Here is a 55,382-nt window from a genome sequence, read left to right as displayed (position 1 = left end):
TCGGTGATCGGGGTCGAGACCTCGGCGGAGGCCATCGCCGCGCACTACGGACCGCGCAGCGGCAACGGGCTTCTCGACGGCTGGTTGATCGCCGACGGCGACGACGCGGCGGTCGAGGGGATCTCGATCGGGTCGGCGCCGCTGCTGATGAGCGATCCGATCACGACCGCACACATGGTGCGGGCGGCGTGCGCGCTGGTCGGCGTCGACACCCCGGCGGTGCGCGGATGACGCCACGCGACCACCGGGCGGGCGGGGCCATCTCGATCCGGCCGGTCACCGGTCTGCCCGAGTTCGGCCCGCACTCCGACCTCGCCGCCGAAATCCTGGCTGCCGCACCATGGTTGGCGGGCGGTGATGTCGTCGTGGTGACGAGCAAGGTGTTCTCCAAGATCGAGGGACGGATGGTGGTGGCACCCACCGACCCCGAGGAGCGGGATGCGTTGCGCCGCCGTCTCGTCGAACAGGAATCGGTCCGGGTGATCGCGCGCAAGAACCGCACCCTGATCACCGAGAACCGACTCGGCCTGATTCAGGCGGCCTCGGGCATCGACGGATCGAACGTGCCGACCGATTCCCTGGCACTGCTGCCGGAGGACCCCGATGCCAGTGCCCGGCGATTGCGGGAGGCGTTGGGCGCCCGCGGGTTCGACGTCGCGGTGATCGTCACCGACACCATGGGGCGGGCGTGGCGTACCGGGCAGACCGACGTCGCGATCGGGTCGTCGGGTATCGCGGTCAGCCATCCGTACGAGGGCGGCGTCGACGCCTACGGCAACCCTCTCCTGGTGACCGACATCGCGGTTGCCGACGAGATCGCCGCGGCCGCCGATCTGGTCAAGGGCAAACTCGCGGGTGTTCCGGTGGCGGTGGTGCGCGGCCTGAGCGTCACCGACGACGGGTCACGGGCCACCGACCTGATCCGGCCGATCGCCGAGGATCTCTTCCACCTCGGCACCGCCGAGGCCATCGAGCGGGGACGTCGTGAGGCACTGCTGACCCGGCGGTCGGTGCGGTCGTTCGACACGCGCGCGGTGTCACCCGAGGACATCCGTGCCGCCTGTGCCGACGCGCTGACCGCGCCGGCGCCGCACCACACCCATCCGGTGCGGTTCGTGTGGTTGCGCGATCCGGCACGGCGCACCGCCCTGTTGGAGGCGATGACGCGGCGGTGGCGGTCGGATCTGACCGCCGATGACAAGACCCCCGATTCCATCGAGGCCCGACTCCGGCGCGGCCGGATCCTCTACGACGCGCCAGAACTGGTGATCCCGTTCCTCGTCGCCGACGGCGCGCACGAGTATCCCGACCCGCGTCGCAACGAGTGCGAGCACACCATGTTCACCGTCGCCGCCGGAGGTGCGGTCAACGCCTTGCTGGTGGCGTTGTCGGTGCGCGGCCTCGGCAGTTGCTGGGTCGGTTCGACCATCTTCGCCGCCGACGTCGTGCGCGATGCCCTCGATCTCGGGTCGTCGTGGGAACCGTTGGGCGCCATCGCGATCGGCCATCCCACCGAGGAACTGTCGGTGCGCTCACCCGCGCCGGTCGACGAGTGGCTGGTGGAACTGTGAGTGCCGCGTCGTTGCATGCGTCGGCGGTGGAATTGCTGAGCGGATGGTCGGCCCCCGACGCCGCGCAGGATGCCCTGCGGCACACCTATCTGGCTTTCCTGGCCGCCACCGACGACGCCTGTCTGCGGGCCTGCGCGGCCGGTCATCTGACGGCGTCGGCGATCGTCTTCGACGCCGCGCGTGAGCACGTGCTGCTGACACTGCATCCGCGCGTGGGGAAATGGGTTCAGCTCGGCGGTCATTGCGAACCCGACGACGAGTCCATCACCGCGGCGGCCCGGCGCGAGGCGCGCGAGGAGTCCGGGATCGGCGACCTGGAGATCACCGGTGGGCTCGTCGCGCTGCACACTCACCCGATCACCTGCTCGCTCGGCGTGCCGACCCGCCACCTCGACATGCAGTTCGCGGTCGTCACCGCGCCGACCGCGACGGGCGCCCCGCCGCCGATCGAGTGCAGTTCCGAGTCGGTCGACCTGCGCTGGTGGCCGGTCGACGCGCTGCCCGACGCCGTCGACCACGTAACCGTGCCGGCACTGATCGGCGCTGCGCTGAGGCACTGAACCGCTGCGCCCGGACGCGCCTAGACGCGGATGTTCTTGCCGACGGTGACGACTCCCCCGGCGCTGACCGCATACTTCGCGCGATCGGCCTCGAGGTCGACGCCGAGTTGTTCACCCTCACCCACGACGACGTTCTTGTCGAGGATCGCGTGACGCACGACCGCCCCCTTGCCGATCCGCACGCCCGGCATCAACACGCTGCCCTCCACGACCGCGCCGTCCTCGATCATGACGTTGGCCGAGAGCACCGACGTGGACACCGACGCCGCCGAGACGATGCATCCGGCCCCGACCACCGAGTCCTGGGCGTGGCCGCCCTGAACGAACTTGGCGGGCGGTAGGTGCAGGGTCTCACCGCGGATCGGCCAGCGCCGGTTGTAGAGGTTGAACACGGGGTGGACCGACACCAGATCCATGTGGGCGTCGTAGAAGGCATCGAGGGTACCGACGTCACGCCAGTAGCCCTTGTCACGTTCGGTGGCGCCGGGGACCTCGTTGTCGGCGAAGTCGTACACGTAGGCGCTGCCCTGCGAGACGAAGGCGGGGATGATGTCGCCGCCCATGTCGTGATCGGAGTCGGAGTCTGCGGCATCGGCACGGATGGCCTCGACGAGCGCTTCGGTGGTGAACACGTAGTTGCCCATCGACGCGAAGGTGACCTCCGGATCGTCGGGCGTTCCGGGAGGATCCGAGGGCTTCTCGAGGAATCGGGTGATCAACCCCGAATCGTCGGAATCGATGCAGCCGAAGGCGGTGGCCTCCGCACGCGGAACGCGGATGCCGGCGACGGTCACGTCGGCACCGGAATCGATGTGGGCCTCGACCATCTGCGACGGATCCATCCGGTACACGTGGTCGGCGCCGAAGACCACGATGTACTCGGGCTGCTCGTCGTGGATGAGGTTCATCGACTGGAAGATCGCATCGGCGCTGCCGGTGTACCAGCGCGGGCCGAGCCGCTGCTGGGCGGGGACCGGCGTGATGTACTCCCCGTGAAATCCCGATGACCACCAGGTCTGACTGATGTGACGGTCGAGTGAATGCGACTTGTATTGCGTCAGAACGCAAATGCGTTCGTATCCGGCGTTGACCAGATTGGACAGGACGAAGTCGATCAACCGGTACGCGCCGCCGAACGGAACCGCCGGTTTCGCGCGGTCCATCGTCAGGGGGTACAGGCGTTTTCCCTCACCGCCAGCGAGGACGATTCCGAGCACATGCGGCTGTGATCTCACACTCACAAACTTAACCGTCAACACCCGCCCCGGCCAGGTGAACACACCACCTCGTCGGTGTGAGCTTGCAGGCGCGCCGACGACTTGACGCACTTCGATGGCGAAGAGCCGTCGCGGGCACTAGCGTCTCTAGCCATGCGGGTGGCGATGATGACACGGGAATATCCGCCCGAGGTCTACGGTGGGGCCGGTGTCCATGTAACCGAGTTGGTCAGGCATCTACGCGATCTCGTCGACGTGGACGTGCACTGCATGGGCGCCCCCCGCGATACCGCCGAGGTCTACTCCCCCGACCCCGGACTGGCCGGCGCGAACGCCGCGATCACCACGTTGTCGGCGGATCTGCGGATGACCGTCGGGGCCGCCGGAGCCGACCTGGTGCACTCCCACACCTGGTACACCGGGCTCGCCGGGCACCTGGCCGGTGCGCTCTACGACGTGCCACATGTGTTGACCGCACACTCACTGGAGCCGATGCGGCCGTGGAAGGCCGAACAACTCGGCGGCGGATACCGGGTGTCGAGTTGGGTCGAACGCAACGCCGTCGAATACGCCGATGCGGTGATCGCCGTCAGCACCGGCATGGCGGGCGATGTCTGCGCCACCTATCCGCGCCTCGATCCGGAACGAGTTCACGTGGTGCGCAACGGAATCGACACGACGCAGTGGTATCCGGTGGATGACCCCTTCGGTCCCGAGTCCACCTTGACCGCACTCGGTGTCGACCCGAACCGTCCGATCGTGGCCTTCGTCGGGCGCATCACCCGGCAAAAGGGTGTCGCCCACCTCGTCGCCGCCGCCCATCATTTCGATCCCGAGATCCAGTTGATCCTGTGTGCCGGCGCGCCGGACACCCCGGAGATCGGTGCCGAGGTCGAGGCCGCGGTGTCGGCGTTGTCGGGGTCACGCGACGGCGTGTACTGGATCCGGGAGATGCTGCCCCATCCGCGTATCCGCGAAATACTGACCGCAGCAACGGTTTTCGTATGCCCATCGGTGTACGAGCCACTGGGAATCGTCAATCTCGAGGCAATGGCGTGCTCGACGGCGGTGGTGGCGTCGGCGGTCGGCGGCATCCCCGAGGTGGTCGTCGACGCCGTGACCGGGGTGCTGGTCCCCTATGACCCGGCGGACCCGGTCGCCTTCGAGCGCGGACTGGCCGACGGCGTCAACACCGTGAGCGCAGATCCGGCGTCGGCGGCTGCCATGGGCCGTGCCGGGCGGGAACGTGCGGCCACCGAATTCTCCTGGGCGACGATCGCCGAGCAGACGCTGGGGGTCTATCGGGCCGCCGCGCGGTAGCCGTCGAATTCTCCGGACCACCATCGCCGTCATCACCGGCCGGCGGTCCGCGGCCGGCACACGGTGATCGTGACCGCGCACGTCACCTCGATCGGCCCACCGGCCTGCGCCACCCACTGTGCCGCGAGTTCGTCGATGTGCGCGCGTGGGTGATGAAACGCCGACGGCCCCATCGCCACCAGATCGGCGATGACGGGTGCGTCGACGACGACGGCCGATCGCACCGACCGACGCCCGAGGATCTCGAAATCCGGTTCCATCGCCGCCTCGATCCGGGTGTCCTTGTCCGGCGCGACATTCAGCATGCCCATCGGCGCGATGAGTTCGTGCAGGTGGTCGGCCTGCGGGGAGACGATCACCAGGTGACCGTCGGGTGTGAGCACCCGTGCGGTCGCCGTCGCATTGCGGGGCGCGAACACCGACAGGGCCAGTGTCGCGGTGGCATCGCCCATCGGGATCGACCGCCACACGTCGGCGACGACGGCGACTGCGGCGGGGCGCTCCCGCATGACCGCGCGGGCACAGTATTTCGACAGATCGAACACCACTCCGCGCGCGTCCGGGAGCCTGCGCAGACACGCCCGCAGATACACCCCCGGCCCGCCTCCGAGATCGACGAGGACCGGCGAGGGTTCCGGCCCGACGAGGTCAGCGACCACGTCGGCGGTGGCCGCGACGACGGCGTCGAGGACACCGGCCTCATGCACGCGCAGTCGTGCGGCGACCATGTCGGCGGTGTCGGCACGGAGAGCGCCGGATTTCCCATCCAGCAGAGAGACGTAACCCTGACGGGCGATGTCGAAAGAATGACGCCGATCGCAGCGCAGTGCGCTGCGATCGGCCATCAGTTCCAGCGGCCCGGTACACACCGGGCATCGGAAGGACGCAACCATCTCGGCCAGGGCCGAGATGCGGTCGGGCCCGGTCAGCCGGTGACCCCGCGCAACTCCTCACCGAGTGCGGCGGCCTCGTCGGCGGTCAGTTCGACCACCAGACGTCCACCACCCTCGATCGGAATGCGAACGACGATCCCACGTCCTTCCTTGGCCGCCTCGAGGGGCCCATCCCCAGTCCGTGGCTTCATCGCCGCCATTCTCAAACTCCCTTCAGAGTTCTGTGTCGCCGAGTGCATCCGGCAACCACGACGATCGACTCTCGGCCGGTCATGGTGGCTGCCGCCACAGTCATGATACGTGGCCGCGTGGGCCGGACCGCGCGGAGGCGGCCCGTGTGTCAGGGTTCGGGCACGTCATCGGCGTCGGGGGTGATCGTGTCGGCGTCGGTCGGCGCCGCGGCGGGGCCGGTGACCGGCTGCACCGGAGCGCTGTCGGTGGCGGCAGGTGCGGCGTCATCGGCCTCGTGCCGCCCGAGAATCCCCGCCGAGGGGTACCCGACCGAGACCGTGTCACGCGCATCCTGCAGCTGTTGAACCAACGCACGCAGATCGTCGATCTCGTCGGCCAGCCGCGCCAGCGCCCAGTCGACCTCACTCTGCTTGTAGCCACGCACGGTGAGCGCGAAGGTGAGCGCACGAACGTCGTATCCGTGGATCCCGTTGCGTGGCAGACGCGTCAGCGTGGCCGAGTCGTCGATCGGCGGCAGATCTTCGCCGCGGCCGAAGACGAACCAGACCACGGCGAAGATGACGGCCACCACGACAGCCATGATCAGCAGGTACAGCAAGAGGGTCTGCATCAGACCATCGTGTCAGACCGGCGGGTGGGAGCCGCCCCGCGACCGGCGGATCAGGAGGCGATCTCCTCGCCGTCGGAGTCGATGTCGACCGCGCGCAGCGTCTTCATCGGCGGACGGTCCTCGAGGTACACCTCGGTGGTGTGCGGGGTGAAGGTGCCGTCGGGTTCGGCGGTGAACTGTGTGAGTCCGACCCCGGAGTCCTCGATGCCGCATCGTCGCATCAGCGTGCCGACGATCTGCCGGCTCATCACGCCGAGTTCGATGAGCGGACGATTCCGGTGTGTGCGGACCCCGAGATTGACCTGACCGATCCCGTTGAGTCCGTATCGATCGTAGGTGTCGATCAGCAGGCCGATCTCCACGCCGTAGCCCGGTGCGAACGGTACCGACGACAGCATTTCGCGGGTGCCGGCGTACTCGCCGCCCAGCGGCTGCAGGACGGCGGTCAGCTCGGGCTTCTGCGAGGCCAGCAGCGGACGGGCGACGAGTTCGGTGACGCGGCCGCCACCGTTGGCGTCTTGGGTTCCACCGGTTCGCAGCGGGCGCCGGTAGTACCCCTTGACCAGCTGGATGTCGGGGTTGACCAGCAGCGGTCCGAGCATCTTCGGCACGAACATCGGGTCCGGGTCGATGAGGTCGGAATCGACGAAGGCGATGATGTCGCCGGTGGCCACGGCGATCGAGCGCCACAGCACCTCACCCTTGCCCCGGACGGGTTCGAGTTCGGGCACCGCCTCCTCGCGGCTGATCACCTGCGCGCCGGCCATCGTGGCGCGTTCGGCGGTGGCATCGGTGGACCCGGAGTCCAGCACGATCAGTTCGTCGACCAGCGTGCCCACCAGCGGGCGGATGGTCGCGATGACGTCGGCGACCGTCTCCTCCTCGTTCAGTGCGGGCAGCACCACCGACACGGTGCGACCGTCCTTGGCCTCGACGAGTTCCTCGACGGTCCAGTCCGGTTTCTCCCACGTGTGCGTGGTCGACCACCCGCTCCGGGCGTCGGAGGTGTCGGCGGACGCGGGCCACATCGCCGCCTTGTCGCGGCCGGTGGAACCGGACGTGGTGCGTCCGGCGATCGTTCGACGATTCTGGGTTCGACGTACCTTCTTGGTCATGCGAGTCCCCTGACTGCTCTGGCTGGAGGCCGTGTGCCCGCTATCGCGGCGACCATGTCGACCACACGTCGGGTGGCGGCGACCTCGTGGACGCGGAAGATCCGTGCGCCGTGTTCGGCGCTCAGAGCCGTGGCCGCGAGTGTGCCCTCCACCCGATGTGCGAGATCCACACCCAGAGTCTCCCCCACGAAATCCTTGTTGCTCAGTGCCATCAGCACTGGCCAGCCGCTCTTAACAAGATCTTTTACGTGGCGTAACAAGGCCAGACCGTGGTGAGTGTTTTTGCCAAAATCGTGTGTCGGGTCGATCACGATCGAGTCTCGGGCCACCCCGGCGGCCTCGGCGCGGCGTGCCGCGGAGGTCACCGCGTCGAGCACGTCGGCCACCACCGCGTCCACCGAATCGCCGTATCCGACCCGGTGCGGGCGGGTACGGACCACCGCGCCACCGGTGTGCGAGCAGACGATGCCCGCGCCGCGGGCCGCGGCGACCGACACCAGATCGGGATCGGCTCCGGCCCACGTGTCGTTGATGAGGTCGGCTCCCACCGCGCATGCGGCGTCGGCGACCTCCGAACGCCAGGTGTCGACGCTGATCAGCAGATCCGGATACCGGCCGCGGATCCAGTCGATCATCGGCACCACGCGAGCCGCCTCGGTGACGGCATCGACCTCCTCGCCCGGTCCGGCCTTCACCCCACCGATGTCGACGATGTCGGCACCCTCGGCGACCACCTGGTCGATCCGCGCCTGCGCCGCCGCGTCGGAGAAGCTCGCGCCGCGGTCGTAGAAGGAGTCCGGTGTGCGGTTGACGATGGCCATCACCAGCGCACGGTCAACGGCGACCGGGCGCCCGCACAAGGTCTGTCCATACATGCCGACAGCCTACGGAGAGCGCAGTTGCGCGCGGTCGCCGCGTCGCGTTCGCCTCAGCGCCCCTCGCGCGTCGCGTCAGCCCTTGGGTGCCTTGGCCGCGGCGACATCGTCCGGGTAGGACTCGTAGAACTCGACATAGCCCTTGTCCCGGCCGGCGAGTACGTAGAGCGGGTCGTCACCCGGCTTGGAGTACCCCTCCTCACGCAGCTCCACCTTGCGGTTCTTGAAGGTGGAGGTCGCCTCCAGCGCGCCGACGATCCGGACGAACAGCGGCATCGCGTAGCTCGGCAGGGCGTCGTAGAGGTGTTTGGCCAGCTGGGCGCCGTCGAAGCTCTCGCCCTCGCGGATCGTGATCGCCGCCATCCCCGCCTTGCCGTCGGTACCCGGGACCTCGACCCCGAAGACCACCGACTGTGCCACCATCGGGCTTCCGTCGAGGCCGGCCTCGACCTCGGTGGTGGCGACGTTCTCGCCCTTCCAGCGGAAGGTGTCGCCGAGGCGATCGACGAAGGCGATGTGACTGAAGCCCTGATCGCGGACGAGATCGCCGGAGTTGAACCACGCATCGCCTTCCTTGAAGGCATCGCGGACGATCTTCTTCTCGGTCTCGGCCGGATCGGTGTAGCCGTCGATCGGGACCCGGTCGTTGATGCCGGACAGCAGCAGGCCGGTGCCGCCGCGCCCGACCTTGGTCAGCCGTCCCTTGTCGTTGCGTTTGGGCTTGCCGTCCTCGTCGTAGTCGACGATCGCGTAGGGCAGCGGGCAGAAACCGGCCGTGCGGCTCGCGCTGAAGGCGTTGACGAAGACCAGGTTGAGTTCGCTGGCGCCGTAGAACTCGACGATCCGGTCGATGCCGAAACGGTCCCGGAACTCGTCCCAGATGTCCGGTCGCATGCCGTTGCCGACGACCAGACGCACACTGTGGGTACGGTCGGTGGGCTTCTCCGGTTGTGCCAGCAGATAGCGGCACAGTTCGCCGATGTAGCAGAACGCGGTGGCACGGTTGAGGATGACGTCGTCCCAGAACTTCGACGCCGAGAACTGCTTGCCGATCGCGATGCAGGCCCCCGCCGCGAGCACCGAGGACAGCGACACCGACAGGGCGTTGTTGTGGTACAGCGGCAGCGGCACGTACATCGTGTCGCTGGCGCGCAGTCGTACCGCGAGTCCACCGATCCCCGACAGGCTCGCCAACCAGCGATTGTGGCTCATCACGCTGGCCTTGGGCATCCCGGTGGTGCCGGAGGTGAAGATGTAGAACGCCTCGGTGGAGGCGGGCAGCGTGGCGGTGACCTCGGGGTCGGTCTCCGGCTTGCCCGTCGCCTCCTCGTCGAGGTCGGCGAAGGTCAGGACATGGTCGGGCAGCGCCGAGTCCGGGATCGACTCGAAGGCCTCGGCGCAGTCGGGATCGTGGATGAGCACCCGCGCCCCGAGCAGGTTCATGCTGTGTTCGAGGACCGAGCCACGCTGGTTGTAGTTCAGCATCCCGGCGATGGCGCCGAGTTTGACGGTGGCGAGCATGATCAGCAGGTCGGTGGCCGAGTTCTTGGCCAGGATGGCGACCACGTCACCGGTCTGCACACCCTTGTCGGTGAGCACCGCGGCGTAGCGGTTGACCGTGCGGTTGGCCTCACCGTAGGTGGTGGTCTTGCCGCCGAAGCGGACGAACGGCCGGTCGGGGTGGCTGCTCGCATGATTCTGGAAGATCGACCCGATCGTGCGTTTGGCATCCGGGGGCCGCCGGATCAGTCCGGGCGCGTGCTTGATCATCTGATGGGCCTGCGGCGCCATCTTGAGGACGCCTTTGACCAGATCTGAGATTCCGACGACCGATGGGGTGTCGTGGGACGACATTCGAGGTTCTCGCTCTCCGTGGACGACGACGGTGTTTCGCGGGTGCGTGCGGCTATCTTACCGGGCAGTAGCAAGTGCCAGGGCGTCGTCCACCGAATCGGTCACCCGCAGGCGATCCAGCGAACTCTGTGCGACGAACCCCTGACCCACCAGATCACCGAGCCACGACAGCAGGGGCGCGTAGAAGTCGACCGGATCGAGCATCACGACGGGTTTGTCGTGCATCCCGAGGAATCCCGCGGTCCATGTCTCGAACAGTTCCTCGAGGGTGCCGACGCCGCCGGGCAGGGTGATGAATCCGTCGGCGCGGTCGTCCATCATCTTCTTGCGCTCGCGCATGGTCTCGGTGATGACCAACTCGTCGGCGTCGAGATCGGCGACCTCTCGTGCCATCAGCGCCCGCGGGATGATGCCGACGGTGTGACCGCCCGCGGCGCGGGTCGCGGTGGCCACCGCACCCATCATCGACACGTTGCCACCGCCGGACACCAGGGTGTGTCCGGCCGCGCCGATCGCGGTTCCCAGATCGGCGGCGAGGTCCAGAAACGGTTGCGCCACATGCCGGCCCGACGCGCAATACACACAGATCACACTCATTGCCCACCCCCTGTCTCACGTGCGGCATCGCGCTGCGCGGCCGCCGCGGCGATGATCGCGACCACCTCCGCCGGCTCGTCGACCACATGCAGCAGGTCGAGGTCGTCGGCGGAGACCATCTTCTTGGCCACCAGCACCTCACGCATCCACTGCAGCAGTCCGGACCAGTGCTCGCGGCCGACGAGCACGATCGGAAACCGGACGACCTTCTTGGTCTGCACGAGGGTCAGCGCCTCGAAGAGTTCATCGAGCGTGCCGAATCCGCCGGGCAGACACACGAATGCCTGCGCGTACTTCACGAACATCGTCTTGCGGACGAAAAAGTAACGGAAGTTCATGCCCACGTCGACCCAGGGATTGAGGTGCTGCTCGAAGGGCAGTTCGATGTTGAGCCCGATGGACTTCGCCGACGCCTCACACGCACCCCGGTTGGCGGCCTCCATCGCGCCCGGACCGCCGCCGGTGATGACGGCATACCCGGCCTCGCCGAGCGCCCGGCCGACCTCAACCGCGAGCGCGTATTCCGCGGAGTCGGGCGCCGAGCGGGCCGAACCGAATACGGTGACCGCCTCGGCCACCTCACTGAGCGCGTCGAAACCGGCCACGAATTCCGATTGGATGCGCAGCACCCGCCAGGAGTCGCGCATCGTGCGATCCGCGCGCAGGGCGGCATCGCGCGGATCGACCCACTCGAGGAACCGGCGGTCGGTGGTCTTCTCCGGGGCCTCGCCCTGACGGATCCGCATCGGACCCACGTAGCGGGTGCCCTCCTGGTCGTCGTCGACGCGGAGTTCTCGTGTGGTCTCGTCGTCACCTGGGTTCGTCATGACCGCAACGGTATCCGCCCGATCAGGACAGATAGGCCCGCAACAGATCGGTGACCTCCCGGATCTGGGCCACCGGCACCCGTTCGTCGACGCGGTGCGCGAGGCTCGGGTCCCCCGGGCCGAGGTTGACCGCCGGGATGCCGAGGGCAGAGAACCGTGACACGTCGGTCCAGCCGTACTTCGCGCGGAAGCGGCCCGACGCCGCCGCGACCAGTGCCGCGGCGGCCGGATGGGACAGCCCCGGAAGGGCCCCGGAGGCGGAGTCGGTCAGTTCCATGGTGACCGCACCGGTCGAGAGCGGACCGGCGAACACCGCACGCACATGTTCCAGCGCGGTCTCGATGCTGCGATCGGGGGCGAAGCGGAAGTTGACGTCGACGAAGGCCGCATCGGGGACCACGTTGCCGGCCACCCCACCGCCGATCCCGACCGCCGAGAGCCCCTCCCGATACTCGCAGCCGTCGATGTCCACCCACCGGGGCCGGTAGTCGGCGAGCGTCGTCAACACATCGCCGAGTTTGTGAATCGCGTTGTCGCCCATCCATGCTCGCGCCGAGTGCGCACGGGTGCCGGTGGCGCTCAACCGGACCCGCAGGGTGCCCTGACAGCCCGCCTCGATCTGACCGGCGGTGGGTTCGCCGAGGATCGCGACGTCACCGGCGAGCCACTGCGGCAACTCGCGCTCGATGGTCCCGAGACCGTTGAACTCCGCCGCGATCTCCTCGCAGTCGTAGAAGATCAGCGTCAGATCGTGGGCCGGGTTCTCCAGCGTCGCGGCCAGATGCAGGAAGACCGCGTCACCGGATTTCATGTCGACGGTGCCGCAGCCGTGCAGCACATCGCCCTCGGCGTCGTCGACGGTGCGCCGGTGCGGCAGGTTCCCGGCGACCGGGACGGTGTCGAGGTGTCCCGCGAGGATCACCCGACTGCCCAGGCCACGGTCGGTCCGCGCGAGCACCCGGTTACCCTGCCGGACGATCTCGAATCCCGTTGTCTGGGTGCGCAGGGCGGCTTCCACGGCGTCGGCGATGAGTGACTCGTCGCGCGATTCGCTCGGGATGTCGACGAGGGCGGCGGTCAGTTCGACGGGATCGGCATGCAGGTCCAGCGCGGGGATGTCGGTCACCGGTCCACGGTAGCCTGGCCGGATCGGCCGTCGGCGACGACCGGTTCAGACCGTGTGCAACTCCGCGGCACCGAAGGACACGCTGAACTGCACACACCACAACACCACCGCCGGATAGGTGGCCAGATCGGTCCCCGCCGGGATCTCGTACACCTGATCGCCGCGATTGCCCTTGATCGGCCCCAGATCGACGTACGCCGCGTCGCCCGCGGTGCGCCATCCGGAGAACCCGGGGATCACCTCGCCGGCCGACAACCACACATGCACATCCGGACCGGTGGTGGTGTTCAGGTTCTCGATCGCGAGAACCCTTGAGCCATCCGGCTTCTCGATGACCGACACCGATCCGGTGGTATCGTGTTCGTGGCTGATGAACTCTCCCCCGGAGAGAACAACCGGCGAACCGGTCGGCGCGTCCCCGCCCGGCGCGGCGCTGACCGCAACCGGGATCTCGTCGGCGACCTCGGTGTTGACGAAGATCAGCCAGGGTTTGAAGATCACCGCGCCGATGACCATTCCGACGATGACGACGATCCCCACTCCCCCGAGGATCCACGGCCATCGACGACGCCGTCGGGCCGGTGCGGTACCGGCCTGTGTCACACGCGATTCGGGGGGCCTCATGCCCGTCGACCCTACGGCCGCGGTCCGCCGCCGACCAGGAACTTCCACCGTTCGGATGATCTGATCAATCCGGACCAATCGGCCACGGGTCGGCGCCGAAGTCGTAGACTGGAAGTGAAGCGGGTGATCCACTACAAGGAGATGATCATCATGTCCGCTCATCATGACACCCATGGCCAACATCCGGCCGGAGTCGGTGCCTTCGTCCTGATGCTCGTCGCGTTCGCGGCACTGGCGATCACGCTGGTGGCGTTCGCCGGTGGGCACACCGTGCTCGGAATCATTGCCGCCGTGGTGACGGTGGTGGGCTTCGGCGTCACCGCCGTGATGATGACGACGATGGGACGCAAGCTCCATCACAGCGCGCTGGTCCCGGATTACACCGACACCGAGAAGCGGCACTATCAGCGGGACTACCGCAGCTAGAGCCGACCGGAGGATCGCGACCGCGCCCGGCACCGTCAAGCCCGGGCGCGGCTGACCGGTAAGCTCAATCCCCGTGACGAACAATGGTGCACACGCAGTAGGAATCGCCACCGTGACCAACGGGGGCTCCGGTGATCCCGGCGTCGTTCTCGACGTCTGGTTCCCCGAGCCGGCACTGGGAGCCGAGGGTCAGAGCGGTACCGAGATCCTCTCCGAGTCCGCGATCCCGGCCACCCTCGCCCCGCTCGTCGGCGAGGACGCCGTCCGCCGCGTGAAGACCGTTGCCGTCTCGACCGTCATCGCCGATCTCGACGCCGAACCGATCGACACCTCCGACGTCTACCTGCGCCTGCATCTGCTGTCGCATCGGCTCGTCGCACCACACGGCGCGAACCTCGACGGGATCTTCGGCAAACTCGCCAACGTCGTCTGGACCAATCACGGTCCGTGCGCGGTCGACGGTTTCGAAACCGTGCGTGCCGGCCTGAAGGCACGCGGCGCGGTCACCGTGTACAGCATCGACAAGTTCCCCCGCATGGTCGACTACGTCGCACCCGGCGGCGTGCGGATCGGCGACGCCGACCGGGTCCGTCTCGGCGCCCACCTGGCACCCGGTACCACGGTCATGCACGAGGGCTTCGTCAACTTCAACGCCGGCACCCTCGGCGAATCGATGGTCGAGGGCCGCATCTCGGCGGGCGTGGTGGTCGGCGACGGCTCCGACATCGGCGGCGGCGCGTCGACGATGGGCACCCTGTCCGGCGGCGGCAAGGAACGCATCGTCCTGGGCAAGCGCTGCCTGCTCGGCGCGAACTCCGGCTGCGGCATCCCGCTCGGCGACGACTGCGTCATCGAGGCCGGCCTGTACGTCACCGCCGGCACCAAGGTCACCGGCCCGGACGGCACCACCGTGAAGGCACGTGACCTCGCCGGCCAGTCGAACCTGCTGTTCCGTCGCAACAGCCTCACCGGTGCGGTCGAGGTGGTGGCGTGGAAGGGCGACGGCATCGCCCTCAACGCGGCACTGCACAAGAACTGACAGAACTACCGGTGGCGGGTCACTCCGCCAGCCGCGCCACCGCGGCCGCGATCCGTTCGTCGGTCGCGGTGAGCGCGATCCGCACATGGTCGACACCGGCGGGCCCGTAGAAGTCGCCGGGCGCCGCGAGAATCCCGCGTTCTGCCAGCCACCGCACGGTGTCACGACCGTTGCGACCACGCGTTGCCCAGAGATACAGCCCGGCCTCGGAGTGATCGATGGTGAAGCCCGCGGCACGCACTGCCGCCGCGAGTTCCGCACGTCGCGTCTCGTACCGCTTGCGCTGTGCGTCGACGTGCCCGTCGTCGGTCAGCGCCGCGGTCATCGCAACCTGGATCGGATAGGGCACCATCAGTCCGGCGTGTTTGCGCACCGCCAGCAACTCGGCGACGAGGTCGCGGTCACCCGCGAAAAAGCCCGCGCGGTAGGACGCGAGGTTGGAGATCTTCGACAGGGAGTGCACCGCGAGCAATCCGCGGTGATCACCGTCACTGACCCGCGGATCGAGGATGGAGACCGCCTCGGCATCCCACGACAGCCCGAGGTAGCACTCGTCGGAGATGACGACGGTGTCACGTTCGCGCGCCCACTCGACCACCTTGCGCAGGTGATCGACGCCGAGCACCTTGCCGGTCGGGTTCGACGGCGAGTTGAGGAACAGCACGGCCGGACGAATCGGGCCGAGCGCCACGGTCGAATCGGCGCGCACCGGCGTGGCGCCGGCCAGCAGCGCACCCACCTCGTAGGTGGGATAGGCCACCTCGGGGATCACCACGGTGTCACCGGCGGTGACCCCGAGCAGCGAGACGACCCCGGCGATGGCCTCCTTGGTACCGATGACCGGCAGGATCGACGACTCGTCGAGCCCGGTGGCGCCGTAACGGCGGGTCAGGGCCGCGGCGGCGGCCTCCCGCAGGGCGGGCGTCCCGACGGTCGTCGGATACCCGGGAAACTCCGAGGCACCGGACAGCGCCTCCCGGATCAGCGGATCGACCGGATCCACCGGGGTACCCACGGACAGATCGACGATCCCGTCGGGATGCGAGTTCGCCAACGCCTTCGCGTCGGCGAGGGTGTCCCACGGGAAGTCGGGCAGCGCGGCGCTGACGCGGCGACGGCTCACTGTGCGAACTCAGTCCTCGTCGGTGTTCATCGGGGGCAGTTCCTTGATGAACGGCGGATCGTAATCGGTCTTGCCGACCTTGCTGGCACCGCCGGGCGATCCCAGGTCGTCGAAGAAGTCGGCATTGGCGCTCAGATACGGCTCCCACTCATCCGGGATGTCGTCCTCGTAGAAGATCGCCTCCACCGGACACACCGGCTCGCAGGCACCACAGTCCACACACTCATCCGGCTGGATGTAGAGACTGCGACCACCTTCGTAGATGCAATCGACCGGGCATTCCTCCACACATGCCTTGTCCATCACGTCCACGCAGGGCTCCGCGATGATGTAGGTCACCAGACACTCCTTCGCTGCAAACGCTCTCGGGTCGGCACGTCACCTCGTCAACGGCCGATCGACGGTGCGAGGGCTGGTCGCACCCGACGCGGGTGGTGGCACGGCAGCTCACGCCACGCACACGTGTCGTCCTACAGTATCGCCCCCGGCACCGTCGCTTTCGACACCCGCCCCTGGTCACCGCCCGCACCTGAGGTGTAAATCACACCACCTGCCCGTTGCGCTCACCATGACGACAACCCTCGCGCAAACATCTGCGTGCATTCACCCTGGTCGACGTGAGCACTCCATCGCTTTGGTGTCGCCGGCGCTGTCGAATGTCCCGCCCTGCGACCACCAACCCGTAGAACCCAGGAGACCTCATGACCGCAACCCTGCCCTCCCGCCGAGCCATCGCCAGCCGAGACCACGGCACCAGCACCGGCACCGGCACCCATGCCGGCGCCGGACGCTCCCGCCCGACGGCGAACCTCCCGACACGCCTGCGCCCCGCCGACCTGCTCCGCATCACCGATCAGGGCGTCGCCGACGTCATCGACGGCCGATACGACCACCTGCTCCCCGAGTCCTGGGACCCGGTGGAACGCTGGTCGACGCGCCTGGAGTCCGACGACGACCTGGACCTGTGGCTGATCAGCTGGACCCCGGACCGCTCCACCGATCTGCACGACCACGCCGGTTCCCTGGGTGCGTTGACGGTTCTGTCCGGCGACCTGCGGGAGTACCGCTGGACCGGACACGACCTGGCCCTGCGCATCCTGACCGCCGGTGACCAGGCGGCCTTCCCGCTGGGCTGGGTGCACGACGTGCAGCATCACGACAGCACACCACCACGTCGGGACCTGCTCGACGCCGACAGCCGCGGCGACGACACCGCGATCGACGTGCATCCCGGTCCCACCCTGAGCGTGCACGCATATGCGCCGCCGTTGACGGCGATGTCGTTCTACGAGGTCACCGAGAGCGGCTCGCTGCGCCGCACCAGGACCGAACTGACCAATGAACCGGAGTAGCGTCGGCGGGCATGGCGATGACGATCGATGACATGCTGCTGCGGGCCCGTGACGGTCTGGTCCGGCTGCCCGCCGAGGACCTCGCCGCCGAACTCGAGGCGGGCGCCGTCCTCGTCGACATCCGTCCGGCGGCCCAACGTGCCGCCGAGGGCGAGGTACCCGCAGCGCTCGTCATCGAACGCAATGTCCTGGAATGGCGATGCGATCCGGCCAGCGACGCCCGCATCCCACAGGCGGTCGACCATGACGTGCGCTGGATCATCCTGTGCTCGGCGGGTTACACCTCGAGCCTGGCGGCCGCGTCGCTGCAGCAACTCGGACTTCATCGGGCCACCGACGTGATCGGCGGATTCCAGGCACTCGCGCAGATCGCGGACTGACGCCTCGACCTCGACGCTCCTGGCCCGCTCAGGCGACCGCCGGCCACGGAAGCGGCACCGGGCACACGTCCGCCGCCAGACCACTGTTCGGATCACTCAGTGCCGCAACGTGTTCGGCCAGTGAGGCATCGATCCAGGTGGCGCCGTCACGGATATAGCGCGGTTGTGCGGTGAGTCGTTCGGTGAGCCGGAACCCGCATGCCGCGGTGATCTCGGCGAGAGCGTCCAGATTCGGCCACGGCCGTTCGGGATTCACGTGATCGGGGGTCAGCGGTGACACCCCGCCCCAGTCGTCGACGCCGGAGGCGATCAGCGCCTCGCATTCGGCGGCCGACACCAGATTCGGTGGTGCCTGGATGCGCATGTGCGGTCCGAGGACCACTCGCGCGGTGGCGACCGCGGCGAGGAATTCGGTCATCTCGGCGTCCGGTGTGCCGCGCATGGCGGTATCGGGTTTCGCCCGGAAGTTCTGCACGATGACCTCCTGGATGTGGCCGCCCGCCCGGTGGATGTCGGCCATCTCCAGGAGGGATCGCGCACGCTCGATGAGGCTTTCGCCGATGCCCACCAGGATGCCGGTGGTGAACGGAATCCGCACCGCACCGGCGTCGCGCAACACCTGCAGGCGGACCAGCGGGTCCTTGTCCGGACTGCCGTGATGCGGTTGCCCCTTCTCGGTGAACAGTCGGCGATCGGTGGTCTCGAGCATCATCCCCATCGACGGGGCCACCGGACGCAGCGCCTGCATTTCCTCGGCACTCATCACGCCGGGATTCAGGTGCGGCAGCAGGCCGGTCTCGGTCAGCACCGCGACCGCGGCGGCGGCGACATAGTCCAGCGTGGAGGCATACCCCCGCTCGGCAAGCCATTCCGCGGCCTGCGGCCACCGGTCCTCGGGACGGTCACCGAGGGTGAACAATGCTTCCTTGCAACCGAGTTCGGCACCCTTGCGGGCGATGTCGACGACCTCGTCGAGGTCGAGGTACATGCCCTGACCGGCGCGGGTGAGCTTGCCGGGGATCGTCACGAAGGTGCAGTAATGGCAGCGGTCCCGGCACAGTCGGGTCAGCGGGATGAACACCTTGCGTGAGTAGGTGACCTGGGCGCCGCGGCCGTCGGCGGCCAGACCCTCGTCGCGGAGCCGGCCGGCGATCCGCTGCAGGGACTGCAGATCGTCACCGGCACAGGACAAGAGCGCGGCGACGGCGTCGACGTCGAGGTCGGTCCGGGTGCGCGCCTGCTCGAGTGCGGCGGCGATGTCGGGTGCGGGCATGCTCAGGTGTCACTCCTCTGCGTCGGTGGGCGACGATTCCGGGTGGCCGGGGTGGCGGAAGGGCGCCGGGTCGAAAGTGCCGTTGCGTTCCCGGAAGGACGCCGCGGTTCCCGGCCACAGCAGCGTCAGGCGACCACTGTCGGGGTCGACATACCAACTGTCACAACCGGTCAGCCAGACGGTGTCGGCGGCGCGCGCGTCGATCTCGCGGGTGTAGGACCGCTCGGCGGCGGCGGTCACCTCCAGCGGCGTGGGGTCGGCGGCCAGGTGATCGAGCGCCCCGAGGAGGTAATCGAGTTGCGTTTCGATCATGTAGATCGCCGAGTTGTGGCCGAGTGCGGCGTTCGGGCCGTCGAGGACGAACATGTTGGGGAACCCACTGACGACCGTCGACGCGTAGGACACCATCCCGTGGGCCCAGTGGTCGGCGAGCAGATGCCCGCCGCGGCCGGTGATCCGGGTGGCGACCGGCGGTCGGGCCGCCTCGAAACCCGTTGCCATGACCAGGATGTCGAGGTCGTGACTGCGTCCGCTGGCGGCCCTCGCCTTCGATTCCGACACCGATTCGAGGGCGCTGGCCTCGAAGACGACGTGCTCGCGCAACAGTGTCGGATAGAAGTCGTCGCTCAACAGGATGCGCTTGCAGCCGATCTCGTAGTCGGGGGTGAGATCGGCCTGCAGCACCGGATCGGTGATCTGCGATGCCAGGTGATCCAGTGCGCGGGAGCGGATCTCGTCGATGTCCGGATGCAGTCGCAGGCGTTGGGCGAACGCCGCGTCGGCGGTGGCCAACAATTCGTCGCGATACTGTGCGGCGGCCCGCGGATCCCGCAGCCGGGCACGCTCGTCGGCGTCGAGTTCCCGGTCGTCACGGGGCACCACATAGGGTGGCGTCCGGCTGAAGACCACCAGCTCGTCGGCGACGTCGGCCAGGTGCGGAATGACCTGCACCGCCGACGCCCCGGTCCCCACGACGCCGATCCGCATGCCGGACAGGTCGAGGGCGTGATCCCATGCGGCGGTGTGCATCACCGGTCCGTCGAAGGTGGCCAACCCGTCGATGTCAGGGATGACGGGCTCGGACAATCTACCGACCGCCAACGTCAGCACACGGGCGTGCAACCGGCCCGCACCGCTGGGACCCGCCGTCGTCAACCGCCACAGACGTTCTACGGAATCCCAACGCGCCGAGGTCAATTCGGTGTTCAGACGAATACTCGCCGAGAGCCCCTCGTCGCCGACGGTCCGTTCGAGATACGCGCGGACCTCGGCGCCGCTGGGATAGACCGACGTCCAGTCGACGGGCGGGAGAAACGAGAAGGAGTACAGATGCGCCGGGATGTCGCAGGCGATTCCCGGGTAGACGTTGTCGCGCCACGTTCCGCCGACTGCGTCGGCGCGTTCGAGGACGACGAAGGATTCGGTGCCGCGCCGGGCCAGGTGGGTCGCCAGCCCGATCCCGGCGAAGCCGGCTCCGACGATGGCGACGTCGACGGTGGTGACGTCGACGGCGGTGTCGGTCACCGAACGGCCCCGTCGAGTCGCAGCAGGCGCTCGGGCGCGGGGTCGGTGTAGGCGGTGGTCCGCTGCCGCAGAATCCGCCCGCCGCGGTCCGCGAACCCGGTGAGGGCCTCGACGTCGAGGACGCGGCCTGCCTCGGCACCGGCCTGCGGCAAGAGGACGCCGTCGAGCAGCACTCCCCCGATGTCGTCGACGCCGCCGGCGAGCACCGCATCGACGGTGTCGGCGTCGAGTTTGGTCCAGGCGACCTGCAGGTGATCGAAACACCCGAGGGTCATCAACCTGGCGACGGCGTGCAGCGCACGGGTCTCCCGTGTCGACGCCGTCGCCACCGCCTCGGCACGCAGATGCGCCGGGGTGTTCTGCGCCACCATCGGCATCAGGATCAACTCGCTGAATCCCTTTGTCCGCGTGGCGATGTCGCAGAGCAGTCGAAGGTGGTCCACCTGGTGGGCGGGCGTCTCGAGATGCCCGTAGAGCAGTGTCGCGGTGGAGAACAGCCCCACCTGGTGCGCCGCTTCGATGACCTCGGTCCACTCGATGACCGCGCTGGGGACGCCGGGCGGGGCCAGCGCGGCTCGCACCTCGTCGTCGAGGATCTGCGCGGCGGTACCCGGTACCGAACCGAGCCCGGCATCGCGAGCACTGTGCAGGAAGTCGTCGATGCCGATACCCATCCGGCGTGCACCGTCGCGGATCTCCGGCGGCCGCAACGCGTGCAGATGCACCGGCGCCGCCGCGGTGATCCGCTCGATCAGACGGAGATATCCGTCGGCCGGGGCATCTTCCGGCAAGGGGCCCTGCATGCAGATCTCGGTTGCGCCGCCGTCGACCGCCTCGAGCACGAGGTCCTCCAGCGACGGCCCCCGCGTCGGAAGGGTCGCGGCCACCGCGGTGTCGAGATTCCGGTTGACGACGAAGGTCAGCGTGTCGGGATCGGTGACCCGGCGGCGGGCGGTATCGGCGAGTGCACACAGGTGCTCCAGCGCCGTGCCGTCGGCACCGAGCAGCGCGACCCACTGTTCGTCCGATACGTCGGCCGGGTCGGCGGTCACCGCGGCCAACGCCGCCGTCACCTGCTCGACGGGGGCGAGACGATCGGTCGCCCACGCGCGCAAAACCATGTCCACACTGTAACCGTCGTGAACCCACCCACTGTTCTCGCCGGTCCCATCCGGCGGCGTCGCCCGGCGCCCGTGCTACTCGATGTCCGGTTCCGGCAGGCGGCCCGACCAGACGAGCGCCATCGGCAGTCCCAGGCCGAACACCATCAGAATGAGTGTGGCGGCCACGGTGGTCCCGCCGAGGTAGAGCGCGGCGTCGCCGCCGGGTCCGCCGAACGCGGCGACGAGCACCACGATCAGCCACGCCACCAGCGGCCCGAACCGTAGCGGCCCGTCGGTGTGACGAGCGGCCAGCCAGAGCAGGATGACGTTGAGTATCCCGGCCGCGACGGCGACCACGGGAATCGGCTGACCCCAGAACCGCAGGTAACAGAATCCGACCGAGAGGAGACCGACGACCAGACCGTCGAGGATCAGCAGCCCCAGCAGGATCCGGTCGGCCGGACGCATCAGCGCGCCACCCCGCCGAACAGGTCGGCGCCGCGTGTCCCGGTGGGCTGCGCCGCGTCGCGCCGGATGAAGTGTTCGTGGGTGAAGACGGGCTGCAGGATGTTGTTGGACAGGGCGTATTCGGTACCCGAGGCCGCCACCGTCACCTGGGTGGCGTGCGCCGCGAGCGCTGCCGCCTTGCGGTCGAGCACGGAGGTGACGTCGATCTCGGTGGTGATCTGATCATCGGGGTAATCGGGCAACTCGCCGTCGGCAGGCATCCGCCAGCCGTGCGGGACCCGGTCGGCGGCGACGGCCAGACCCACCGCCAGGGCCGTTCGTTCGGTCACCGACTCATACACCGCGGGTTGTCGTCCGGTGCGCTCCGCGGCGATCGGCAGGGCCGCCACCGAGGCCTCGTGCACGGTCTTGTGGTCCGGATGTCCGTAGGTGCCCGCGGCGTCATAGGTGACCACGACCTGCGGGTCGAATTCCACGATCTCGTCGACCAGCGCCGCCACCACCTCCTCGAAGGGTGCCTGGGCCAGGGCGCGGGGATGCTCGGCCGACGGGGTGCCCGCCATTCCGGAATCGCGCCAGCGTCCGGCGCCGCCGAGAAACCGCGGGCGCAGCGGCTCCCGACCCTCGGGGGTCAGTTCGGCCAGGGCGCGGGTGAGTTCGTGGATGCGGTAACCGCCGAGCTGATCGGCACCGCCGTCGGCGACGAGCCGGGCCCACTCGTCACCGATCACCTCACCCTCCTCACCGAGGGTGAAGGTGAGTACCCGCACGTCGACGCCCTGCGCCAGATGGCGGGCGATGGTGCCGCCGGTCATGATCGACTCGTCGTCGGGATGAGCGTGCAGGAGCAACAGGCGTCGTGACGGGGTCATCGCACATCCCAGGTGGCCGCGGTCCCGTAGACGGAGACCTGGATGGGTCCGGACAGCGGCACGCCGGTGACCGCGGGTGTCAACGCGACCACCATGCTGTCCTGGTAGAGCGGCAGATAGATCGCCGCGTCCGCCAGCAGTGGCTCCGCGTCATTGAGCAGGTCGGTGGGGTCCTCGGCCGAGAGTGCCGCTCGCGCAAGGTCGATCAGCGCCGGATCGCACACGCCCGAGATGTTGCTGGCGTAGACGCTGTCGGCACCGGAGGCATCCTGACTCGGCGCGACACTCGTCGGGGTCGGCGGCGTCGACAGGGAGGGTTCGGTTCCCGGCTTCGGCTGATCGCAATCGACCTGGGAGGCGAGGGCCGCGGCCGGCGGCACCCCCAGTCCGGTCCAGCCGACGACGAGATCGACCCGGGACTCGGTGAGCGCGACACCGTAGAGGTCGCTGTTGGGCAGCGGTACCACCACCGCGCGGACCCCGTCGGTGCGGAGTTGATCGACGATGTTGGACGCCGCCGACGTCGAGCGCGGATCACCGCTGATCGAGCCCACCCGCACCACCAGGTCCTGGCCGTCGCGCTGATACGGAGCAATTCCTTCGGGAACCGCCGGGATCGTGGTGGTCGACGACGGCTCCGACGACTCCGGGGCGGACTCGCCGGCCGGGGACGACGGGGCGGTGGTACTCGCCGACCCGGAGGTGGGGGCCGAGGTGGCCGTGCCGCTCGCCGGTGTGCTCGATGCAGTGCTCGGCTGAGTGCCCGACGCCGCTGCCGCTCCCCGCCGGTATCCGGCCGCCGCGAGCAGACCGTCGATGGCCTCGGGGCCCGGACGGGTCCGGGTGACCGGGAAATATCCCGGATCGGTCGGCGCGTACACGGTGTTCGCGTACTGCGCCACCACCCGGTCGCCGGCGCCGGCCAGGGTCGCGAGGTTGGTGTCGATCATGCCGAGGATCGCGCGGCGGACCTCCACCCGGCTCATCACCGGGGTCCGGGCGTTGACGCTGATCGTCAGGGCCCGCGACGTCGGGCTGCGCTGGTCGGTCACGCCGGGTACCGCCGCCAGTTCGGCGGAGGTGGCCGGACCGGCACCGACCGTGGCCATCGCCGAACCGCCGGAGCGGATCGAATCGATCATCTGCGAGTCGGTACCCGCGCGCCGCAACACGATCTGATCCAGCGTCGACGGCGTCATCCAGTAGCGGTCGTTGCGGATCAACCGCACCTCGTCGCGGGTGGTGTCGATGGAGAACACCTGAAAAGGACCGGCCGACACCGGTTTCCCGGAGTCCATGCCCGTCTGGAAACCGGCCGGTGCGCCGCGCAGGACGTGGCTGGGCAGCAGATCGGTGAACAACTCACGCCACCGCGGATAGGGCTGGGCGAACCGGACCTCGACGACCTTGCTGCCAGAACTCGACGTCACCGAATCGATCAGCCGGTACCCGGCGGGGGCCACCACATTGGGTTGCCGCGACATCTGCTGCCACAGGTAGTTGAAGTCGTCCCCGGTGACGGGGAGCCCGTCGGACCACTGCGCGTTCGTCTGGATCCGGTAGGTCACGGTGAACGGGCTCGTCGAGGTCACCTCCGCCGAGGTGACCACCGCGTCGTTGCGCTGCCACACCACCCCATCGGGCGTCTGGATGGGCAGGAAGGCGCTCGGCAGGGTCATCGCGGCGATGGCCGTGGTCACCGGGCTCTGATCGGCACCGAGATGCGGGTTGAATCCCGCACCGATCGATTCGGTGGCGACGTAGATGGTCTTCTCGTTCGGGTACTCGGCCGGGGTCTGCGGGGTGGCGGTGTCGCGCACGGGCGGTGGCGGGTCGGCGGTACACCCGGCCATCGCGAGGACCGAGACGACGGCCGCCATCATCAGCGACCACCGACGCCACCTCGAACTCACCCGTCGGTGCACCCGTGCCTGCTCCTCCACCAACCGTTCACCCCCACACCTGCATGACCCCCGACTTCAACGCCTCGTACGGATCAGCCCGCGGCGGCGTCGCGCGTCTTGGCGCGCGACCGTTCCCGGGCGCGGGTCGTGGCATCCAGGTGCACCTTACGCACCCGCACCACCTCGGGGGTCGCCTCGACGCACTCGTCGCCGGCGCAGAACTCCATCGCCCCCTCCAGATCCAGCTGCATCGGCTTGGCCAGGGTTTCCATCACGTCCGCCGACGACTGACGCATGTTGGTCAGCTTCTTCTCGCGGGTCACGTTGATGTCGAGATCCTCCGCACGTGGGTTGATGCCGACGACATGACCCTCGTAGGTGTCGTCGCCGGGATCGACGAAGAAGGTTCCGCGGTCGGCGAGCTGGATCATCGCGAACGGGGTGACGGTGCCCGCCCGGTCACTGACCAGCGAGCCGGTGTGCCGCGCCCGGATCTCGCCGGCCCACGGGCCGTAGCTGTCGAAGACGGCGTTGGCGATGCCGGTGCCGCGCGTCTCGGTGAGGAAGTCGGTCCGGAAACCGATCAGGCCGCGCGAGGGCACGGTGAACTCCATCCGGACCCATCCGGTGCCGTGATTGTTCATCTGGTCCATCCGGCCCTTGCGTGCCGCCAGGAGCTGGGTCACCGCACCGAGATACTCCTCGGGGACATCGATGGTCAGGTGCTCGAAGGGTTCGTGCACCTTGCCGTCGACCTTGCGGGTGACCACCTGCGGCTTGCCGACGGTGAGCTCGAAACCCTCCCGGCGCATCTGCTCGACGAGGATCGCCAGGGCGAGCTCGCCACGGCCCTGCACCTCCCACGCGTCGGGGCGGCCGATGTCGAGCACGCGCAGCGACACGTTGCCGATCAACTCCGAATCCAGCCGGTCCTTGACCATGCGGGCGGTCAGCTTGTGGCCCTTGACGCGGCCGGCGAGCGGGGAGGTGTTGGTCCCGATGAACACCGAGATGGCCGGCTCGTCGACGGTGATGCGCGGCAACGGAACCGGGTTCTCGGCGTCGGCGAGGGTGTCGCCGATCATGATCTCGGACATGCCCGCGACGGCGACGATGTCGCCGGCGACCGCGGACTCGGCGGGTGCCCGGTCGACGCCGATCGTGGCCAGCAGTTCGGTGATCTTGGCCCTCTCCACGACGGGCTCGCCGTCGACTTCGCGGCACCATCCGATGGTCTGGCCCTTCTTCAGGGTGCCGTTGTGGATGCGGACGAGCCCGAGACGCCCGAGGAAGGGCGACGCGTCGAGGTTGGTCACGTGGGCCTGCAGCGGGGCGTCCGGATCCCCCTTGGGCGCCGGGACGTGCTCGAGCAGAACGTCGAAGAACGGGTCGAGGTTCTCTCCCTCGGGCACCTGACCGTTCTCCGGTTCGACGGTGCTCGCGATGCCGGCCCGGCCCGAGGCGTACAGCACGGGCAGATCGAGCACCAGCTCGGCGGCCGCGGCGGCCTCCTCGTCGAGATCGGAGGCGAGATCGAGCAGGAGGTCGTGGGTTTCCTCGACGACCTCGGAGATGCGGGCGTCGGGGCGATCGGTCTTGTTGACCACCAGGATCACCGGCAACGACGCCGAGAGTGCCTTGCGCAGCACGAAGCGGGTCTGCGGCAGCGGCCCCTCGGAGGCGTCGACGAGCAGCACCACACCGTCGACCATCGACAGACCACGCTCGACCTCGCCGCCGAAGTCGGCGTGACCCGGGGTGTCGATGACGTTGATGACGACCTCGGTGCCGTCGGGCTGACGACGGTGCACCGCGGTGTTCTTGGCGAGAATGGTGATGCCCTTCTCGCGTTCGAGGTCGCCGGAGTCCATGACGCGGTCGACGAGCTCGGCGCGCTCACCGAACACCCCGGACTGCCGGAGCATCGCATCGACCAGCGTGGTCTTGCCGTGATCGACGTGCGCGACGATCGCGACGTTGCGGAAGTTGGGAGCAGCGCTCACTGAGATCTCTTTCGTGTGCTTGGGGTGGGCCGACGATCAGGCCATGGGACTGACGACAGCTGACAGGGTATCGGGTCCATCCGGGAGACCGCGATCACAGCAGGTCGACCGGCACCGGCAGGGCCGATGCTACGGTCATGGGCATGGGCAAGCCCAACCCGGCGAAGGTACGCGATCTGACGCCCAAGAAGAAGTGCTGCAGGTCGAAGACCCGCTGCGTCCGCTGCCCCGTCGTCATCCACCGGATGGCGAAACTCGACATCGCGGGCATGAGCAAGAAGGACCTGAACAAGGCGCTCAAGAAGGCTCGCGCGGCCTGAGGCGCCGGCGGCACTCACCTACCCACGGACAGCGCTCAGCTCCGCACTGACAGCGCCCTCTCCTGCGTTGACAGCGCTCACCTCCTCACTGACAGCGCTCCCCGCACCGTTGACAGCGCTTCGTACTTCACTGACAGCGCTCTCGATGTCGTTGACAGCGCCCGGCCTGACGTTGACAGCGCCCTCACCCGCAGCGATCAGCCGATCGCAGCCTCGACGACGCCGACGAGGAGTTCGCGCACATCGAGGTCGATGATGTCGGCGACCGGGTCGAGTGCGCGGGTGGAGGCCAGCACCGCGATGCCGTGGATCGACGTCCACAACGTCACGGCGCGACGCCACCGACGCCCCTCCGACATGGGGGCCTCTCGCTTTCCCGACGGTGCGGTGTCGATCGCCGCGTCGAGCACCCGACGGAGTTCGGTCAGCAAGGGCACCGACAGGCTGCGCAGGTCACCTCCGGCACCGTCGAGGATGTCGTGCCGAAACATCAACGCGAACATGGCGCGTCGCCGGACCGCGAAATCGACATACGCGGAAGCGGCATCGAAGAGCCGTGTCCGCGGGTCGCAATCGCTGCCGAGGATCGGCCCCAGCTCACCCGCCAGGTCCTCGAGACCCGACCGGGCCATCGACGCCAGCAGGGATCGGTGCGTCGGGAAATATCGGCGCGGCGCCCCGTGCGACACCCCTGCCCGTCGTGCGATCGCCCGCAGGCCCACGCCGTCGATGCCCTCGGACTCCAGCAGCTCGATCCCGGCGGCGACGATCCGGCCGGACGTGGAATCCGCCGGCGTTGCACTCGTCGAACTCGTCATGTAGACATTGTCTACCAGTTGCGGCGTAGACATTGTCTACGGTGACCGATGAGGGGGAACCATGTGGTACGCGCTCGCCAAGTACGCGGCGATCGGACCGATCCTGCGCATCGTGACCCGCCCGCAGGTCGTCGGACGCGAACACCTGCCGCGTAACGGTCCGGTCATCCTGGCCGCGAACCATCACGCGTTCATCGACTCCCTGCTGCTCTGCCTGATCTCCCGACGACGGGTCACCTTCGTCGCCAAGAGCGAGTACTTCGAACGTCCGGGTGCGATCGGCGCCGCCACCCGATGGTTCTTCTCGGCCATGGGCCAGATCCCGATCGATCGGCGCGGCGGCGCACACTCGGATTCCGCGCTCGGTGCGGCCATCGACACGTTGACCCGCGGTGAGGTCTGGGCGATCCACCCCGAGGGCACGCGCACGCCGGGTGACGCGGTCTATCAGGGCCACACCGGTGTCGTCCGGGTGGCCCAGGCCACCGGTGCGCCGATCATCCCGATCGGCCTGCGGGGCAGCGCACGGGTGAACCCACCACACACCCGGATCTGGCGTCCGCACCGCGTCGCCGTCGTCATCGGACGCCCCGTCGAATGCGAAGACATCGCGAACTCCGACCCCCGGGCCGCCACCGACAGGATCATGCGCGAGGTGGCCGTCCTGGCCGGGCAACCCTACGTCGATACGTATGCCTCGCGACCATGAGCCTCATCGCCGCGACATTCAGCGGAGGCGCCGTCAGTGAAAAGCCGGACGCCGTCAACGAATCAAGAGCGCTGTCAACGGAGAACTGAGCGCTGTCAACGGAGAACTGAGCGCTGTCAACGGGATTGAGAGCGCTGTCATCGAAAAACCGAGCGCTGTCAGCGTCGAGGAGGGCGCTGTCAACGACGGTGGGCAGCGGAGTTCGCCGGCCGGCAATCAGCTCGGGGGTGGCGTCGCCCGGCCGTCTCCGGTGACGGCACCATCGGTCTCGGCACCGTCGGCGTCGTTCACGGCGCCGGACGGCCGGACCGCCTGGACGACGATCGCCGCGGCCACCGCCGCGATACCCACGATCTCGACGGCGGGCGGGATCTGCCGCAGCACGATCACTCCCACGACCGCGGCGGTCACCGGCAGCAGGGCGAGCAGGATGGCGAACTGCGCGCGCCCGACGCTGCGCAGGATCACCTGGTCCAGTGCATACGGCAGTGCCGTGGACAGGATGCCCAGCAGCACACCGAGACCCAGCAGCCGAAGGGTCGGGGCGTCGGGATCGAACGCGTCGGTCAGGCCCCAGGCCAGCGGCGAGGTCAGGACCGCGGCGACGACGAAACCCGTTGCGAGATCCTCGATCCCCGAACCGCGCAGCGCCACCCGTTTGCCCAACACGATGTATCCGGCCCAGCACGCGGCGGCGATGAGCGCGAACGCCAGCCCGGCCGGCGTCGCCGACCACTGCACGTCGACGATCAACGCGACACCCACGACGGCCAGCAGCAGGGCGGCGATGTCGCGCCGCGTCCGGGAGCCGAACGCGGCCACGGCCACCGGACCCAGGAACTCCAGTGCCACCGTGGTTCCCAGTGGTAGTCGGTCGAGCGCCTCGTAGAAGGCGATGTTCATCGCGGCGGTGATCAGGCCGAACACCCCGGCAAGCACGAGTCGGTCCCGACGCCAGGCCGCCACCGGCGGACGCACCCACACCACCAGGGCGACGGCGGCACCGGCGATCCGCAACCACGCCACCGCGGCGGGCTCGAGACGATCGAACAGGCCCACCGCGATCGCGGCCCCGAGGTACATCGACGTACCGCCGACGAGCATCAATCCCGGCGCCGTCAGCGTCTGTGCGAGCCGACGACTCATCGCGAGCGCTCCCCCAGCGTCGCCACCAGTTGTGGCAGCCACGCCGTGTCCGCGGGCACCATCTGTGCCGCGGCGGCCAGTGCCGTCAACTCCTCGGCATCGACCCACCGTACGGCGCGATGCTCGAGCGCCACCGGCTCGCCGTCGACGACCCGCGCCCACATCGCCACCAGGACGAGGTCGCCGCTCAGCGAAACATGTTCGCGCAGAGCCTCACCCACGCTGACGTCGACGCCGAGCTCTTCGGCCAGTTCCCGGCGCAGTGCCGCCGCGTCGGACTCCCCCGGCTCCGCCTTGCCGCCGGGCAGCTCCCAGAGCCCGGCAACCTCGGGCGGTCGGTCACGTTGCGCGAGAAGAAGTTTGCGGCCCGAGGGATCGATGATCGCCCCGGCCAGGACATGTCGGGGCGTCATGACCCGATCACCGCCACCCGTTCGGGCACCAGGCGCAAGGTGACGACGTCGCCCACGCCGACCGACGCCGGCCCGACCGCGTCGTACTCGCCGGACTCGGTGCGCACCCGTAGTCGCGGTCCGGACGGCAGGTCGGCGACGACGAGGACCGAGCCCCGGATCGCCGATCCTTCTGCCGACGATCCCTTTGCGGTCGCACCGACCGGCGTCGCCCGGACCGACTCGGCCCGCAGGCCGAGTTCCACGGAGTCCGCGGCGACATCGAGGTCGATGTGCCCGAGGCCGGTGTCGAACCGGCGCGGACCGGCGTCAGAGCCGGGGCGGGCGTCGGCGGTCGCCGTCGCCGGGATCACCGAGGTGCATCCCAGAAACCGTGCGGCCCAGGCATCGACGGGCGTGCTCCATAGTTGCGCCGGGGTGGCCGACTGGACGATCGCACCGTCGCGCATGACCGCGATCGAGTCACCCATCAGGGCCGCCTCGGCATGGTCGTGGGTCACCACGATCGTCGGGGTTCCGGCCTCCCGCACGATCTCGGCGATCTCGGTCGCGAGGCTGTCCCGCAAGCGCCGATCGAGTGCGGCGAGGGGTTCGTCGAGCAACAACAGACGCGGCCGCGGGGCCAGCGCCCGCGCGAGCGCCACGCGCTGCGCCTGCCCGCCGGACAGCGCCTCCACCCGGCGATTCCCGGTACCGGGCAACCGGACGAGGTCGAGCATCTGCGCCACCCGCTCGGCGATGGCGGCCCGTGACCACCTGCGCATCCGCAGACCGTAGGCGACGTTGGCGGCGACGCTGCGTCCGGTGAAGAGTTGACCGTCCTGGAAGACCACGCCGAAATCGCGTCGATGCGCGGGGATCCCGGCGAGATCCACGCCGTCGAAGCGGATCGTCCCGGCATCGGGTCGCTGCAGTCCGGCGACCGCCCGGATCACGGTGGATTTGCCGCAACCGGACGGCCCGAGCAAGGCGGTCACCAGCGAATCAGGGCCGCCCACAATCCAATTGAGATCGTCGATGATGGTCTCCGAACCGTAGGAGACGCGCAGACCGCTCAGCTCCAACATCAGATCAGTGTCCCCGTTCGCGGCCGGAGGAACTCCACGAGGAGCACCGCACCGGTGGTGACGAGCACCAGCACCATCGAGGCCGCCATCGCGGTGGCCAGTTCGGTCGCTCCCGGTCGATTGAGTGCCGACCCGATCATCACCGGCAGCGTCGTGGTGTCGGCGCGTGCGAGGAAGCTGGTTGCGCCGAACTCGCCGAGCGCCATCACGAAGGCGAATCCGCCTGCCGCACCGACAGATCGGCCGATGAGAGGCAGATCCACGGTGGCGAACACCCGCAGCGGCGAGGCACCGAGTACCGCGGCCGCCTCACGCAACCGCTGCGGCACCGCCTCCAGTGCCGGGATGACGATGCGGACGACGACGGGTATGGCGATCAGTGCCTGCACGCATGGGATGACCAGCGGCGAGGCCGCGACCTCCGGCGGGAGCGCGGCGAGCACGATGAGGTAGCCGAAACCCAGTGTCACCGCACTGATTCCGAGCGGGATCATCGCGAGTCCGTTGCCGATCACCCCGGCCACCCCCCGCGAGCGATGCAACGCGAGACCGGCGAGCAGACCCACCACCACCGCGATGACCATCGCCAGCAGTGCGGTCGTCAACGAATACCGCAGTGTGGCAAGGGGCGTCACACCGTTGACGGGCACCGACATGGCCCGGTACCCGTCGAGTGTCCACTGCCCACCGACGCTCGGACGCACCGAACGGATGGCGAGCACCAGGATCGGCCCGACCAGCAGCACCAGGGTCCATGCCCATGCGCCGATGACCGCGAGCCAGGTGAGGCCGCCGATCGGCGGCGGGCGACGGCCGGCCCGGGCCGAACCCGACGACGAGCCGGTGTCGCTGAACACCCTGCTACACACCAGGACCGCGACCACGACCACGATCTGCAGCATCGACAACAGGACCGCCTCGGGGATGCGGAAGTAGCCGACCGCCTGGGTGTAGATCTCGGTCTCCAGGGTGCGCAGCGCCCCACCGCCGAGGATGATGATCACCCCGAAACTGGTGGAGCAGAACAGGAACACCAGGGTGGCCGCCCCGCCCAGCGCCGGCAGCAGCCTCGGCGCCACCACCGTCCACCAGGCGCGCGAACGTGAGGCCCCCAGGGTGCGCGCGGCCTCCTCGGCGCGGGTGTCCAGCGATCGCCACGCCGCCCCGACGACCCGCACCACCACCGCCACATTCAGGAAGGCGTGTGCGGCGAGGACGGCGTTCCACCCGTCACCCACGCCCAACCCACCGAGCGGACCACTGAGCAGCGCCCGAAACGCCACGCCCACAACCACGGTCGGCAACACGAATGGCACCGTGACGATCACCGTGAGTACCACCGACCCCGCGCCGGGCATCCGGGCGTAGAGCCAGACGATCGGGAACGCGACGACGAGCGCGAGCAGCGTCGACGCGCCCGCCTGGGCGAGCGTGACTCCCAAGAGGTGCCAGGCGTGGGTCCGATCGATGAGTGCGCCGATCGAATCATCGGGGTTGCGCACGGTGATCGCGCGCCGGACCAGTGCCGCCACCGGCCACAGGAAGAAGATCGCCAGAAACGCCACCGGGATCACCCGGAGCGCGACTGCCCCACTGGCGGTAGCCGCCCGGCCGGGAGTTGCGACCATCAGCGACCGACCGCGGCCCGCCACTGCTCGAGCCACGAGTCCCGGTTCGCGGTGACGTACTCCGGCGGCAGGGTCACCGTCCACTGGGGTAGCGGGGCACGTTGCGCCCAGCCGTCGGGCAGCGGCGTGTTCTTCTGCACGGGATAGACATACATCGACGACGGCAGTGCGCGCTGCACCGTCGGACTGAGCATGAAGTCGACGACCTTGCGTGCCCCGGTGGCGTTGCGGGTGCCCTTGAGGATGCCGACGTATTCGACCTGACGGAAGCACCCGTCGAGCAGAGCGCTCGTGCCGGGTGTGGCGGCCGGCGACGAGGCGTAGGACAGCACGATCGGCTTGTCCCCGTGACCCTCACCCGCACTGAACAGTTGGTTGTAGGCGATCTCCCACCCGGAGACGATGGCCGCACCGCCGCCGCTGACGTCCTTCCAGAAGGACTGCCAGTTGCTCCCGAACATTCCGACCGTGGTGAGCAGGAACGCCATTCCCGGCGACGACGTCCCCGGGTCGAGCAGCGCGGCCTGCGCGGCGAACGTCGGCTGGGTCAGGTCACGGATGCTCTTCGGCGGTTGCTGACCGCGGCTGGAGTACCAGGTGTCGTCGATGTTGAGGCACACGTCGCCGCGGTCGACCGCCGTCAACTGATCCTCGGCACCGGCGACCGCGAACTCCGAGGCACCGTTGGCGGCCGCGGGTGGGGCGTAGGCCTCCAGCGCCCCGGCGTCGATGGGGCGGGAGGCGAAGGTGTTGTCGATGCCGTAGACGACGTCGGCCTTGGGCGATCCGGGGGTCAGCGACACCGTCGAGGCGAGTTGGCCCGCATCGCCGCTCTTGATCACCTTGAGCGTCAGTCCGGTCTCGTTGCGGAAGGTGTCGAGGACCTCCTGGGGCAGGCTGAACGAGTCGTGGGTGAGCATCGTGACCTCGGCGCCGGACTGTGCGTCGTCACCACAGGCGGTGATCGTGGCCGCCCCGACGATCATCGAGATCAGTGCGACACCGACACGCACGAGTCGTGCGGGCGCCGGCGATCCGGCCTGTCGGACACGGCGATATGGGTTGCTCACGGGACTCCCTGTACGGGTGATGCTGGACGGTGATGCGGTGAACGATGGAGCGGTGAAGACGGCGCGCCCACGGGAGCACACCCGCTCGATCTAACCAGGTCGTCGACCGTGACACGACACCACCAACGACACACCATCAGTAACAATTGCATCAATAGTCACATCAGCAACAGGACGGGCGCGATAGGCTGCCTGGACACCGCCCCTCCCACGGGGCTTAGACTGATCCGCGACCTCGTGGGCCCGCTCCGATGTCGGCCCACACCGACTCCTGTGAGGACACCAGTCTCGTGCGACACCCTGCATCGATGCGACGACCCCATCGCCTGATCGCGGCCACCACCGCCGCCCTCGCGATGTCGTTGGCCATCCCTGCCGTCGTCTCCGCAGCACCGACGACACCCGCCGCCCCGTCCACATCGGCGGCGCCGACGACCCCGACCCCCCAGCCGGATCAGCGAACCCTCGACTCGCTCGGCGCGTTCGCACCCGCGATCATCGGCTCGGTGACCACGCCGGGTCCCGACGGGCAGATCAATCCCGATCTGATCCGCCAGGCGCAGGCCATGGCCGACAATCGGCAGCTGCCCGCCCAGGTCCGCGAGATCTGGCAGCAGATCGTCGATTTCCTCGGCGAGCCGGGTGAACGTCAACTCGCCGCCGCACAGGTCGCCGAGCGCCGGGTGGCCAAGCCGGGCGAGCCGGAGATCCCGCAGGGCCCGGGCGCACCGAAGATCCAGCAGTTCCTCTACCCGACATTGGGCTTCGGCTGCATGCCCGGCAGTGGTAACTCCCTCGGGGGCAACTCCCTGGGCCGCGCCCTGGTGACCGCCGGCCCGCAGGCCGCACCGGCACCCGGCCCGAAGCGCGGTCAGGCCGGATACGTCTACACCAGCCTCGGAACGGGTCCGGCGATCAACAGCCCGTCCCGGAAGCTGTGGGCCAGCTGGATCAACATCGACAACGGTCGTACCGGGCAGACGCAGCTCAAGCGCAACGACAAGATCAACGCGACCAGCGGACCCGGAACGTTCACCGGCATCGCGAGCACCGGCAAGGGCCGCATCATCTCGACGATCTACGGCGACGTGACCACCAGGACCAAGGGACGCGTCATCTCCTGCACGATCGCGCCGACCATCGGCCTCGCGATCATCTGAGCACACCCCCGACGCCAGCGCCCCGGCCGACCGGCCGGGGCGCTGCTGCGTTCCGCAGCATCTCCCTGCGACACATCTCCCGGTGACCATCTCCCACTGATCGCGGCCACGTCACAACTCGGCTTCTCAGCTTGTTCATATCGCATCATTCGTGTTCTCTTTTAACTTGAGCATCATCTGTCACATCCGTCCCATCTACGCGGTGGGGCGTTTTGCCGTTGAGGAGAACCATGAGCAGCGTCATCCGTACCCGACCCCGCCGCCTGATGACCACCGTCACCGGCCTCGCCGTCGCGGTCACCGTCGCAACCGGCGGCGCAGGGCTCGCGCATGCCGCCCCGGCCACCACGCCGACAGCACCGGCGTCCCCGGCCGCCCCCTCGACGGCGACACCCTCGACTCCGAACGGTCTGCTGCCCGACGAGATGGAACTCGGCGCCGTGCCCCTCGACAGCGCACTGGCCCAGGCCGTGCGCACACTGAAGGATGCCGGCGCCGATCAGATCGCCCTCAAGGCCGCCGAGACCATCAAGAACAGCGTGGGCCAGATCTCCCCGGATCAGATCACCGCATTGCTCGGACAGTTGCCGCTCGATGGCCTGAGCGGCGGCGGAACCGCCGTTGCGGCGAGCACCGACGTCGCGGCCTCCACCGATCCGCTGTCGGTGCTGCGCACCTTGGGAATTCAATCCTTCACGCCATCGGTGGCACCGTTCTGCGCTGCCCCCACCGCCGACAATCCGCTCGGCCTCGTCACCGCGGGCGCCGGTGCGGTGGCCGGGCCGTGGCCGATGAAAACCGAACCGACCACCGCCCTCAACACACTGCTCCAGCAGTTCTTCCCGAACCTTCCCGCCCTGAAACCGTTCAACCTCGTCCAGGACGGTCAGACCGCCTATGCGTTCGTGCCGGCCACCGCGACCACCGGCGGCAAGATCCAGGTGGCGTGGTTCAACACCAGCACCCTGCAGGGCGGGTTCGCCGACCTCGAACCCCTCGGCGGCGAGAACAACGCCATGCTGTCGAAGATCTTCGGCCAACTCGGCGCCGTGCGTCTGGCACCGGTGACCACCGGCAACGGCACCATCCTCTCGGCGGTCTACGGAACCGCCCAGAACGGCACCACCACCTGCTACTTCCTGCCCGCCGTCGGCGTCGTGACCGCATGATCACCATCCGACGCAGACCCCGCTGGGTCGCACGCAGAACCCGGACCGCCACCGCGGCCGTCGCCACCGCGATCGCCGTGGCGACCGCAGTCACCGGATCGGTCATCGGGCTGGCCCAGGCCGATCCCGAGGCCACCGTCGATTCGGCGTCGCCGGTCGACACCACGACCTCCGCGCCGACGACGTCAACGGGAACGGGAACGGCGGCGGCGGCAAGTGCCGGCGGCGGTGCACCCGGGACCGTCTACGCCAACCGACAGATCCCGGGCTCACGCCTGTACGCGGGCGCCGGCAGCGGCCATCAGTTCACCTACTGGAGCGTGGGCGCCGACGATCAGCCACATCTGTCGACCGGGTCGCTCTACCTCCCCACCCGGCCGGCACCGCGCGGCGGCTATCCGGTCGTGGCGTTGGCACACGGCTCCCGCGGCATCGCCGACGACTGTGCACCGTCGGTGCACCCGACCGACGCCGATCTCGACCAACTGCGCACCTGGCTCGGCCGCGGCTACGCGGTGGTCGGCACCGACTACGCGGGGCTCGGAACCAGTGGCACCCCACAGTATTTCGATCTCCAGGCCACCGCACGCAACATCGTCGACGCGGTGGCGGCCGGCCACGACATCTCCGACCAACTGTCCAAGAAGTGGGCGGTGGTCGGCGAGGGTCAGGGCGCGTCCGCGGCGGTCGTGTTGGCGCGCGGTGTATCCGGTGCCCGCAGTGCGGGTCTGGACTACCGTGGCTCCGCGGCCACCTCCATCCCGGCCGAATTCGCCTCCGTGATCGGCAAACTCGGGCCCACCACCACGGTCACCGCACCCCCGGTGTGGGTGGCCGACGCGCTGTACACCCTGGCCGCGATCGGTGAGGCCCACCCCGAGGTCGGCCTGAGCGCCTATCTCACCGACACCGGACGGACGTGGGTCGCCAAGGCCAAAGACCTCTGCGTCGGAGACCTCACCCGCGCGGCCACCGGACTCGACCTCGGCTCGTTGTTCAGCAAACCACTCGCCGGCAACACCGACCTCACCACGCTGCTGACGAGCGCATCCACCCTGCCGACCCGCGGATTCACCCGCCCGGTGCTGATGTCGCAGACCCTGCAGGACTCCGCGGTGATCGTGCCGTTGACGCTGAAGTACATCACCGACGCCCGCGCCGACCGCCTCGTCGACGGCCGGACCTATCTCACGCCCATCGGGTCACAGGCGGAGACCATGTCGGACAACGACGTCCGCGCCTTTGTCGCACGTGTGACCCGGTGATCTCGCGGACCTACGTCGCCGCCGCCGCGCTCGCCTCCGTCGTCGGCGCCGTCGGCCCGCGACGCACCGCCGCCGTCACCAAGCCGATTCCGTTGGCGCTGTTGGCCGGTGAGGTCATCCGCGGGTGGCGGAACCGGCCGGGGATCGACAACGTCCTGCTCACCGCGGCGGTGGCGTTCTCTGCGGCCGGCGATCGGGCGATGCTCCTCGAGGAGTTCACCCCACCGTCGCCGGCCGACGGTGAGCGTCGGCTCACAGTGGGGCATCCGTTGACAGTCAAGGACTCTCGGCTCGCATGCGGCGCCACCCTGTTCGCGGGTGCGCAATTGTCCTACTGTGCGCTGCTCTGGCGGCGGGGCGTTCGACCCCGTGCACACACCCTGCTCCCACGGGTGGCGGTCCTCGGTGAGTCCGCCGCCGTGATCGCCGCGCATCGGCCTCGACTGCTCGCGGTGCTCCTCCCCTACGGCAACACCCTCGCCACTATGTCGGCTCTGGCCGCCGACGCACCGACGAATCAGCCCGCGCTACGGGTGGGCGGGTTGCTGTTCCTCGCATCAGATCTGACGATCCTCAACCGGCGCCACCTGATCGGCGACCCGGGCCTGCGCCGACTGTCCGAGATCTGGGTGCTGGCAAGCTACTTCGCGGCGCAGGCCCTGCTCATCGACGGCCTTGCGGACTGACGATCACCGAGGTGATCACTTGGCCTTCGACGCGGCCTTGCTCGCGCGGGCCGACAGTTGGGACTCGGCGACCGCATCCATGTCCTCGAGTTCCATCCCCTTGGTCTCACTCACCTTGAACTTGACGAAGAAGTACGACGCCGCCGCACAGAACGCGAAGAATCCGTAGATCCAGCCGAGTCCGACCACCTTGCTCATCTGCGGGAACAGCATCGAGATGATGAAGTTGGCGATCCAGTTGAACGCGGTGCAGACACCCAGTGCGACACCGCGAATGCGGTTGGGGAACATCTCGCCGAGCATCACCCACATGACCGGCCCCCAGGTGGCGGCGAAGGCGATGACGAACAGGTTTGCACCGATGAGGGCGATGGTGCCCCAGGGGTCGGCGAGCGAGGTCTTCGGTTCACCGTCGACCACCATGGTGGTGGCCTGGGTGAACGCCACACACGCCATGACCAGACCGATGAACATGCCGACCGAGCCCCACAGCAGCAGCACCCGGCGCCCGATCCGGTCGACGAACAGGATCGCCACGAATGTCATACCGACGTTGATCGCCGAGGTGATCACCGACGTCGTGAACGCGTCATCGGTGGAGAATCCGACCGACTCCCACAGCGTCGTGGAGTAGTAGAAGATCGCGTTGATGCCGACGAATTGCTGGAAGATCGCCAGCCAGATACCCACCCACACCAGCGGATGCAGTCCGAAGGACGGTCCGCGGATATCCGAGAGCGAACTGGCCTTCTCCCGTTTGACCGTCAGCCGGATCTCCTTGACCCGATCGAGCGGATTCGGCTCACCGGTCACCTCCTGCAGGATGCGGGCGGCCTCCTCATCTCGGTTGCGGCCCACCAGATATCGCGGCGACTCCGGGATCGACAGGGCGAGCAGACCGTAGATCACCGCCGGGACGACGCCGACGAGGAACATCCACCTCCAGGCCTCCAGGCCCCACCACAATTCCTGCTCGGGACCACCGGCAGTGTTCTGCAGCAACGTGTCCGAGAGCAACGCCGCGAAGATTCCGAGGGTGATCGCCAGCTGCTGCATCGACGCGAGTGCACCGCGGTAACGGGCGGGTGCGATCTCGGCGATGTAAGCGGGCGCGATGACCGACGCGATACCGATACCGAGACCGCCGAGGACGCGCCAGAGCAGCAGATCCCACAGGGTCTGGGTGTAGGCGGTTCCGATCGCCGAGATGACGAACAGGATGGACCCGAGCAGCATCACCCGTTTGCGACCCCAAACGTCGGCGAGCCGGCCGGCGAACCACGCGCCCACCGCACATCCGAGCAGAGCGATCGCGACGGCGAATCCGTTGACGAGGAAGCTCAATTCGAAGGTGTCCTGGATGGAGCTGACCGCGCCGTTGATGACCGAACTGTCGAAACCGAAGAGGAATCCACCGACCGCCGCGGCGATGGACACCCCGATCACCTTGGCCGTGTGTTGTTCTGCGATCTCCGCATGATGCGCTTCAGACATGGAGAACCCATCTGTCCGGGTCCGTCGGTTGGAATCGATCGGACGACTGCGGCTTACGCTACTCGGCCAAGTGGTGCATTCCGCGGGATTTCACCCGGAGACCCGCCATTCGATGTCCGATGGTTACCCGGGGAAACAGCCCCCGAGACGGGTGCCGGCACTCAGGCCGAGGCCCGGCCACCACAGGTCGAGGATTGCGCGTTGACCATCGGTACGAACGCCAGGGCACCGATCTTCTGATGGATGGTGAACGAGACCGGACCACGACCGGGGTGCAGCACCACCTCCCAGCTCACCGTCTGCGCGCGGCTCGGCACGCGCACCGTCCCGGTGCGACCGGTCGCGTTGTTGCGCCAGTTGACCGTCACCTCGACGGTGAACTCGAGTACGCCGGGTTTGCTCCGCGACGAACCGACCAGGGCGATGGCCGGTCCCGGCAGCCCGTCGGACGGGAAGGCGATCTGGTTGTAGACATCCACCCACACCGGAATCCGCGGCGCCGGCCACGGATTGGCACTGTCGCAGCGAATGGTGGTGACGTAGTTGGACGGCGAACTCGGGGCCGCACCGGCCGTCGCGGACGTACCGATGAGCGCCGCGGTCGCCATCGTCATCGCCACCGCGATCGAACCGACGCGACGCATGACGACCCCACCTCGTCGTATCGACAACCTCGACCCGCTCCCCGCCGAGCGCCTACGTCCGGACCCACGCAGCATGGCGCTCAGTGTAGGGGCACTACCCTCGGGGCATGGCGAAACTGCAGATTGCCCAGGACCCGGCCGCCGACGAGTTGCTGTCCACCGACCCGTTCGCACTGCTCACCGGGATGCTTCTGGATCAACAGTTTCCGATGGAACGCGCATTCGCCGGCCCGGCGAAGATCCGGGACCGCTTCGGCAGCCTCGATCCCGCCGCGATCGCCGACGCCGATCCCGAGGCCTTCGCCGACCTGTGCGCCACCCCACCGGCGATCCACCGGTACGGCAGATCGATGGCCGGGCGTGTGCAGGAACTGGCGCGTGTCGTGGTCGAGGAGTACGACGGCGACGCCGAACGGATCTGGACCGAGGCGTCCACCGGCGCCGATCTGCTGGCGCGGGTGCGTGCCCTGCCCGGCTTCGGTGAGCAGAAGGCCAAGATCTTCACCGCGCTGGTGGCAAAGCAGTTGGGGGTCACGCCCACCGGGTGGACGAAGGTCGTCGGCGACTACGGCAAGAAGGGCTTTCGGTCGGTCGCCGACGTGACCGACCCGGAATCCCTGCTGAAGGTGCGCGAGTTCAAGAAGGCCGCGAAGGCAGCCGCCAAGAAGTAGGCGCCACCGCGTAACGACGCCGCCGATGGAGTGACGCCACCGATGGAGTGACGCCGACGACGATCGCCACCTCCGATGGCCTACAGTGCGCTCATGGGTTCACCCACGGGCAAGGATGCGGGCCGACGCGACACGGGTAGCGGTCAGATCGATGTGCGCGCGCTGGTCGAGTTCCCCTTCCAGATCGGTTTCGCCGTCACCGGCGTCACATTGACCGCCGCGGAATCCGCGATCACCATCGCCCGTATCACCGCCTCGAGCGTGCAGAGCGAGGTCAACCACGCCCTCGGCATCTCCGGTGACGAACTCGGCAGCACCCGGGCGCCGCTGGCCCTGCTCGGACAGCTCGCCGACCTGCTGGGTCCGGACCGGCCGTTCGGGCGGATCGTCGCCCCGGGTGGGCCGCTGGAACGTCTCCTGGTGCCCGGCGGCGTCGTCGACCGCCTCACCGCCGAACACGGCCTGCTGGACAAGCTCACCGCACCCGGCGGCATCCTCGATCAGATGACCGAGGACGGCGGCATCCTCACCCGACTGACGGCCAAGGACGGGCCGCTGGACCGTCTGACCCGCACCGGCGGTGTGGTCGATCAGTTCACCGAGAACGAGGGAATCCTCGAACGTCTCACCTCCGAGGGCGGCATCGTCGACAAACTGACCGCACCCGACGGCGTTCTGGAGAAGGTCACCGCCGCCGGCGGCATCCTCGATCGGATGGCCGAGGACGGCGGCCTCCTCGATCAGCTCGTCGGCGAGGACGGTGCCGTCGAACGCGCCATCGCACCCGGCGGCCCCCTCGACCTCATCACCCAACTGACCGAGGTCATCAGCGAACTCGCACCGAATCTGCTGGCGATGCAGGACACCGTGCACGAGCTCGCCGAGACCGTCGACCTGCTGAATCAGTCGGTGGCGCCGCTCGGTGGGCTCGCCGATCGGCTGCCCAAGCGCCTGACCCGCGGGGCAAAGGGCACCGGCGACGTCACCGGGCCGCAGCGGGGCGGCCGCGACACCCCGGGCCAACCACAGATCTCGCCGTAGCCGGTCCCGCCTCGACGGTGCATCCGGCGGTCATCCCGCCGGATGCACCGCCGCGTCCATCTCGTCGACGGCGGCGCGGAGCAGGTCCACGTATCGATCGACGTCGGGACAGATCCGCGGGTCGGCGATCACCGAGATCGTCACCGTGTCACCGAGTCCGTGCACTCCGTGGTTGAGGCCGTGGACCGATGACAGGGCCGGGAATCCCGCGGTGAACACCGACCGACCGCCACGTCCTCCCCCCGCACCGCCGGGATCGGTGGCGCCGATCGTCAGGTCGGCGTCTCCGCGATCGACCGACGAGACGACGGTGAGTCCGTCGATCCATGCCGGGACGGAGCCCAGGTGGGCGCTGCGCACGCCGAGGATGCGCAGCGGCGCGGGGGTGAGGTGTTCGGCCCGACGCGAGGCGCGCGCGGCGCCGGACTCGGGTTGACGGGCGGCGGCGATCGCGGCCGCGATGGCCTCCGACCGCTCGCCGAGGTCGGCGATGTCGATGCGCAGATCGATGCTCGCGTTGCGAAAGGTGTTGCGCGAGCACCGTTCGGCTCCGGTGCGTCCGACCGGCAAGGTCACCACGCAACGTTCGAGATCGTCGCCGAGGTAGCGGGGCAGTGCCATCGAGATCACCAGGAGTGCACCGATGGTCACGGTGAGCGCGCCGCCGCACCGCAGTCGCCCGGTGTCGACGGTGATCGTGCGCAACACCCTGTCGTCACCCGGCACGGCATTGATACGCGACGGCGCCACACCCCCGCGGCCGGTACCGGCCGATCTTGTCGCGGCCAGGCGCCGGTGACGATCGAATGCCACTGCGCCCCAACCGAACATGAGGATCGTCTGGACGGGAAGTCGTACCAGGGCGCGGGCACCGGCCGACACTGCCGCAAGTGCCGACCGCGGCCCCACCCGCCCCGGCCCACCGCCGGACGGTATCGGATCATCGGAAAACAGTTGTCGTGCAATGCCACTCGTGCGCGATCCATCGCCCAGCGCGTGGACGATCTGGAGTACCACGACCACGAGATCCGCACCGCCGGAGTCGATGTCGCGGCCGATCGGAGGCGGATCAGAAGGTGGTGCGACGCCCTCGAACAGGTGCAGCAGCCACGGATGCTCCCGCGCGTCGAGTGGTGAGGCCATCTCCGCGGCGATCCGATCGAGGCAGTCCTGCCATCGCATCGGTCCCGGATGTCGTCGGATCTGTTCGGCCACGGCATATCTGGTGGCCCAGTAGGGCCGGTCCAGATTCGCCGGGACGTCGACGACGTGGATGTTCAGATCGCCGATCAGCCGCGCGCGACGCAGCAGCGCACCGGCCAGGTCCGCGTTCTGCACCGCCGGTGAGGTGAAGGCGTACACCAGGAACTGGTCGCTGCGCACCCGGGTCGCCATCCAGTACCACAGCGCGTCGGAAGGTTGCATCCGCTGCACCGCATCACCGTAGACGAAGGTGCGCCGCCGGATGCGCGAACGGGCGACGCCATGAACACCGTGTATCCATCGCGTCGCCCGTGACAGGCAACCGGGGCGCCGTGAACCTTCGCCCCGCGGATGTGTCAGTTGCCGGTCAGCTTGTCCTTGATGTTTCCGACGGCGTCCTTGACGTCCTCGATGCCGTCCTTGACGGCGGCCGAGACCTGATCGGCCTTGCCCTCGTTCTTCAGGTCCTCGTCGCCGGTGACGTCGCCGCCGACCTCCTTGGCCTTGCCCTTGGCGTCCTCGACCTTGTTGGAGACCTTGTCTTCGATGGCCATTGCGTATCCCTCCTTGTTGAGGCCCCATGTGGAGTGGGGCGCGTGAACGCACCGGGCCATTCCCGGCACGAGTCATTCGTTGCGCGACGGCGGGCGGATCTGTCCCCTGCGTGCTCGGGACGACTGACCGCGGGAATGCCGTCGCGACGTCATGTGGTCGTGAGGCGTGCCATCACGACGGATTCTGCAGATGCACCAGCGCCTGCACGTGGATGTCGGCGCCGTCGACTGCCCGGCGGATCTGCTCGACGGCTGGATCGAGGGCGGCGGCGACCTCCTCGTAGGAGTAGCGCGACGGTGCGGTGACCTCGATCCGGATGAGGCTGCGACCCCGGTCATCCACGGCCTTCACCGACGCGGCGTCGAACATGGTGTGCGCCGACAACTCGTCCGCGACGGCGGAGGCGATGAGCTTGGGTGGCACCGTCATGATCCCGTCGGCGCCACTGCCGGCCAGGACGAGGTCGTCGACCTTGCCGGGCCGCGACGCCACCGCGAGCAACCACAACCCCCAGCCCAGGCTCACGACGACGATGCCGAGAAGTACTGCCCACCACCACGATGCGGCCGTCAGGTTGGTTGCCCAGGCCGGGTTGAGCCGGTCCACCCACCCTGTGATGGGTTCCCACCCGGTGTGCCAGATCAGCGCTGCGCCGCCGGCGACCAGGAAGAGCAGCCCGAACAACCCGACCGTCAGCCGGTGCACGATCACCGGACCTCTGTTCATGGCGTCTTCTCCTGCTCCTGTGCGACCGTTTCCTGTGCGACCGTTTCCTGCGGGACCGTCTCTTGTGCGACCGTCTCCTGCGGGACCGTCGTGCGAACGACCTTGCGGATCTTGATGCGCGGCGGACGCTTCAACGAGGCCACCGCGCTGCGCCCCTGTGCGATGAGCGCGGCGGTGTCGACGTCACCGGTGGTGGTCACGGTGACCCTGGCGGTACGTCGACCCACGACGGTGGTCGCGTGTTCAACCCCGGCGACGGCGAGCAACGATGCACTGACGCGCCGGGCAACGTCACCACGCCGGGTCCACATCACCCGGTGATCACCCAGTGACACATGGGATTTCCGTCGCGGCTTGATGGCCAGCCAGAGCATCGCCAGTCCGACGACCACCAGGCCGATCGCGGCCGGCCACATCCAGCCCTGCCAGGTGCTGTGTGCGATCCAGGTGGCGGCGTCCCCCAACCAGGGGTTTCCGGTGATCCAGCCGAATCTGACGATGTGATCGCGGATTCCGACGGCAGCCAAACCCACCAGCAGCAGACCGATGATCGAGCCGACGATCGCCGCCCCGGGGTAGGCCGCGGGCGCGAACACCTTGCCTTCGCCGATGTCGGAGATGTCGGCGGTCTCCGTCGCGGGCGCGGAGTCCACCGCGACCCGCATGGTGGTGTCGGTCTGCGCTCGTGAAGTCGAATCGACAGATGCGCTCATGTCGTGACCGTCCTCTCCCGCGTCTGCGTCTCGTGCGTATCGCCGCCGCCCGTATCACCGTCGCCCGTATCGCCGTCGCCCGTATCGCCGTCGCCGCCGACGGACGGCACGACCGACGGCAGGGCCACATAGCCGTCTTTGCGCTCATCGACCGTGGTGGGCGGAACCAGTGCCGCGACGGCCACATTCACTTGGCCGGGTCGAAGCCCGGTCAGCCGGGCCAGTTCGTCGGCCACGTGGGCACGGACGTGTCGGCACACCTCGGCGACCGCGCACGGCCACGACAGCGCGACGGCCACCGACACGACGGGTGCGGTCTCCGACATGTCCACGCGCGCAGATGGATACGAGGTTCCGATCCCGCCGGGCCCGAGAAGTGATGCCAGCCCACCGCTGTAGGCGATCACCCCGTCCACTTCGAGCGCGGCGCGGCCGGCGATCTTGGTGCCGACCCGGTCGGCGATCACCAAGGAACCCCGGGCGTCCGCGGTGGCGGGTGCGGCGGTACCCACCCGGCGCGGGTCTTTGCCGGCACTGCCGCGGGTGACGGTGTCGTGTGCGGCTGCGGTTGCGGCCATGCTCAGCCTCGGTTCCGGCTGCGCAGCAGTGCGCCGAGGTCGATGGTGCCGTCGCGTTGCAGACCCAGCGCCAACCCGATCGCCCCGAGGACCAGCGCGAGAACGAACCCGCCGAATCCGCCGGTGGTCACCGCCAGCGCGAGCAGCAGACCCGCGAACAGTCCGGTCGTTGCGTTGTTACCCATCGTCTTTCACCTCTGTCGTGCAATCCTGTGCTGAGAGTTGTTGGCGCCCGGCGGAATCGGGTTCGCCGCCCGGGGCGAAGTTCACATCCTCGACGGTGACGTCAATGGGCTTTCCGGCGATCTCGCTCGCCACCTGTGAGACGTGTTCGGCGACGGCACGAAGGTCGTGGCCGATGTCGAGGATCACGTGGACTTCGCCACCGGAATCTGTCAGACGCACTCCGTTCACCCGGCCACCGGGAAGGTAGGTCGCGATCTCACCGAACACCCCGCCGTGGAGTCCGCTGACCCCGTCGATCACCGACACGGCGCGTTCGATCGCCTCGGCGGTGCCGTTCCCGGCGTCGGCGCCCTCGGACATCACTGCACCCGCGGGGTGTCCGACGCCTGATCGTCATCGTCGTCACCGAAGTGGATGTCGTGCACGGTGACGTTGACCTCGGTGACCTCGAGTCCGGTCATCGACTCGATGGCGTTGATGACGTTGCGTCGGATCGCGGCGGCGAGTTCGTGGATGGCGACCCCGAACTCGGCGACGATGGAGACGTCCACGGCGGCCTGCCGCTCGCCGACCTCGACGCCGATGCCCTGGGTGGTGCTGACCGAGGTACCCGGGATCACCCCGCGAACCTTGCCGACCACACGCTCGGCGGCGCCGCCGACGTCGTGCACACCGTCGATCTCGCGGGTGGCGATGCCGGCGATCTTGGCGACCACGGCGTCGGCGATCATCGTCTTACCTCGATCACCTGCCGGCGTGTCGGTGCGGGCCAAGGCGAGGCCCTTGCCGGCGGCGTCGGTGTCGGGACCCGTTGCGGTGGTGGTCCGGGTGTCGGTCTGGGCTGCGTCGCTCATGAGAACTCCTCTGTACTCGGGCGCGGGCCGCTGCCCCATGGGCCGGCCCGCAGTGGACACTGCGGTCGTCCGGTACGCCGATCGGTGCACTCCACGTGATGAAAGACCGTGTGCGGGTCCCATCCTCGGCGAGATCCCGGTATCGGCGTGCCGGTATAGAGTCAGTCGTAGTGGAACCGAAATCTGCACGCGTGAGTTCGGGTGACCCTGATCACAGGGCACTCTCGGCCGCACCGGGGGTGCCTGCCACCGATGAGTCGCCGCGATCGCCGCTGGCCGTGGCCGACCTGTCCGACGAGGAGCTGGCGGCGGCCGCCGGAGTCGGTGACACCGAGGCCTTCACCGAGTTGGTGACCCGGCTGCTGCCGGTACTGCTGCGCTACCTCCGCCGGATGGTCAATGATCCTCAGGTCGCCGAGGATCTCGCCCAGGACACCCTGCTCGATGCGTGGCGAGGGCTGCCGGACTTCGCATTTCGTTCCACGTTCAAGACCTGGATGTTTTCCATCGCGCATCGCAAGACCGTCGATCACCGCCGCAAGAAGCGCGACATCCCGACCGATGACACCCGTTTCGTCGACCTCGCCGCGGCGGAACCGTTACCGTCGGATGAGGCACTGCGGCACACCTTGGTCGACGCCCTCGGTGTCGAATTGCGGTCGATGCCACAGACCTCCCGCGCGGTGTGGTGGCTGCGTGAGGTCGAGGGCATGTCCCTCTCCGAGATCGCGCGGGTACTGAACATCTCGACCGGCTCGGTCCGGGGACACCTGCAACGCAGTCGTAAGTATCTGGCGACCCGGCTGGAACCGTGGCGGCCCGATCGCACCCACACCGGCGCACCGGAAGGAGCGTAGACATGACCTCTCGGATGGACGACGACCACACAGACGTCTGGCTGCGCGATGCCGGTCGACAACTCGACCCCGCCGACGGGCAGAACTTCGATGCGTCGCGCCTGGTGGCCTCGATCACCGCGCACCTGCCCCGCGCTCGGCGCCCCGGGCGTCCGCTGCTCACCGACTCCCCCGGCGTGTGGATCTCCGACCGTGTGCTCACCCAGGTGATGGCCGTGCGAGTGCGGCGAACCGTGGGTCGGCTGGTGGTCGGCATCACCGCCGAGGGCAGCGACGGCCGGGTCGAGCGGATTCGGCTGGGACTCGTCGCCCGCTACCACGACATCCTGCCCGAGGAATCGGATCTGATCCGCGACGTCGTCACCGAGGTGCTGACGTCACTGCTGGGACCTGATCATGCACGCGCGGCCGCCGGCGCCATCGACGTGCGCTGGGGCGATCTCGACACCGGTGCATGACGACCGGCCCGGGGACACCGACGGTGTGTCGGCGGCCCCGGGCCGGATGAGTCAGTGTCCCTGCTGAGTCAATGTTCCTGCTGAACAGACACTTTCGGTTGGCTACGAGGTCGTCCGACTTCCCGCGCTCCACGCGTAGGGCAGTGCGGCGCCGTTGAGTTCGTGATCGCCGAGGGCACGCAGCTTGAAGATCAGCGGGTTGTGCGCCGAGATCACCCGCGCGTTGCGCCAGTGCCGGTCGAGGCGAAGCCGTTCGGAGGTGATGGAGGCGCCGCCGACCTCGAAGAGCTGGGTGGTGGCGTCGAGCACGGTGGTGATGACCGCGTATTGCGCTCGTGCCACGTCGAATTCGAGCTCGTCGAGCAGCGCCTCGTCGGTTGCCCCGCCGTCGAGGAGCAGATCGAGCTTCTCGGCGATGTCGAGGACGAGGGTCCGGGAGGTGTAAGCGGCCGAGGTCAGCCGGCCGATGACCTGCTGGACCAGCGGATCCTCACGGGGCAGGTCCGCCGAGCCGTGGGTGAAGGTGCGGGTGCGCGCACGTACCCATTCGACGGTGTCATCCAGTGCGCGGGCGGCGATTCCGGCGAGCACGGACAACTGCACCAACTGCAGGTACGAGGTGGCGTAGGTGCGGCCGGGTGCGCCGTATCCGGCACCGAGAAGCCGTTCCGGACGGACCTGCACATCCGTGAATTCCGTTGTGCCGCTTGCGGTCAGACGCTGACCGAAGCCATCCCAGTCGTCGTGCTGGGTGACGCCCTCGGCGTCGGCGTCGACCAGCACCGAGACACGCTCGCCATTGTGGTCGGCGGCGACCAGGATGTGATCGGAGTAGAGGCTGCCGGTGCTGTAGTACTTGGTGCCGTCGAGCCGGTATCCGCCGTCGACGTCGGTGACGGTGGTGCGGTAGCGATCCACCGCGCCGACTCCGGGTTCGGTGATCGCGTTGCCGACCAGTGTGCCGTCGGCGACGGCCCGCAGCCACTGCTCGCGCTCGGCCGCGTCGGTGGCGAGGAGTTGATCCTCGACGAAGGACCAATGCACCCGCAAGGCCTGTGGCAGATTGGATTCCGCGGTCGCCAGGTCGATCAGGAGGCGGAACAACGAGCGCACCGACGCCCCGTACCCACCGAACTCGACGGGCACGCGCAGTGCACCGAACTTGACCTCCTTGAGCCAACCGATCTCGTCGTGGGCCAGTCGCCGGTCCTCTTCGCGGCTCACCGCCCCCCGCGCGATCCGGGCAAACACCGGGGCGAAAATCTCGTCGAGGTCGGTGTCGGTGTACTCGCGAGTGGTAGTGGTGCTCACGTGCTTCCTTTCATCTGAAGATTCGGTGTCGCGAGAACCGGCGCTGCCGCCGCGACACGAGCCACGACAGTCTGCCCCCGCGGCACTCGCGCGCCCACCCTTGCGATCACCGCGGGCGTAAGCACGATTCGGAACTCATCCCTCCCGGATGATTGTCGGCTGCCACGCCGCGGCGACCCTCCCGGATCCGGCATCACTGGCCTAACATCACCGTTTGCGACACCACTTGTGTGCGGCCGCGGATTCCCGTGTGCGGCGCGCCGGTCCGGACGAGAGGCACCAACGATGGCCAGAGGCCACAAGTCGAAGCCCACGGAGATGGCCGTCCGGATGGACGCCCCGTCATGGTCGATGCCGCGCGGGACGATCATCCTGATCACCCTGGCCGGTCTGGTGGTGGCAGTGTCGGGCATCCGGTCGATCTCGGGTCTCGTCGCGCCGATCTTCCTGGCGATGATGCTCACGGTCGCGGTATCCCCGGTCGCGAGTTGGATCCGTCGGAAGGGCGCACCCGCGTGGGTGGCATTCCTCGTCACCCTGCTGTCGGTCTACGCGATCATCATCGGGCTCTTCGCGTCACTGGCCTTCTCCATCGCCCGGTTTGCGACGATCCTCCCCAGCTACAGCGACAAGTTCAACGATCTCGTCAAGCAGTTTCAGAACTTCCTCATCTCCCACGGGGTCAGTCAGCAAAAAGTGCACGACATGGTCCACAACGTGGACTCCAGCAAGATCATCAGCGCGGTCGGCGACATCGTGTCCTCCACAGCCGGTGTCGCCTCGACGCTGGTGCTGGTCCTCGCCCTGCTGCTGTTCATGGCTGCCGACACCGTCAACTTCGGTGACCGCATCGAGATCCTGACCGCCGAACGGCCGGATATCGCCGCCGCATTCAGCGCCTTTGCTCAGGCCACCCGCAGCTACCTCTGGGTGTCGACGGTGTTCGGTCTGATCGTCGCGGTCTTCGACAGTGTCGCCCTCGCGATCATCGGCATTCCGCTGCCGATCCTGTGGGGTCTGCTGTCGTTCATCACCAACTACATCCCCAACATCGGGTTCGTCATCGGTGTGATCCCGCCGGCACTGCTCGGGCTCCTCGATGGCGGCGTGACCCAGATGATCGTGGTGATCGTGGTCTACAGCGTGATCAACATGGTGATCCAGTCGGTGATCCAGCCGAAGTTCGTCGGCGACGCGGTCGGATTGTCGACGACGCTGACGTTCGTGTCGCTGATGTTCTGGGCGTGGGTGCTCGGGCCGCTCGGCGCGATCCTCGCGGTACCGCTGACCATCATGTGCAAGGCCCTGCTGCTCGACATCGACCCGTCGACCCGCTGGGCCGACGTGCTGTTGAGCTCGTCGCTACCCAAGCGGGGTGATCCCGCCACGCCGGCCGATGATGACGCGAGCACGCCCGACGCCCCGGCGGACGATGCCGTCGGTGCGTCGGTACCCGACGCCGACCGGCCCGGCGACGGCGATTCGCCCGCCGCCCCGGCCGATCCGCCCGCAGATGACGCCTCGGACCGCCCGAACGGCTGATCGGTGCAGTGGGCCGAGCCGCACCCCGGCGGCCCTCAGCTGTCGGTCCACACCGGCGTGCGCTTGCCCAGGAACGCCGACATCCCCTCCTGCGCGTCGCAGGTGACCGCGTTGGTCGCCATCGTCTCCGACATGAGTTCGTAAGCGCGGGACTCACTCTCATCGATCTGCCGGTAGAACGCCCGCTTGCCGATGGCGAGGGTGGACGCACTCGATGAGGCGATCCGCAGGGCGAGTTCCCGCACGGTCTCGGCGAGCTTCTCGGGGGCGACCACATCGTTGACCAGACCCCAGTCGACGGCGGTCTGCGCGTCGATGGGGTCCCCGGTCATCAGCATCTTCATCGCCCGTTTCCGGCCGACGGCGCGGGTCAACGCCACCATCGGCGTCGAGCAGAACAGGCCGATGCGCACGCCGGGGGTCGAGAAGGTCGCCGCCGACGAGGCGATGGCGAGATCACACGTCGCAACCAGCTGACATCCCGCGGCGAAGGCCGCACCGGCGATCTCGGCGATCACCGGTTTGTCGAGTTCGTGGACGGCGGTCATCATCTCCACGCAGGTGTCGAAGACGGCGCGCTCATCGTCGAGGGTGCGCTCGACGAGTTCACCGAGGTCGTGTCCGGCCGAGAACGCGGGCCCGTCGCCGCGGATGATGACGACGCGGACCGCGGGATTCTCGGCGAACGCTCGCAGGGCCGCGGTGATCGCACGCATCGTGCCCGTCGACAGCGGGTTGCGGCGACGCGGGTTGGCCAGCGTGAGAATGCCCAGTGGGCCGTCCACGATGGTCTCGATCGATGCCGTGTCCGTCTGCGTCATGCCGATGCTCCTCGAGGTGCTGTGGTCCCCGGATTCCGATGCGGTGTCCGGTGGTACCCGCCAATCAGACTGCCTCACCGGGCCCCGGTTCACGCTCACGGTCGCGACAGCCCCGGGGCGGGCAGCGACGAGTCATATGCCGCCACCGGCCTCGGTGACGGGCACCACATTTTAGCCGTGCCCTTGGTCACATTAAGGGCGGATCACCCGCCCGGAGGCCGCCGACCGACACGCCGCGATGTGCAGGGCTTTCCCGGCGAGTTCACAGCGTTATCTCACCGTGATCAACAAGCCGCAGGTCGCGATGTCCGACGTGACCTTGCCGTTACCGAGCCCGTATGGTCGCCACCGGTCCGAGAATCACCCACCCCATACCGGGTGGATGAGAGGAGGAAAGATGACGACCACCATGAAGAAGCTCGCCGTCCGCGCCGGAGTCATCGGCGCCCTGGCCGTGGCACCTTTCGGAGTCGCCACCGCGACCGCGTCGGCCGACACCGGCCACAACTGGGATGCTGTCGCACAGTGCGAGAGCGGCGGAGACTGGGGCATCAGCACGGGCAACGGCTACTACGGCGGCCTGCAGTTCACGCAGTCCACGTGGGAGGCCAACGGCGGCTACGGCAATCCGGCCAACGCCTCGCGCGAGGAGCAGATCCGCGTCGCGGAGAACACCCTGGCCACCCAGGGCCCCGGCGCCTGGCCGGTCTGCGGCCAGTACCTCTGAGGGCAACGACCTGTATGAGTGACGCCGCGCCATACGCGTGACGACGAGGGGGCGATCCACGTGGTGGGTCGCCCCCTTTTCGCGTGTCGTGGCCTCGGCGCGCGGTCTCGAGCACCGGGCATCGGAGCCCGTCAGGGCCGGCCGTCGCCCGAACGATCGGCGACGACGCCGGGTCCGGCCGGGTCCACCGCATCGGCGCGGGTGACCAGCCGCGCCACCAGCGGAAACACCAGAACGGTCGTGGCCCCGGCCGCCACCAGGGTGGAGGCCAGTGTCGACGACATCAGCTCCGCCGCAACAGCCACCTGCGTGACGGCGACGATGATCGGCAATCCCGTCGCGGCGTACAGCGCCAGCTGCACGCGTTCCCGGCCCACCCGCAGACTCGCCTCATGGGTGATCGTGCGTTCGGCGATCCATACCGGAAGCCCGCGCGCCACCCCGATTCCCAGCACCAGCAGAAGCCACACCAGCGGCTGCGAGATCACCGCGCTGGGATCGATGTTCATGCCCGAGGTCACGAAGAAGGCCGGGATCAGCATGCCGAAACCGATGGTCTCCAACCGTTCCACGACCGTCGTCCCTTGAGGCAGCAGGCGGCGCAACACGATTCCCGCCGCGAAGGCACCCAGCACCACGTCAAGATCAAAGACCGCGGCCACGGCCATCAGGGCCGCGAGCAGCGCCACCACCACCCGCACGGGTAGCTGGAAGGTGCCGCCGTTCATCTCCTCGACGGCCGCACGCAGGGCCGGGATGTGGGCCGCATGACGCGGAACGGCCGCGATGACCACCGCGGCCGCAGCGAACAACACCAGCACGAACGCCGCCGACCCTGCACTACGGCTGGTCAACAGCAACGACATGGCGATGATCGGGCCCAGTTCGCCGACGGCGCCGTGCGACATCACCGCACGCCCCAACGGCTGATCGAGAAGACCGTCGGACTTGATGATCGGCAGCAAAGTCCCGAGTGCCGTCGACGTCATTGCGATGGCGATCGCGACATGGGCGGAGAAGTCGCCGATACCGGTGAGCACGGCCACCACCGCGGTCGCGATGAGCAGACTGATCAGCCAGGTACCGCCCGCCACCGCACCCGGCTTGCCGCGCAACAGGTGCGGGTCCAACTCGAATCCGGCGAGCAGGAACAGCATGCCCAGACCCAACTGACTGACCGCCGAGACCGACGCCGGGTCGCCGAAATCGAGAAGGTGCGGACCCACCACCATGCCGAGCACCAGAAGGACGACCACCTCCGGCACATACCGGCGGGTTGCGCGTGCCACCAGCGGAGCGATCACCGCGGCCAGGGCGATCCAGAACAAGGTGACGGCGCTGGTGCGGTCGGGACTGACCGCGGCCTCGGCGAGTGTGAGCACCCGCATCATCCTGCCGCAGGCGGCGAGTCCGGGTGCAGTCGATGGTCCTGCAGGGCCCCGGTGTCTGTGCCTAAGATTGCCCATGTCCTCCCCCAGCACGCCGACGACGGCGGGCCCTGACGTCGACCCGTCCGTCCAGCCCGGAGCCGACCGGTGCACGTTGTCGATGTCGCTGCTGATGACGCCGGACCTGGCGAATTTCGCCGGGAACGTGCACGGCGGAGCACTGCTGAAACTCCTCGACCAGGTCGCCTACGCCTGTGCCAGTCGGTACTCGCGGCACTACGCCGTCACGCTGTCGGTGGATCGGGTCATCTTCCGCGAACCGATCCGCGTCGGGGAACTGCTGATCCTGTCGGCGTCGGTCAATTTCACCGGCCGCACGTCCATGGAGGTCGGCATCCGGGTGGAGACCGAGTCGATCCAGACCGGGGAGCGCCGTCATACCAACAGCTGCTACTTCACGATGGTCGCGATGGGCGACGACGGTCGCCCCATCGAGGTACCGCAGCTGAATCCGCAGACACCGGTGGCCCAGCGACGATTCGCCGAGGCGAAGGCGCGCCGCGAGGCGCTGCGCTCAGCGCAGTGAGTTCACCAGTGCCGCTGCATATCAGCCGCGATCGGCGCCGTTGTCGGCATCTCCGTCGCTTGAATCCAGCGCGGATCCTTCCAGCGCACTGACGGCGATCCCGTACGGGAGGAAGCGGACCCGGCGCTTGGGGTCGGTGTTGTGCTGATTGGCGCGCAGCGCGTCGATCTCACTGGAGAACACCTGCTCGACTCGGGCACCGCCCGGCTCGTCGACGACGAACACGGCCCACACGCCGGCGCCGGCCTCGCCGGCGGTCTTCGGCTGGGGTGCGGACCGTCGCGCCGACGATCCCTCCATGAACGTCGAGAACACACTCGCCGCACCGGGTTCGGACATCGCACGTCCGAAGACCTGCCGCAGCCCTTCCCCGGCTTCCCGCGCGAAGCGGTCGAAATCCTCGGGATCGAATCCGAAGGGTCCGTTCTGACCAGCCATCGAGGGCCTCCCTTGTCGCGGCCCGGCATCGGTGACAGGCATCTACTGCGATCCAGTGTGCCGACGGACGAGCGACTTCGCCACCACATGGCGGGGCCGGCCGGGTTCGGATCCGAGTGCCGCAGTGGTGTGCTGCTCATCGTCGGATGCGAACCCGCGCTGTTTCTCTGAATCCCCCCGGGTTTCGTGCCGCTTCCTTTTGAGTCAGGAAGGATGAGCGGTATGCCCAAGAAGATTGATCCGGAGGTCAAGGCGCGTGCGTTGCGGATGTTGGCCGAGCATGGCGGGGA

Annotated in this window: 61 protein-coding genes (1 of these 61 running past the window's edge); 21 read left to right on the top strand and 40 right to left on the bottom strand. The window is 68.4% G+C overall.

Features of this window, described 5'->3' with window-relative positions; genetic code table 11:
- The 3 genes in view from cofD to ABLE92_RS23660 are tightly spaced (each overlapping or abutting the next) and all read left to right on the top strand, a layout consistent with a single transcriptional unit that may run on beyond the window.
- On the top strand, positions 1-231 hold the 3' portion of the coding sequence (gene cofD, locus ABLE92_RS23670; RefSeq protein WP_348807248.1) for a 2-phospho-L-lactate transferase. The gene continues 804 nt to the left of window position 1, outside the view; the window shows 231 of its 1,035 coding nt (coding positions 805-1,035); its start codon lies beyond the left edge, outside the window; it ends in the stop codon at positions 229-231.
- A complete protein-coding gene (locus ABLE92_RS23665) occupies positions 228-1,571 on the top strand; it encodes a coenzyme F420-0:L-glutamate ligase (protein ID WP_348807247.1) in 1,344 nt (447 codons plus the stop codon). The genes cofD and ABLE92_RS23665 overlap by 4 nt, the downstream gene beginning before the upstream one ends.
- Positions 1,568-2,131, top strand: a complete 564-nt coding sequence (locus ABLE92_RS23660) for an NUDIX domain-containing protein (RefSeq protein ID WP_348807246.1) — start codon at positions 1,568-1,570, stop codon at positions 2,129-2,131. Before ABLE92_RS23665 ends, ABLE92_RS23660 begins: the two co-directional genes overlap by 4 nt.
- 20 nt (positions 2,132-2,151) lie before the next feature.
- Here the strand turns inward: ABLE92_RS23660 and glgC are convergent, their stop codons facing one another.
- Positions 2,152-3,366, bottom strand: a complete 1,215-nt coding sequence (gene glgC, locus ABLE92_RS23655) for a glucose-1-phosphate adenylyltransferase (RefSeq protein WP_348807245.1) — start codon at positions 3,364-3,366, stop codon at positions 2,152-2,154.
- A gap of 135 nt (positions 3,367-3,501) precedes the next feature.
- Between glgC and glgA the strand changes: the two genes are divergently transcribed.
- A complete protein-coding gene (glgA, locus tag ABLE92_RS23650) occupies positions 3,502-4,668 on the top strand; it encodes a glycogen synthase (protein WP_348807244.1) in 1,167 nt (388 codons plus the stop codon).
- Positions 4,669-4,700: 32 nt separating this feature from the next.
- Here the strand turns inward: glgA and ABLE92_RS23645 are convergent, their stop codons facing one another.
- From ABLE92_RS23645 to ABLE92_RS23600, 10 genes are all read right to left on the bottom strand, one after another.
- Positions 4,701-5,561 (bottom strand): putative RNA methyltransferase, encoded by an 861-nt coding sequence (locus tag ABLE92_RS23645; protein WP_348807243.1) that lies wholly within the window; start codon positions 5,559-5,561, stop codon positions 4,701-4,703.
- Positions 5,562-5,593: 32 nt separating this feature from the next.
- Positions 5,594-5,761: a DUF3117 domain-containing protein gene (locus ABLE92_RS23640; RefSeq protein WP_004019232.1), complete on the bottom strand. Its 168-nt coding sequence runs from the start codon at positions 5,759-5,761 to the stop codon at positions 5,594-5,596.
- A 140-nt stretch (positions 5,762-5,901) separates the two neighbouring features.
- Positions 5,902-6,363 (bottom strand): DivIVA domain-containing protein, encoded by a 462-nt coding sequence (locus tag ABLE92_RS23635; RefSeq protein WP_348807242.1) that lies wholly within the window; start codon positions 6,361-6,363, stop codon positions 5,902-5,904.
- A 50-nt stretch (positions 6,364-6,413) separates the two neighbouring features.
- The gene (locus tag ABLE92_RS23630) at positions 6,414-7,478 is read right to left on the bottom strand and encodes a glucosyl-3-phosphoglycerate synthase (protein WP_348807241.1); all 1,065 of its coding nucleotides are present in this window, start codon (positions 7,476-7,478) and stop codon (positions 6,414-6,416) included.
- Positions 7,475-8,353: a dihydropteroate synthase gene (gene folP / locus ABLE92_RS23625; RefSeq protein WP_348807240.1), complete on the bottom strand. Its 879-nt coding sequence runs from the start codon at positions 8,351-8,353 to the stop codon at positions 7,475-7,477. Before folP ends, ABLE92_RS23630 begins: the two co-directional genes overlap by 4 nt.
- Positions 8,354-8,428: 75 nt before the next feature.
- Positions 8,429-10,207 (bottom strand): long-chain-acyl-CoA synthetase, encoded by a 1,779-nt coding sequence (locus tag ABLE92_RS23620; RefSeq protein ID WP_348807239.1) that lies wholly within the window; start codon positions 10,205-10,207, stop codon positions 8,429-8,431.
- A gap of 57 nt (positions 10,208-10,264) precedes the next feature.
- The gene (locus ABLE92_RS23615; RefSeq protein WP_348807238.1) at positions 10,265-10,804 is read right to left on the bottom strand and encodes an LOG family protein; all 540 of its coding nucleotides are present in this window, start codon (positions 10,802-10,804) and stop codon (positions 10,265-10,267) included.
- Positions 10,801-11,631 (bottom strand): LOG family protein, encoded by an 831-nt coding sequence (locus ABLE92_RS23610; protein WP_348807237.1) that lies wholly within the window; start codon positions 11,629-11,631, stop codon positions 10,801-10,803. Before ABLE92_RS23610 ends, ABLE92_RS23615 begins: the two co-directional genes overlap by 4 nt.
- A 22-nt stretch (positions 11,632-11,653) precedes the next feature.
- Positions 11,654-12,748 carry a succinyl-diaminopimelate desuccinylase gene (gene dapE / locus ABLE92_RS23605; protein WP_348807261.1) on the bottom strand — a complete coding sequence of 365 codons (1,095 nt, stop codon included), beginning with the start codon at positions 12,746-12,748 and terminating at the stop codon, positions 11,654-11,656.
- A 54-nt stretch (positions 12,749-12,802) separates the two neighbouring features.
- Entirely contained in the window at positions 12,803-13,309 is a 507-nt protein-coding gene (locus tag ABLE92_RS23600) for a DM13 domain-containing protein (RefSeq protein ID WP_348807260.1), read from the bottom strand.
- Between the two features lie 222 nt (positions 13,310-13,531).
- Between ABLE92_RS23600 and ABLE92_RS23595 the strand changes: the two genes are divergently transcribed.
- Both ABLE92_RS23595 and dapD read left to right on the top strand, forming a co-directional pair.
- The gene (locus tag ABLE92_RS23595) at positions 13,532-13,807 is read left to right on the top strand and encodes a hypothetical protein (protein WP_348807236.1); all 276 of its coding nucleotides are present in this window, start codon (positions 13,532-13,534) and stop codon (positions 13,805-13,807) included.
- 73 nt (positions 13,808-13,880) lie between these two features.
- On the top strand, positions 13,881-14,846 hold the full coding sequence (gene dapD / locus ABLE92_RS23590; protein WP_348807235.1) for a 2,3,4,5-tetrahydropyridine-2,6-dicarboxylate N-succinyltransferase: 966 nt from the start codon (positions 13,881-13,883) through the stop codon (positions 14,844-14,846).
- A 19-nt stretch (positions 14,847-14,865) separates the two neighbouring features.
- Here the strand turns inward: dapD and dapC are convergent, their stop codons facing one another.
- Both dapC and fdxA read right to left on the bottom strand, forming a co-directional pair.
- Positions 14,866-15,969 (bottom strand): succinyldiaminopimelate transaminase, encoded by a 1,104-nt coding sequence (gene dapC, locus ABLE92_RS23585; protein WP_348807234.1) that lies wholly within the window; start codon positions 15,967-15,969, stop codon positions 14,866-14,868.
- Positions 15,970-15,978: 9 nt separating this feature from the next.
- On the bottom strand, positions 15,979-16,311 hold the full coding sequence (fdxA, locus tag ABLE92_RS23580; RefSeq protein ID WP_348807259.1) for a ferredoxin: 333 nt from the start codon (positions 16,309-16,311) through the stop codon (positions 15,979-15,981).
- 359 nt (positions 16,312-16,670) lie between these two features.
- Between fdxA and ABLE92_RS23575 the strand changes: the two genes are divergently transcribed.
- Together ABLE92_RS23575 and ABLE92_RS23570 are read left to right on the top strand one after the other, a co-directional pair.
- Positions 16,671-17,321, top strand: coding sequence for a cupin domain-containing protein (locus tag ABLE92_RS23575; RefSeq protein WP_348807233.1), 651 nt, complete (start codon positions 16,671-16,673; stop codon positions 17,319-17,321).
- 11 nt (positions 17,322-17,332) lie between these two features.
- Positions 17,333-17,701, top strand: a complete 369-nt coding sequence (locus tag ABLE92_RS23570) for a rhodanese-like domain-containing protein (protein ID WP_348807232.1) — start codon at positions 17,333-17,335, stop codon at positions 17,699-17,701.
- 28 nt (positions 17,702-17,729) lie between these two features.
- Here the strand turns inward: ABLE92_RS23570 and cofG are convergent, their stop codons facing one another.
- From cofG to typA, 7 genes are all read right to left on the bottom strand, one after another.
- Positions 17,730-18,974, bottom strand: a complete 1,245-nt coding sequence (gene cofG / locus ABLE92_RS23565; protein ID WP_348807231.1) for a 7,8-didemethyl-8-hydroxy-5-deazariboflavin synthase CofG — start codon at positions 18,972-18,974, stop codon at positions 17,730-17,732.
- Positions 18,975-18,983: 9 nt separating this feature from the next.
- Positions 18,984-20,498, bottom strand: coding sequence for a flavin-containing monooxygenase (locus ABLE92_RS23560; RefSeq protein ID WP_348807230.1), 1,515 nt, complete (start codon positions 20,496-20,498; stop codon positions 18,984-18,986).
- The gene (locus tag ABLE92_RS23555) at positions 20,495-21,619 is read right to left on the bottom strand and encodes an FO synthase (RefSeq protein ID WP_348807229.1); all 1,125 of its coding nucleotides are present in this window, start codon (positions 21,617-21,619) and stop codon (positions 20,495-20,497) included. The genes ABLE92_RS23560 and ABLE92_RS23555 overlap by 4 nt, the downstream gene beginning before the upstream one ends.
- A gap of 75 nt (positions 21,620-21,694) precedes the next feature.
- The gene (locus tag ABLE92_RS23550) at positions 21,695-22,069 is read right to left on the bottom strand and encodes a facilitated glucose transporter (protein WP_348807228.1); all 375 of its coding nucleotides are present in this window, start codon (positions 22,067-22,069) and stop codon (positions 21,695-21,697) included.
- Entirely contained in the window at positions 22,069-22,941 is an 873-nt protein-coding gene (gene mshB / locus ABLE92_RS23545) for an N-acetyl-1-D-myo-inositol-2-amino-2-deoxy-alpha-D-glucopyranoside deacetylase (RefSeq protein ID WP_348807227.1), read from the bottom strand. Before mshB ends, ABLE92_RS23550 begins: the two co-directional genes overlap by 1 nt.
- Positions 22,938-24,824 carry an ABC transporter family substrate-binding protein gene (locus tag ABLE92_RS23540; protein WP_348807258.1) on the bottom strand — a complete coding sequence of 629 codons (1,887 nt, stop codon included), beginning with the start codon at positions 24,822-24,824 and terminating at the stop codon, positions 22,938-22,940. Before ABLE92_RS23540 ends, mshB begins: the two co-directional genes overlap by 4 nt.
- A 113-nt stretch (positions 24,825-24,937) precedes the next feature.
- Positions 24,938-26,848 carry a translational GTPase TypA gene (gene typA, locus ABLE92_RS23535; RefSeq protein WP_348807226.1) on the bottom strand — a complete coding sequence of 637 codons (1,911 nt, stop codon included), beginning with the start codon at positions 26,846-26,848 and terminating at the stop codon, positions 24,938-24,940.
- A gap of 143 nt (positions 26,849-26,991) precedes the next feature.
- On the opposite strand from typA, the gene ABLE92_RS23530 reads away from it, so the two are divergent.
- A complete protein-coding gene (locus ABLE92_RS23530; RefSeq protein WP_348807225.1) occupies positions 26,992-27,168 on the top strand; it encodes a hypothetical protein in 177 nt (58 codons plus the stop codon).
- 197 nt (positions 27,169-27,365) lie between these two features.
- Here ABLE92_RS23530 and ABLE92_RS23525 read toward each other — a convergent pair whose 3' ends face one another.
- Positions 27,366-27,986, bottom strand: coding sequence for a TetR/AcrR family transcriptional regulator (locus tag ABLE92_RS23525; RefSeq protein WP_348807224.1), 621 nt, complete (start codon positions 27,984-27,986; stop codon positions 27,366-27,368).
- 61 nt (positions 27,987-28,047) lie between these two features.
- Between ABLE92_RS23525 and ABLE92_RS23520 the strand changes: the two genes are divergently transcribed.
- Complete coding sequence (locus tag ABLE92_RS23520) at positions 28,048-28,695, top strand: lysophospholipid acyltransferase family protein (RefSeq protein WP_348807223.1); 648 nt, start codon at positions 28,048-28,050, stop codon at positions 28,693-28,695.
- A 216-nt stretch (positions 28,696-28,911) separates the two neighbouring features.
- On the opposite strand, the gene ABLE92_RS23515 is transcribed toward ABLE92_RS23520, so the two are convergent.
- The 5 genes from ABLE92_RS23515 to ABLE92_RS23495 are packed head-to-tail and all read right to left on the bottom strand — an operon-like array spanning position 28,912 to position 33,935.
- Complete coding sequence (locus tag ABLE92_RS23515) at positions 28,912-29,841, bottom strand: EamA family transporter (protein ID WP_348807222.1); 930 nt, start codon at positions 29,839-29,841, stop codon at positions 28,912-28,914.
- Positions 29,838-30,254: a (deoxy)nucleoside triphosphate pyrophosphohydrolase gene (locus ABLE92_RS23510; protein WP_348807221.1), complete on the bottom strand. Its 417-nt coding sequence runs from the start codon at positions 30,252-30,254 to the stop codon at positions 29,838-29,840. The genes ABLE92_RS23515 and ABLE92_RS23510 overlap by 4 nt, the downstream gene beginning before the upstream one ends.
- On the bottom strand, positions 30,251-31,321 hold the full coding sequence (locus tag ABLE92_RS23505) for an ABC transporter ATP-binding protein (RefSeq protein WP_348807220.1): 1,071 nt from the start codon (positions 31,319-31,321) through the stop codon (positions 30,251-30,253). Before ABLE92_RS23505 ends, ABLE92_RS23510 begins: the two co-directional genes overlap by 4 nt.
- The gene (locus tag ABLE92_RS23500) at positions 31,321-32,949 is read right to left on the bottom strand and encodes an ABC transporter permease (protein WP_348807219.1); all 1,629 of its coding nucleotides are present in this window, start codon (positions 32,947-32,949) and stop codon (positions 31,321-31,323) included. Before ABLE92_RS23500 ends, ABLE92_RS23505 begins: the two co-directional genes overlap by 1 nt.
- Entirely contained in the window at positions 32,949-33,935 is a 987-nt protein-coding gene (locus tag ABLE92_RS23495) for a thiamine ABC transporter substrate-binding protein (protein ID WP_348807257.1), read from the bottom strand. The genes ABLE92_RS23500 and ABLE92_RS23495 overlap by 1 nt, the downstream gene beginning before the upstream one ends.
- 392 nt (positions 33,936-34,327) lie before the next feature.
- Between ABLE92_RS23495 and ABLE92_RS23490 the strand changes: the two genes are divergently transcribed.
- From ABLE92_RS23490 to ABLE92_RS23475, 4 genes are all read left to right on the top strand, one after another.
- Positions 34,328-35,179 carry an Rv1157c family protein gene (locus ABLE92_RS23490; protein ID WP_348807218.1) on the top strand — a complete coding sequence of 284 codons (852 nt, stop codon included), beginning with the start codon at positions 34,328-34,330 and terminating at the stop codon, positions 35,177-35,179.
- A gap of 230 nt (positions 35,180-35,409) precedes the next feature.
- Positions 35,410-36,348 (top strand): hypothetical protein, encoded by a 939-nt coding sequence (locus ABLE92_RS23485; RefSeq protein WP_348807217.1) that lies wholly within the window; start codon positions 35,410-35,412, stop codon positions 36,346-36,348.
- A complete protein-coding gene (locus tag ABLE92_RS23480) occupies positions 36,345-37,613 on the top strand; it encodes an alpha/beta hydrolase family protein (RefSeq protein ID WP_348807216.1) in 1,269 nt (422 codons plus the stop codon). The genes ABLE92_RS23485 and ABLE92_RS23480 overlap by 4 nt, the downstream gene beginning before the upstream one ends.
- Positions 37,610-38,299, top strand: coding sequence for a lysoplasmalogenase family protein (locus ABLE92_RS23475; RefSeq protein WP_348807215.1), 690 nt, complete (start codon positions 37,610-37,612; stop codon positions 38,297-38,299). The genes ABLE92_RS23480 and ABLE92_RS23475 overlap by 4 nt, the downstream gene beginning before the upstream one ends.
- Before the next feature lie 15 nt (positions 38,300-38,314).
- Here the strand turns inward: ABLE92_RS23475 and ABLE92_RS23470 are convergent, their stop codons facing one another.
- Complete coding sequence (locus tag ABLE92_RS23470) at positions 38,315-39,793, bottom strand: sugar porter family MFS transporter (protein WP_348807214.1); 1,479 nt, start codon at positions 39,791-39,793, stop codon at positions 38,315-38,317.
- Between the two features lie 161 nt (positions 39,794-39,954).
- Positions 39,955-40,401 (bottom strand): hypothetical protein, encoded by a 447-nt coding sequence (locus ABLE92_RS23465; protein WP_425476206.1) that lies wholly within the window; start codon positions 40,399-40,401, stop codon positions 39,955-39,957.
- A gap of 143 nt (positions 40,402-40,544) precedes the next feature.
- Here ABLE92_RS23465 and ABLE92_RS23460 point away from each other — a divergent pair, with 143 nt between their 5' ends.
- Together ABLE92_RS23460 and ABLE92_RS23455 are read left to right on the top strand one after the other, a co-directional pair.
- Positions 40,545-41,108 (top strand): HhH-GPD-type base excision DNA repair protein, encoded by a 564-nt coding sequence (locus ABLE92_RS23460; RefSeq protein ID WP_348807212.1) that lies wholly within the window; start codon positions 40,545-40,547, stop codon positions 41,106-41,108.
- A gap of 93 nt (positions 41,109-41,201) precedes the next feature.
- Entirely contained in the window at positions 41,202-42,149 is a 948-nt protein-coding gene (locus tag ABLE92_RS23455; protein ID WP_348807211.1) for a hypothetical protein, read from the top strand.
- 30 nt (positions 42,150-42,179) lie between these two features.
- On the opposite strand, the gene ABLE92_RS23450 is transcribed toward ABLE92_RS23455, so the two are convergent.
- From ABLE92_RS23450 to ABLE92_RS23415, 8 genes are all read right to left on the bottom strand, one after another.
- The gene (locus tag ABLE92_RS23450; protein ID WP_348807210.1) at positions 42,180-43,574 is read right to left on the bottom strand and encodes a condensation/DUF1298 domains-containing protein; all 1,395 of its coding nucleotides are present in this window, start codon (positions 43,572-43,574) and stop codon (positions 42,180-42,182) included.
- Between the two features lie 134 nt (positions 43,575-43,708).
- Entirely contained in the window at positions 43,709-43,906 is a 198-nt protein-coding gene (locus ABLE92_RS23445) for a CsbD family protein (protein ID WP_348807209.1), read from the bottom strand.
- A 172-nt stretch (positions 43,907-44,078) separates the two neighbouring features.
- Positions 44,079-44,633: an Asp23/Gls24 family envelope stress response protein gene (locus tag ABLE92_RS23440; RefSeq protein ID WP_348807208.1), complete on the bottom strand. Its 555-nt coding sequence runs from the start codon at positions 44,631-44,633 to the stop codon at positions 44,079-44,081.
- Positions 44,630-45,346: a hypothetical protein gene (locus tag ABLE92_RS23435; protein WP_348807207.1), complete on the bottom strand. Its 717-nt coding sequence runs from the start codon at positions 45,344-45,346 to the stop codon at positions 44,630-44,632. The genes ABLE92_RS23440 and ABLE92_RS23435 overlap by 4 nt, the downstream gene beginning before the upstream one ends.
- Positions 45,343-45,924, bottom strand: coding sequence for an Asp23/Gls24 family envelope stress response protein (locus ABLE92_RS23430; protein WP_348807206.1), 582 nt, complete (start codon positions 45,922-45,924; stop codon positions 45,343-45,345). The genes ABLE92_RS23435 and ABLE92_RS23430 overlap by 4 nt, the downstream gene beginning before the upstream one ends.
- 2 nt (positions 45,925-45,926) lie before the next feature.
- Entirely contained in the window at positions 45,927-46,109 is a 183-nt protein-coding gene (locus tag ABLE92_RS23425) for a DUF2273 domain-containing protein (protein WP_348807205.1), read from the bottom strand.
- Entirely contained in the window at positions 46,102-46,470 is a 369-nt protein-coding gene (locus ABLE92_RS23420) for a hypothetical protein (protein WP_348807204.1), read from the bottom strand. Before ABLE92_RS23420 ends, ABLE92_RS23425 begins: the two co-directional genes overlap by 8 nt.
- Entirely contained in the window at positions 46,470-46,964 is a 495-nt protein-coding gene (locus ABLE92_RS23415) for an Asp23/Gls24 family envelope stress response protein (protein WP_348807203.1), read from the bottom strand. The genes ABLE92_RS23420 and ABLE92_RS23415 overlap by 1 nt, the downstream gene beginning before the upstream one ends.
- A 239-nt stretch (positions 46,965-47,203) precedes the next feature.
- Here ABLE92_RS23415 and ABLE92_RS23410 point away from each other — a divergent pair, with 239 nt between their 5' ends.
- A complete protein-coding gene (locus tag ABLE92_RS23410) occupies positions 47,204-47,821 on the top strand; it encodes an RNA polymerase sigma factor (RefSeq protein ID WP_348807202.1) in 618 nt (205 codons plus the stop codon).
- A 2-nt stretch (positions 47,822-47,823) separates the two neighbouring features.
- Complete coding sequence (locus tag ABLE92_RS23405) at positions 47,824-48,279, top strand: hypothetical protein (RefSeq protein ID WP_348807201.1); 456 nt, start codon at positions 47,824-47,826, stop codon at positions 48,277-48,279.
- A gap of 102 nt (positions 48,280-48,381) precedes the next feature.
- Here ABLE92_RS23405 and ABLE92_RS23400 read toward each other — a convergent pair whose 3' ends face one another.
- Complete coding sequence (locus tag ABLE92_RS23400; RefSeq protein ID WP_348807200.1) at positions 48,382-49,590, bottom strand: acyl-CoA dehydrogenase family protein; 1,209 nt, start codon at positions 49,588-49,590, stop codon at positions 48,382-48,384.
- A 351-nt stretch (positions 49,591-49,941) separates the two neighbouring features.
- Here ABLE92_RS23400 and ABLE92_RS23395 point away from each other — a divergent pair, with 351 nt between their 5' ends.
- Positions 49,942-51,132, top strand: coding sequence for an AI-2E family transporter (locus ABLE92_RS23395; protein WP_425476205.1), 1,191 nt, complete (start codon positions 49,942-49,944; stop codon positions 51,130-51,132).
- Between the two features lie 35 nt (positions 51,133-51,167).
- Here ABLE92_RS23395 and ABLE92_RS23390 read toward each other — a convergent pair whose 3' ends face one another.
- A complete protein-coding gene (locus ABLE92_RS23390) occupies positions 51,168-51,953 on the bottom strand; it encodes an enoyl-CoA hydratase (protein WP_348807198.1) in 786 nt (261 codons plus the stop codon).
- Between the two features lie 397 nt (positions 51,954-52,350).
- Between ABLE92_RS23390 and ABLE92_RS23385 the strand changes: the two genes are divergently transcribed.
- Positions 52,351-52,680 (top strand): transglycosylase family protein, encoded by a 330-nt coding sequence (locus tag ABLE92_RS23385; RefSeq protein WP_348807197.1) that lies wholly within the window; start codon positions 52,351-52,353, stop codon positions 52,678-52,680.
- A gap of 131 nt (positions 52,681-52,811) precedes the next feature.
- Here ABLE92_RS23385 and ABLE92_RS23380 read toward each other — a convergent pair whose 3' ends face one another.
- Positions 52,812-54,062 carry a cation:proton antiporter gene (locus ABLE92_RS23380; protein WP_348807196.1) on the bottom strand — a complete coding sequence of 417 codons (1,251 nt, stop codon included), beginning with the start codon at positions 54,060-54,062 and terminating at the stop codon, positions 52,812-52,814.
- 166 nt (positions 54,063-54,228) lie between these two features.
- Between ABLE92_RS23380 and ABLE92_RS23375 the strand changes: the two genes are divergently transcribed.
- Positions 54,229-54,654: an acyl-CoA thioesterase gene (locus tag ABLE92_RS23375; protein ID WP_348807256.1), complete on the top strand. Its 426-nt coding sequence runs from the start codon at positions 54,229-54,231 to the stop codon at positions 54,652-54,654.
- A 21-nt stretch (positions 54,655-54,675) separates the two neighbouring features.
- Here the strand turns inward: ABLE92_RS23375 and ABLE92_RS23370 are convergent, their stop codons facing one another.
- Entirely contained in the window at positions 54,676-55,092 is a 417-nt protein-coding gene (locus ABLE92_RS23370) for an Rv0313 family protein (RefSeq protein WP_348807195.1), read from the bottom strand.
- Positions 55,093-55,382 lie beyond the last annotated feature (290 nt).

Origin of the sequence: Gordonia oleivorans, assembly GCF_040044975.1 — a bacterium.
Lineage (GTDB): Bacteria > Actinomycetota > Actinomycetes > Mycobacteriales > Mycobacteriaceae > Gordonia > Gordonia oleivorans.
This window is presented reverse-complemented; position numbering and strand designations above follow the sequence as displayed.

Bases quoted from the DNA above. Each gene is read 5' to 3' on its own strand.
- ABLE92_RS23595 (WP_348807236.1), top strand. From the start codon at position 13,532: ATGTCCGCTCATCATGACACCCATGGCCAACATCCGGCCGGAGTCGGT.
- ABLE92_RS23460 (WP_348807212.1), top strand. From the start codon at position 40,545: ATGGCGAAACTGCAGATTGCCCAGGACCCGGCCGCCGACGAGTTGCTG.
- ABLE92_RS23620 (WP_348807239.1), bottom strand. From the start codon at position 10,207: ATGTCGTCCCACGACACCCCATCGGTCGTCGGAATCTCAGATCTGGTC.
- glgA (WP_348807244.1), top strand. From the start codon at position 3,502: ATGCGGGTGGCGATGATGACACGGGAATATCCGCCCGAGGTCTACGGT.
- ABLE92_RS23515 (WP_348807222.1), bottom strand. From the start codon at position 29,841: ATGAGTCGTCGGCTCGCACAGACGCTGACGGCGCCGGGATTGATGCTC.
- ABLE92_RS23385 (WP_348807197.1), top strand. From the start codon at position 52,351: ATGACGACCACCATGAAGAAGCTCGCCGTCCGCGCCGGAGTCATCGGC.
- folP (WP_348807240.1), bottom strand. From the start codon at position 8,353: ATGTATGGACAGACCTTGTGCGGGCGCCCGGTCGCCGTTGACCGTGCG.
- ABLE92_RS23405 (WP_348807201.1), top strand. From the start codon at position 47,824: ATGACCTCTCGGATGGACGACGACCACACAGACGTCTGGCTGCGCGAT.
- ABLE92_RS23640 (WP_004019232.1), bottom strand. From the start codon at position 5,761: ATGGCGGCGATGAAGCCACGGACTGGGGATGGGCCCCTCGAGGCGGCC.
- ABLE92_RS23395 (WP_425476205.1), top strand. From the start codon at position 49,942: ATGCCGCGCGGGACGATCATCCTGATCACCCTGGCCGGTCTGGTGGTG.
- ABLE92_RS23645 (WP_348807243.1), bottom strand. From the start codon at position 5,561: ATGGTTGCGTCCTTCCGATGCCCGGTGTGTACCGGGCCGCTGGAACTG.
- ABLE92_RS23470 (WP_348807214.1), bottom strand. From the start codon at position 39,793: ATGTCTGAAGCGCATCATGCGGAGATCGCAGAACAACACACGGCCAAG.
- ABLE92_RS23575 (WP_348807233.1), top strand. From the start codon at position 16,671: ATGACCGCAACCCTGCCCTCCCGCCGAGCCATCGCCAGCCGAGACCAC.
- ABLE92_RS23450 (WP_348807210.1), bottom strand. From the start codon at position 43,574: ATGCAACCTTCCGACGCGCTGTGGTACTGGATGGCGACCCGGGTGCGC.
- ABLE92_RS23555 (WP_348807229.1), bottom strand. From the start codon at position 21,619: ATGGTTTTGCGCGCGTGGGCGACCGATCGTCTCGCCCCCGTCGAGCAG.
- ABLE92_RS23570 (WP_348807232.1), top strand. From the start codon at position 17,333: ATGGCGATGACGATCGATGACATGCTGCTGCGGGCCCGTGACGGTCTG.
- ABLE92_RS23440 (WP_348807208.1), bottom strand. From the start codon at position 44,633: ATGAACAGAGGTCCGGTGATCGTGCACCGGCTGACGGTCGGGTTGTTC.
- ABLE92_RS23370 (WP_348807195.1), bottom strand. From the start codon at position 55,092: ATGGCTGGTCAGAACGGACCCTTCGGATTCGATCCCGAGGATTTCGAC.
- ABLE92_RS23425 (WP_348807205.1), bottom strand. From the start codon at position 46,109: ATGGGTAACAACGCAACGACCGGACTGTTCGCGGGTCTGCTGCTCGCG.
- ABLE92_RS23390 (WP_348807198.1), bottom strand. From the start codon at position 51,953: ATGACGCAGACGGACACGGCATCGATCGAGACCATCGTGGACGGCCCA.
- ABLE92_RS23455 (WP_348807211.1), top strand. From the start codon at position 41,202: ATGGGTTCACCCACGGGCAAGGATGCGGGCCGACGCGACACGGGTAGC.
- ABLE92_RS23415 (WP_348807203.1), bottom strand. From the start codon at position 46,964: ATGAGCGACGCAGCCCAGACCGACACCCGGACCACCACCGCAACGGGT.
- ABLE92_RS23530 (WP_348807225.1), top strand. From the start codon at position 26,992: ATGGGCAAGCCCAACCCGGCGAAGGTACGCGATCTGACGCCCAAGAAG.
- ABLE92_RS23635 (WP_348807242.1), bottom strand. From the start codon at position 6,363: ATGCAGACCCTCTTGCTGTACCTGCTGATCATGGCTGTCGTGGTGGCC.
- ABLE92_RS23485 (WP_348807217.1), top strand. From the start codon at position 35,410: ATGAGCAGCGTCATCCGTACCCGACCCCGCCGCCTGATGACCACCGTC.
- ABLE92_RS23610 (WP_348807237.1), bottom strand. From the start codon at position 11,631: ATGACGAACCCAGGTGACGACGAGACCACACGAGAACTCCGCGTCGAC.
- ABLE92_RS23615 (WP_348807238.1), bottom strand. From the start codon at position 10,804: ATGAGTGTGATCTGTGTGTATTGCGCGTCGGGCCGGCATGTGGCGCAA.
- ABLE92_RS23445 (WP_348807209.1), bottom strand. From the start codon at position 43,906: ATGGCCATCGAAGACAAGGTCTCCAACAAGGTCGAGGACGCCAAGGGC.
- ABLE92_RS23420 (WP_348807204.1), bottom strand. From the start codon at position 46,470: ATGTCCGAGGGCGCCGACGCCGGGAACGGCACCGCCGAGGCGATCGAA.
- ABLE92_RS23630 (WP_348807241.1), bottom strand. From the start codon at position 7,478: ATGACCAAGAAGGTACGTCGAACCCAGAATCGTCGAACGATCGCCGGA.
- ABLE92_RS23500 (WP_348807219.1), bottom strand. From the start codon at position 32,949: ATGGTCGCAACTCCCGGCCGGGCGGCTACCGCCAGTGGGGCAGTCGCG.
- ABLE92_RS23665 (WP_348807247.1), top strand. From the start codon at position 228: ATGACGCCACGCGACCACCGGGCGGGCGGGGCCATCTCGATCCGGCCG.
- ABLE92_RS23510 (WP_348807221.1), bottom strand. From the start codon at position 30,254: ATGACGCCCCGACATGTCCTGGCCGGGGCGATCATCGATCCCTCGGGC.
- ABLE92_RS23430 (WP_348807206.1), bottom strand. From the start codon at position 45,924: ATGGCCGCAACCGCAGCCGCACACGACACCGTCACCCGCGGCAGTGCC.
- ABLE92_RS23490 (WP_348807218.1), top strand. From the start codon at position 34,328: ATGCGACGACCCCATCGCCTGATCGCGGCCACCACCGCCGCCCTCGCG.
- ABLE92_RS23495 (WP_348807257.1), bottom strand. From the start codon at position 33,935: ATGATCGTCGGGGCGGCCACGATCACCGCCTGTGGTGACGACGCACAG.
- ABLE92_RS23465 (WP_425476206.1), bottom strand. From the start codon at position 40,401: ATGGCGACCGCGGCGCTCATCGGTACGTCCGCGACGGCCGGTGCGGCC.
- ABLE92_RS23520 (WP_348807223.1), top strand. From the start codon at position 28,048: ATGTGGTACGCGCTCGCCAAGTACGCGGCGATCGGACCGATCCTGCGC.
- ABLE92_RS23525 (WP_348807224.1), bottom strand. From the start codon at position 27,986: ATGACGAGTTCGACGAGTGCAACGCCGGCGGATTCCACGTCCGGCCGG.
- ABLE92_RS23480 (WP_348807216.1), top strand. From the start codon at position 36,345: ATGATCACCATCCGACGCAGACCCCGCTGGGTCGCACGCAGAACCCGG.
- ABLE92_RS23435 (WP_348807207.1), bottom strand. From the start codon at position 45,346: ATGAGCGCATCTGTCGATTCGACTTCACGAGCGCAGACCGACACCACC.
- ABLE92_RS23505 (WP_348807220.1), bottom strand. From the start codon at position 31,321: ATGTTGGAGCTGAGCGGTCTGCGCGTCTCCTACGGTTCGGAGACCATC.
- ABLE92_RS23550 (WP_348807228.1), bottom strand. From the start codon at position 22,069: ATGCGTCCGGCCGACCGGATCCTGCTGGGGCTGCTGATCCTCGACGGT.
- ABLE92_RS23375 (WP_348807256.1), top strand. From the start codon at position 54,229: ATGTCGCTGCTGATGACGCCGGACCTGGCGAATTTCGCCGGGAACGTG.
- mshB (WP_348807227.1), bottom strand. From the start codon at position 22,941: ATGACCCCGTCACGACGCCTGTTGCTCCTGCACGCTCATCCCGACGAC.
- ABLE92_RS23540 (WP_348807258.1), bottom strand. From the start codon at position 24,824: ATGATGGCGGCCGTCGTCTCGGTCCTCGCGATGGCCGGGTGTACCGCC.
- cofG (WP_348807231.1), bottom strand. From the start codon at position 18,974: ATGCCCGCACCCGACATCGCCGCCGCACTCGAGCAGGCGCGCACCCGG.